The sequence below is a fragment of the Pantoea sp. X-Soil-ISGK-259 genome (assembly GCF_059730705.1).
The window spans coordinates 114371-170851 of the sequence record NZ_AP035987.1 but is presented as its reverse complement, the minus strand read 5'-3'; the positions used below and the strand labels follow the sequence as shown (position 1 = coordinate 170851).

The 56481-nt window shown below is 51.7% G+C and carries 56 protein-coding genes, 1 pseudogene and 1 riboswitch (1 of these 58 running past the window's edge); of the genes and pseudogenes, 29 read left to right on the top strand and 28 right to left on the bottom strand.

Annotation, left to right across the window (positions count from 1 at the left end; translation table 11 throughout):
• Positions 1-66: 66 nt before the first annotated feature.
• Positions 67-1038, bottom strand: coding sequence for a D-2-hydroxyacid dehydrogenase family protein (locus tag AC6I77_RS20005; RefSeq protein WP_140033906.1), 972 nt, complete (start codon positions 1036-1038; stop codon positions 67-69).
• Positions 1039-1646: 608 nt separating this feature from the next.
• Here AC6I77_RS20005 and AC6I77_RS20000 point away from each other — a divergent pair.
• Complete coding sequence (locus AC6I77_RS20000; protein WP_003854980.1) at positions 1647-2819, top strand: EAL domain-containing protein; 1173 nt, start codon at positions 1647-1649, stop codon at positions 2817-2819.
• 39 nt (positions 2820-2858) lie between these two features.
• Here AC6I77_RS20000 and AC6I77_RS19995 read toward each other — a convergent pair whose 3' ends face one another.
• On the bottom strand, positions 2859-3401 hold the full coding sequence (locus AC6I77_RS19995; protein ID WP_497817345.1) for a GNAT family N-acetyltransferase: 543 nt from the start codon (positions 3399-3401) through the stop codon (positions 2859-2861).
• 576 nt (positions 3402-3977) lie between these two features.
• Here AC6I77_RS19995 and AC6I77_RS19990 point away from each other — a divergent pair.
• Together AC6I77_RS19990 and AC6I77_RS19985 are read left to right on the top strand one after the other, a co-directional pair.
• Complete coding sequence (locus tag AC6I77_RS19990; RefSeq protein ID WP_003854978.1) at positions 3978-4226, top strand: hypothetical protein; 249 nt, start codon at positions 3978-3980, stop codon at positions 4224-4226.
• A gap of 362 nt (positions 4227-4588) precedes the next feature.
• Positions 4589-5080, top strand: coding sequence for a hypothetical protein (locus tag AC6I77_RS19985; RefSeq protein ID WP_231572351.1), 492 nt, complete (start codon positions 4589-4591; stop codon positions 5078-5080).
• A gap of 109 nt (positions 5081-5189) precedes the next feature.
• Here the strand turns inward: AC6I77_RS19985 and AC6I77_RS19980 are convergent, their stop codons facing one another.
• Positions 5190-5609: a cell envelope integrity TolA C-terminal domain-containing protein gene (locus tag AC6I77_RS19980; protein ID WP_231572352.1), complete on the bottom strand. Its 420-nt coding sequence runs from the start codon at positions 5607-5609 to the stop codon at positions 5190-5192.
• 222 nt (positions 5610-5831) lie between these two features.
• Between AC6I77_RS19980 and AC6I77_RS19975 the strand changes: the two genes are divergently transcribed.
• On the top strand, positions 5832-6077 hold the full coding sequence (locus tag AC6I77_RS19975; protein ID WP_003854973.1) for a ParD-like family protein: 246 nt from the start codon (positions 5832-5834) through the stop codon (positions 6075-6077).
• A complete protein-coding gene (gene map / locus AC6I77_RS19970; protein ID WP_039661473.1) occupies positions 6074-6859 on the top strand; it encodes a type I methionyl aminopeptidase in 786 nt (261 codons plus the stop codon). The genes AC6I77_RS19975 and map overlap by 4 nt, the downstream gene beginning before the upstream one ends.
• Before the next feature lie 36 nt (positions 6860-6895).
• Here map and AC6I77_RS19965 read toward each other — a convergent pair whose 3' ends face one another.
• Positions 6896-7990, bottom strand: a complete 1095-nt coding sequence (locus tag AC6I77_RS19965; protein ID WP_008924597.1) for a sensor domain-containing diguanylate cyclase — start codon at positions 7988-7990, stop codon at positions 6896-6898.
• Positions 7991-8178: 188 nt separating this feature from the next.
• Positions 8179-8487, bottom strand: a complete 309-nt coding sequence (locus tag AC6I77_RS19960) for a hypothetical protein (protein WP_003854970.1) — start codon at positions 8485-8487, stop codon at positions 8179-8181.
• Positions 8488-8716: 229 nt separating this feature from the next.
• Between AC6I77_RS19960 and AC6I77_RS19955 the strand changes: the two genes are divergently transcribed.
• Complete coding sequence (locus tag AC6I77_RS19955; protein WP_039661474.1) at positions 8717-8941, top strand: hypothetical protein; 225 nt, start codon at positions 8717-8719, stop codon at positions 8939-8941.
• Positions 8942-9278: 337 nt separating this feature from the next.
• Positions 9279-9965, top strand: a complete 687-nt coding sequence (locus AC6I77_RS19950) for a RipA family octameric membrane protein (protein WP_497817249.1) — start codon at positions 9279-9281, stop codon at positions 9963-9965.
• 225 nt (positions 9966-10190) lie between these two features.
• Here AC6I77_RS19950 and AC6I77_RS19945 read toward each other — a convergent pair whose 3' ends face one another.
• Positions 10191-11240 (bottom strand): NAD(P)-dependent alcohol dehydrogenase, encoded by a 1050-nt coding sequence (locus AC6I77_RS19945; RefSeq protein ID WP_039661476.1) that lies wholly within the window; start codon positions 11238-11240, stop codon positions 10191-10193.
• A 110-nt stretch (positions 11241-11350) separates the two neighbouring features.
• Between AC6I77_RS19945 and AC6I77_RS19940 the strand changes: the two genes are divergently transcribed.
• The gene (locus AC6I77_RS19940) at positions 11351-11755 is read left to right on the top strand and encodes a winged helix-turn-helix transcriptional regulator (RefSeq protein WP_003854965.1); all 405 of its coding nucleotides are present in this window, start codon (positions 11351-11353) and stop codon (positions 11753-11755) included.
• 13 nt (positions 11756-11768) lie between these two features.
• Here AC6I77_RS19940 and AC6I77_RS19935 read toward each other — a convergent pair whose 3' ends face one another.
• Positions 11769-12590, bottom strand: a complete 822-nt coding sequence (locus tag AC6I77_RS19935; protein ID WP_140034045.1) for a Cof-type HAD-IIB family hydrolase — start codon at positions 12588-12590, stop codon at positions 11769-11771.
• A gap of 254 nt (positions 12591-12844) precedes the next feature.
• Here AC6I77_RS19935 and AC6I77_RS19930 point away from each other — a divergent pair, with 254 nt between their 5' ends.
• Together AC6I77_RS19930 and AC6I77_RS19925 are read left to right on the top strand one after the other, a co-directional pair.
• Positions 12845-14110, top strand: a complete 1266-nt coding sequence (locus AC6I77_RS19930; RefSeq protein ID WP_039661478.1) for a DUF1479 domain-containing protein — start codon at positions 12845-12847, stop codon at positions 14108-14110.
• A 76-nt stretch (positions 14111-14186) separates the two neighbouring features.
• Positions 14187-14936 carry a DeoR/GlpR family DNA-binding transcription regulator gene (locus tag AC6I77_RS19925; RefSeq protein WP_039661479.1) on the top strand — a complete coding sequence of 250 codons (750 nt, stop codon included), beginning with the start codon at positions 14187-14189 and terminating at the stop codon, positions 14934-14936.
• Here AC6I77_RS19925 and AC6I77_RS19920 read toward each other — a convergent pair.
• Complete coding sequence (locus tag AC6I77_RS19920; RefSeq protein WP_003854958.1) at positions 14933-15949, bottom strand: LacI family DNA-binding transcriptional regulator; 1017 nt, start codon at positions 15947-15949, stop codon at positions 14933-14935. The genes AC6I77_RS19925 and AC6I77_RS19920 overlap by 4 nt on opposite strands.
• Positions 15950-16206: 257 nt before the next feature.
• Here AC6I77_RS19920 and ascF point away from each other — a divergent pair, with 257 nt between their 5' ends.
• The 6 genes from ascF (at position 16207) to AC6I77_RS19890 (ending at position 22547) form a co-directional block, all read left to right on the top strand.
• Positions 16207-17655: a PTS cellobiose/arbutin/salicin transporter subunit IIBC gene (gene ascF, locus AC6I77_RS19915; RefSeq protein WP_003854956.1), complete on the top strand. Its 1449-nt coding sequence runs from the start codon at positions 16207-16209 to the stop codon at positions 17653-17655.
• A 35-nt stretch (positions 17656-17690) separates the two neighbouring features.
• Positions 17691-19121, top strand: coding sequence for a 6-phospho-beta-glucosidase (locus tag AC6I77_RS19910; RefSeq protein WP_039661482.1), 1431 nt, complete (start codon positions 17691-17693; stop codon positions 19119-19121).
• Between the two features lie 105 nt (positions 19122-19226).
• A riboswitch (TPP riboswitch) is annotated at positions 19227-19329 on the top strand.
• Between the two features lie 68 nt (positions 19330-19397).
• Positions 19398-20099, top strand: coding sequence for a thiaminase II (tenA, locus tag AC6I77_RS19905; RefSeq protein WP_442843787.1), 702 nt, complete (start codon positions 19398-19400; stop codon positions 20097-20099).
• Positions 20096-20836, top strand: a complete 741-nt coding sequence (locus AC6I77_RS19900; RefSeq protein ID WP_008924590.1) for an ABC transporter ATP-binding protein — start codon at positions 20096-20098, stop codon at positions 20834-20836. Before tenA ends, AC6I77_RS19900 begins: the two co-directional genes overlap by 4 nt.
• Positions 20833-21588: an ABC transporter permease gene (locus tag AC6I77_RS19895; RefSeq protein ID WP_003854948.1), complete on the top strand. Its 756-nt coding sequence runs from the start codon at positions 20833-20835 to the stop codon at positions 21586-21588. Before AC6I77_RS19900 ends, AC6I77_RS19895 begins: the two co-directional genes overlap by 4 nt.
• A gap of 23 nt (positions 21589-21611) precedes the next feature.
• A complete protein-coding gene (locus tag AC6I77_RS19890) occupies positions 21612-22547 on the top strand; it encodes an ABC transporter substrate-binding protein (protein WP_003854946.1) in 936 nt (311 codons plus the stop codon).
• Between the two features lie 33 nt (positions 22548-22580).
• Here the strand turns inward: AC6I77_RS19890 and AC6I77_RS19885 are convergent, their stop codons facing one another.
• Positions 22581-24353, bottom strand: a complete 1773-nt coding sequence (locus AC6I77_RS19885; protein ID WP_003854944.1) for a sensor domain-containing phosphodiesterase — start codon at positions 24351-24353, stop codon at positions 22581-22583.
• Between the two features lie 151 nt (positions 24354-24504).
• A complete protein-coding gene (locus AC6I77_RS19880) occupies positions 24505-25731 on the bottom strand; it encodes an FAD-dependent oxidoreductase (protein WP_497817248.1) in 1227 nt (408 codons plus the stop codon).
• 163 nt (positions 25732-25894) lie between these two features.
• Here AC6I77_RS19880 and AC6I77_RS19875 point away from each other — a divergent pair, with 163 nt between their 5' ends.
• Both AC6I77_RS19875 and clcA read left to right on the top strand, forming a co-directional pair.
• A complete protein-coding gene (locus AC6I77_RS19875; RefSeq protein ID WP_497817247.1) occupies positions 25895-26203 on the top strand; it encodes a YicS family protein in 309 nt (102 codons plus the stop codon).
• Between the two features lie 93 nt (positions 26204-26296).
• A complete protein-coding gene (gene clcA / locus AC6I77_RS19870) occupies positions 26297-27688 on the top strand; it encodes a H(+)/Cl(-) exchange transporter ClcA (protein WP_003854938.1) in 1392 nt (463 codons plus the stop codon).
• Between the two features lie 17 nt (positions 27689-27705).
• On the opposite strand, the gene AC6I77_RS19865 is transcribed toward clcA, so the two are convergent.
• Entirely contained in the window at positions 27706-28230 is a 525-nt protein-coding gene (locus tag AC6I77_RS19865; RefSeq protein WP_003854933.1) for a phenolic acid decarboxylase, read from the bottom strand.
• A 1162-nt stretch (positions 28231-29392) separates the two neighbouring features.
• Entirely contained in the window at positions 29393-30073 is a 681-nt protein-coding gene (locus AC6I77_RS19860; protein ID WP_497817246.1) for a type 1 glutamine amidotransferase domain-containing protein, read from the bottom strand.
• Positions 30074-30233: 160 nt separating this feature from the next.
• On the opposite strand from AC6I77_RS19860, the gene AC6I77_RS19855 reads away from it, so the two are divergent.
• Together AC6I77_RS19855 and AC6I77_RS19850 are read left to right on the top strand one after the other, a co-directional pair.
• On the top strand, positions 30234-31151 hold the full coding sequence (locus tag AC6I77_RS19855; RefSeq protein ID WP_003848191.1) for a LysR family transcriptional regulator: 918 nt from the start codon (positions 30234-30236) through the stop codon (positions 31149-31151).
• A 109-nt stretch (positions 31152-31260) separates the two neighbouring features.
• Positions 31261-31476, top strand: coding sequence for a YdgH/BhsA/McbA-like domain containing protein (locus AC6I77_RS19850; protein WP_497817245.1), 216 nt, complete (start codon positions 31261-31263; stop codon positions 31474-31476).
• Between the two features lie 63 nt (positions 31477-31539).
• Here the strand turns inward: AC6I77_RS19850 and AC6I77_RS19845 are convergent, their stop codons facing one another.
• The 4 genes and pseudogenes from AC6I77_RS19845 to AC6I77_RS19830 form a co-directional block, all read right to left on the bottom strand.
• Complete coding sequence (locus AC6I77_RS19845) at positions 31540-32742, bottom strand: MFS transporter (protein ID WP_312543730.1); 1203 nt, start codon at positions 32740-32742, stop codon at positions 31540-31542.
• A 163-nt stretch (positions 32743-32905) separates the two neighbouring features.
• Positions 32906-33646 (bottom strand): nitroreductase family protein, encoded by a 741-nt coding sequence (locus AC6I77_RS19840; protein WP_497817244.1) that lies wholly within the window; start codon positions 33644-33646, stop codon positions 32906-32908.
• Between the two features lie 380 nt (positions 33647-34026).
• Positions 34027-34278: pseudogene (locus tag AC6I77_RS19835) on the bottom strand (DUF4113 domain-containing protein); the annotation flags it as partial.
• Positions 34244-34441, bottom strand: coding sequence for a hypothetical protein (locus AC6I77_RS19830; protein ID WP_039661606.1), 198 nt, complete (start codon positions 34439-34441; stop codon positions 34244-34246). The gene AC6I77_RS19830 and the pseudogene AC6I77_RS19835, both read right to left, overlap by 35 nt.
• 1106 nt (positions 34442-35547) lie before the next feature.
• Between AC6I77_RS19830 and AC6I77_RS19825 the strand changes: the two genes are divergently transcribed.
• A complete protein-coding gene (locus tag AC6I77_RS19825; protein WP_485523284.1) occupies positions 35548-35892 on the top strand; it encodes a hypothetical protein in 345 nt (114 codons plus the stop codon).
• 119 nt (positions 35893-36011) lie between these two features.
• Here AC6I77_RS19825 and AC6I77_RS19820 read toward each other — a convergent pair whose 3' ends face one another.
• From AC6I77_RS19820 to AC6I77_RS19810, 3 genes are all read right to left on the bottom strand, one after another.
• On the bottom strand, positions 36012-36356 hold the full coding sequence (locus tag AC6I77_RS19820; RefSeq protein WP_485523285.1) for a hypothetical protein: 345 nt from the start codon (positions 36354-36356) through the stop codon (positions 36012-36014).
• Positions 36357-36385: 29 nt separating this feature from the next.
• Positions 36386-36631, bottom strand: a complete 246-nt coding sequence (locus AC6I77_RS19815; RefSeq protein WP_225613828.1) for a hypothetical protein — start codon at positions 36629-36631, stop codon at positions 36386-36388.
• Between the two features lie 201 nt (positions 36632-36832).
• On the bottom strand, positions 36833-38047 hold the full coding sequence (locus tag AC6I77_RS19810) for a hypothetical protein (protein ID WP_485523286.1): 1215 nt from the start codon (positions 38045-38047) through the stop codon (positions 36833-36835).
• Positions 38048-39316: 1269 nt separating this feature from the next.
• Here AC6I77_RS19810 and AC6I77_RS19805 point away from each other — a divergent pair.
• The 4 genes from AC6I77_RS19805 to AC6I77_RS19790 all read left to right on the top strand — a co-directional run bounded on the left by AC6I77_RS19805 (position 39317) and on the right by AC6I77_RS19790 (position 41112).
• Positions 39317-39508 (top strand): hypothetical protein, encoded by a 192-nt coding sequence (locus AC6I77_RS19805; protein ID WP_105099798.1) that lies wholly within the window; start codon positions 39317-39319, stop codon positions 39506-39508.
• 35 nt (positions 39509-39543) lie between these two features.
• On the top strand, positions 39544-39837 hold the full coding sequence (locus AC6I77_RS19800; RefSeq protein WP_110411916.1) for a hypothetical protein: 294 nt from the start codon (positions 39544-39546) through the stop codon (positions 39835-39837).
• Positions 39838-40279: 442 nt separating this feature from the next.
• Positions 40280-40660, top strand: coding sequence for a SecDF P1 head subdomain-containing protein (locus AC6I77_RS19795; protein WP_008924575.1), 381 nt, complete (start codon positions 40280-40282; stop codon positions 40658-40660).
• Positions 40661-40794: 134 nt separating this feature from the next.
• A complete protein-coding gene (locus AC6I77_RS19790; RefSeq protein ID WP_008924574.1) occupies positions 40795-41112 on the top strand; it encodes a hypothetical protein in 318 nt (105 codons plus the stop codon).
• A 1024-nt stretch (positions 41113-42136) separates the two neighbouring features.
• Here the strand turns inward: AC6I77_RS19790 and AC6I77_RS19785 are convergent.
• The gene (locus tag AC6I77_RS19785; RefSeq protein ID WP_485523287.1) at positions 42137-43513 is read right to left on the bottom strand and encodes a glycoside hydrolase family 10-like protein; all 1377 of its coding nucleotides are present in this window, start codon (positions 43511-43513) and stop codon (positions 42137-42139) included.
• 94 nt (positions 43514-43607) lie between these two features.
• Entirely contained in the window at positions 43608-45098 is a 1491-nt protein-coding gene (gene pdxR / locus AC6I77_RS19780) for a MocR-like pyridoxine biosynthesis transcription factor PdxR (protein ID WP_187513429.1), read from the bottom strand.
• Between the two features lie 110 nt (positions 45099-45208).
• On the opposite strand from pdxR, the gene gabT reads away from it, so the two are divergent.
• Positions 45209-46495 (top strand): 4-aminobutyrate--2-oxoglutarate transaminase, encoded by a 1287-nt coding sequence (gene gabT / locus AC6I77_RS19775; RefSeq protein WP_485523288.1) that lies wholly within the window; start codon positions 45209-45211, stop codon positions 46493-46495.
• Positions 46496-46571: 76 nt separating this feature from the next.
• Entirely contained in the window at positions 46572-47987 is a 1416-nt protein-coding gene (gabP, locus tag AC6I77_RS19770; RefSeq protein ID WP_003848167.1) for a GABA permease, read from the top strand.
• 91 nt (positions 47988-48078) lie between these two features.
• Here the strand turns inward: gabP and AC6I77_RS19765 are convergent, their stop codons facing one another.
• The gene (locus AC6I77_RS19765; RefSeq protein WP_485523289.1) at positions 48079-48495 is read right to left on the bottom strand and encodes a bleomycin resistance protein; all 417 of its coding nucleotides are present in this window, start codon (positions 48493-48495) and stop codon (positions 48079-48081) included.
• Positions 48496-48516: 21 nt separating this feature from the next.
• Positions 48517-49413 carry a LysR family transcriptional regulator gene (locus AC6I77_RS19760; RefSeq protein ID WP_192377924.1) on the bottom strand — a complete coding sequence of 299 codons (897 nt, stop codon included), beginning with the start codon at positions 49411-49413 and terminating at the stop codon, positions 48517-48519.
• Positions 49414-49559: 146 nt separating this feature from the next.
• Between AC6I77_RS19760 and AC6I77_RS19755 the strand changes: the two genes are divergently transcribed.
• Positions 49560-50411 carry a Vmh family MBL fold metallo-hydrolase gene (locus tag AC6I77_RS19755; protein ID WP_140915635.1) on the top strand — a complete coding sequence of 284 codons (852 nt, stop codon included), beginning with the start codon at positions 49560-49562 and terminating at the stop codon, positions 50409-50411.
• 81 nt (positions 50412-50492) lie between these two features.
• Here the strand turns inward: AC6I77_RS19755 and AC6I77_RS19750 are convergent, their stop codons facing one another.
• Together AC6I77_RS19750 and AC6I77_RS19745 are read right to left on the bottom strand one after the other, a co-directional pair.
• On the bottom strand, positions 50493-51164 hold the full coding sequence (locus AC6I77_RS19750) for a hypothetical protein (RefSeq protein WP_140915634.1): 672 nt from the start codon (positions 51162-51164) through the stop codon (positions 50493-50495).
• Positions 51165-51391: 227 nt separating this feature from the next.
• Entirely contained in the window at positions 51392-52294 is a 903-nt protein-coding gene (locus tag AC6I77_RS19745; RefSeq protein WP_003848157.1) for a LysR family transcriptional regulator, read from the bottom strand.
• Positions 52295-52391: 97 nt separating this feature from the next.
• Here AC6I77_RS19745 and AC6I77_RS19740 point away from each other — a divergent pair, with 97 nt between their 5' ends.
• Positions 52392-53450, top strand: coding sequence for an SDR family oxidoreductase (locus AC6I77_RS19740; protein ID WP_003848155.1), 1059 nt, complete (start codon positions 52392-52394; stop codon positions 53448-53450).
• Positions 53451-53503: 53 nt separating this feature from the next.
• On the opposite strand, the gene rluF is transcribed toward AC6I77_RS19740, so the two are convergent.
• The 3 genes from rluF to AC6I77_RS19725 all read right to left on the bottom strand — a co-directional run.
• The gene (rluF, locus tag AC6I77_RS19735) at positions 53504-54382 is read right to left on the bottom strand and encodes a 23S rRNA pseudouridine(2604) synthase RluF (protein WP_003848152.1); all 879 of its coding nucleotides are present in this window, start codon (positions 54380-54382) and stop codon (positions 53504-53506) included.
• A gap of 103 nt (positions 54383-54485) precedes the next feature.
• Complete coding sequence (locus AC6I77_RS19730) at positions 54486-54956, bottom strand: GNAT family N-acetyltransferase (protein ID WP_003848151.1); 471 nt, start codon at positions 54954-54956, stop codon at positions 54486-54488.
• Positions 54957-55093: 137 nt separating this feature from the next.
• A protein-coding gene (locus AC6I77_RS19725; protein ID WP_003848149.1) for an autotransporter domain-containing esterase crosses the window boundary here: on the bottom strand, positions 55094-56481 show its 3' portion. 586 nt of this gene lie beyond the right edge of the window; the window shows 1388 of its 1974 coding nt (coding positions 587-1974); the start codon falls outside the window, past its right edge; it ends in the stop codon at positions 55094-55096.

Here is a 56481-nt window from a genome sequence, read left to right as displayed (position 1 = left end):
ACTGAATCGTCCGGCATCAGAAATGCACGGTCAGAAAAAGCCTTTACCGCCAGATCACGGGTAAATTTATCGTTCTGATACCCCAGCATTAATCACATGTGATCTATCACCACTAAAGTAACGTACGACATTATCAAAGGCCGTTTTGAAGTAGAGCGCATAGCTGGCCTTCTCGACATAGCCCAGATGTGGCGTGCACAGCACATTTGGCATCTGCAGGTAAGGATGTTGCGCGTCGTACAACGGTTCATCGTCGTAAACATCCAGTGCCGCAAATCCGGGGCGCCCCAGTTTCAGGGCGTTTAACAATGCGCCTTTCGAAACGAGTTCAGCACGGCTGGTATTCACAAATAACGCATCCGTTTTCATCAGTGCAAGATCGGCCGCCGTGATATTACCTTCCGTCGACGCGACCAGCCTTTGATGTACGGTTACCACATCGCTGGTGGCGAAAAACTGCGCCCGACTCTCCGGCACTATCCATCCGTCAGTACGGGCTTCTTCCTGTGCGCGAAGACTTCCCCATACCTGCACTCTCATCCCAAAAACGGCTGCAAAGGAAGTGAGACGTTTTCCTATTTTCCCATAGCCAAGAATGCCGATGAGCTGATTATTGACTGCAGAGCCTATTTCTGTTTGCCATCGTCCTTCGGCCATTGCATTCACCGAAGAGACTAATTTTCTGCGTGATGCCATGATCAGCAGCCAGGTTAATTCTGCAGGCGCGACCGGGGAACCGGTCCCTTCTACAATTGCCACACCCGCCCTTGTACAGGCCTCAACATCGACATTCCTCGCCAGCTTACCCGTCTGGCTGATTAATTTAAGACGCGGTGTGCGTCGCAGAAAGGCTGCATCAACCACTGTTCTTTCCCTGATGAGTATCAATGCCTCTGCTGCAGAGAGATGGTGATCAGCCATTGAATCTTTAGTAAGGTCTCCCAGAGCCGAGCACAGGTATTTGTCGTTGTGCTGAAGAAAGTCACACTGCTGAGTAGCGAGCTGATAATCGTCTGGAATCACTATATGAATGGCCATCAATCATCCTCTTTGTGGAGTATTTTCGGAGAGCATTAACTTTAATCAAATAACGTTATGTCATACTAACGGCTTCCAGACTTTGTGCCATAGCGGATATTTAATTACATGATATGTGAGTTATTTCTGCAGGCGAGCAGATCCGTTTATCCTCATCGCGGGGCTTCCCGCATACCCTCTCCGGAACATTTCAGAACACTCGCTTTTCGAATCCGCGAGGGTTCAATGTTGTGTCCAGGGCTTATTGCATGTGGAGACGAGATTCCGTCAATGGAAGCGAAGTCATTACAGGATGTAAAGGAGGGATTGTGTCAACATCTTACAATCAGAAGGTAATGAAAAGTGAGGCTTAGCCGATAATGACAGACATCTGGAACGTAAACTTACGTCGTCAGTTATAATTTGAAAATGATAACATCAGAATATCAACCCGTTAATAATGTTAAGCAGGATTGAACATACCACTCTTATTAAACATACATTATTTAATGTGGTCAGACAGATAATTCAAAAATTGAAATGGATGCTCTCATTTTTGTTCAATTTTCATTGTTTAGAATGTATATAGTTTTTTAACCGGCTGAAAATTATGGATTTACAGGAATAAAATGAAACCTGTTGTGAAAAATGACGAGCCGCGTGAAGTTTTGCTACGGCGTATTAACAGCGGTGAGTTTCACCCGTTTTTTCAGCCTATCGTCTCACTGGAAGACCTGCGCGTGATGGGTTTTGAAATGCTCGCACGCCACATTTCCCCGCAAGGAACCGTTACGCCACCAGCAGACTTCATTCCTGCCATGGAACAAAACGGTCTGCTGGACGAGCTGATGCTCAGCCTGATAGCGCAAGGTTTCAAAACGGCAGCTGCATGGCCGGAACAGCAGTTTCTGTCGATGAATGTGTCACCCTCTCAGCTCAATGGCAGAGACCTGGCTGAAATGATCAGTCAAACCGCTAATCGATTTCAGTTTGATCTGACAAGATTAAAGATTGAGATAACCGAAACTGCCCTGTTAGATGACATCATAACAGCCCGTGCAGAGGTTGAAGCCTTGTCTGATATGGGCTGTACGATTGCGATGGATGACTTTGGGACAGGCTATTCCAGTCTTTCCTGGTTAATTCAATTACCCGTCAATACTCTTAAAATTGATAGCAGCTTTATTCGCTCCATGCTGGAAAAAAAGGATAGCCGAAAAATTATCTCCAGCGTAGTTGGGCTAGGCCAAAGCCTTGATATGGATGTGATCGCCGAAGGGGTTGAAACGGATGAACAGGCTGAAATGTTACGTGGAATTGGATGCCTGTATGCGCAGGGCTATCTGTTCGGCAAGCCGGTGACCGCGGCAGAAAGCCACCTGATGCTCGCCAGGGCGCCCGAAAAAGGTTTTCTTCGCCGGGTTGTGCGTCTTTCTCTTGACCAGCGGGCGCATCAGATATCATCAATGTACGCAGTTCCTGGTACCTCCATCTGCTTTCTTAACCCGGAGTTGATGATTGTTGATGCAAGCGACACCTTTGCTGAAAGGCTTGGCTGGGCCCCACAGGATGTTATTCACAAATACATTTATGAGGTGATACCCTCTCAGGCGGACAAGTTGCTCTGGCTGCAGGAATTCCGAATAAAAGGGCTACCCTACCCGCCATATGAAGTCGTACTGCCCGACGGTTCATCCGATCTTGTCATGGTTACGCGTGTTGAAGATGAAGCAAAGGACCTGTTAGGCTTCTGCGTTTTCGGTGTCAAACTAACGGGTCGTCACGGCAATGAAGCAAAATAGATTGCTGTCAGGATTACGAATCAGACAGCACTCATCACCTTATTGTCCCCTCCTTCTATCAATCAAAAATGTTTGATGCCAGTCATCCCGGCTCAGGGTAAAAAGCATGCTTGCCGCCGCATCTGGCACATCATAGACATCGCGAATATGCCGAAGTCCGGCGTTAATCAAAACTTTTTGTGACGCCAGATGGTTTGCTCTCACCACTGCAGAGATTTCCGTGAGTTTTAACTCACTAAACCCATATCTGACTGCATATCGGGCAAACTCTGTCGCCAGCCCTTTTCCCCAGGATTCCGGCGAGAACCGATACCCCAGATTATTGATCGTGATATCGGCGAAGTTTCGGATGCTCAGCCCTCCGAAGCCGATGATTCTGTCAGGATCATCCCGAAGCGAAATAGCCCAATTGCCGAAACCCTGTGTTTCCCAGTGGCTTATTGATCGAGACAAGACATCCCGTGCATGTTCAATATTCGGGTAAGGACCGGCTGGATTAAACACGTTCGTCGCAGGGTCACCATAAATCCTGAAAAGGTCGCCTGCATCTGCTTCGCTGACTGGACGAAGGGCTAACCGCATGACGTCTGGCTGCAAAAGAACCTCCTGTGTTCGTTAAAGAAACGGGCACAACTGATAATAAACACAGTAAAAGGTGCCGGTCATCCAGTCAATACGTCACCTGAACAACGTTGTGATAACGTGATAGCCGTTATTTCATCGTGCTTACGTCCCGGTAAGTCAAATTAACAGACGCCGCTACTGTTCACTATTAATCCTCTTTTTACCATCCGGACTTGTTTTAAGATCGCCGGCGATTAATGACTTAACTCAATCTAAAAAATATGACTAATCGGGCTGAAGATATCGTGATTTTTGTCGAAAACATAATGAGAAAATAAAAACATAAAGGGAGGAGTAATAGAAGATATTACTCCTGCATGTTCATCACGCTCTCTGGCAAGCCAGCCGGGCTTAACGCTCCTGCCTGTTTCCCAGAGCAATGCACTTTAAGTAGTCTGGCAGCACTGGAACAACGATGAACCGATATATTTCAGGAAGCAGAGACGTCCGGAACGTGACCTATAGCATGATGAAGAGCCCACAAAGACGTGACGTCCCGACGGCGTCTGTTTTCACTACTGCGGGAAATGAAAAATGAGCATCGTTTATATACCTGCCCTCATTCCCTTACTGATGAAAAAAGAGAATGAGAAAGGAAGCCCACTGACAGAGGATGAAGTCCGCCACGTCCGGGATAACGCCACGTTTATTGAAGTGCCGCGTGATGTTGCTTTCACGATGGCCGAATGCCGGGGCTATTTTGATATCAATCCTGAGCATTGCTGGTCACAATGGTGCTCCTATCGGCGTGAGAATCTGTTGCCTGCTGCTGGCAACGTGTAACTGCATCGCAGTTCGACATCTGCTTACCGCTTTTAGCAGTCGGTCTCTGGCCGCATAGCGTAATCGTTCAACAGAATGACGCATCCGTCCGAGGCGGACCTGGGCCTCGACCGCCAGGCTTTCAGGTTGCTCTCGGTTTCACCCCCCTCGCAAAGGCTTTCCCGTGCAGCGGTCTGGCTGATCAGTCGTAAACTGAGTGTTGAACACAAGGCGACTTTCGCGTCTGATTCATCAGATGGGCTGCAAGCTGAGAGGGTATAACGTTGTAGTCGTCCTTAAAAGATCAGGCTCATCCGACATACCCTTGTGATATTCTCTGCACTCTGGCGAAACCTGTCCTGTATATTATTCGCTGCGGAGGCATGATGACAGACTCAGATTCCATCAAATTAGCTATGCTGTTTCTTATTGCCTTCTGGATATATTACCTGAAAATTACACGCAGCTTTTCAGGACGATTTATCTATTTTGATAAAAGAAAAAAAGATGTCTCATTACGCCTGTCAGTTTTTGGCACACCAGGAGACACGTCCGATCTTAGCGACGTTATTATTTCACTTAAAAAGTGTTTACAGGATCTTGAAAATAAAAATTATCACAGCGTGATATTTGAATCACACCTCATTACTGCAGAGATGATAGAATCTATTCAGCGCTTTACACAGGAACAGGGTTATTCATTTCAGAACGTCATGTTCTGCTACACCTCAAAATGGCAACGCGTTGTCATTCCACTTAAAACGGCCCTCTGCCGTTTCAACCTGAAATTTGCTAATCCGACAACCACAACATTCACTGTCGTACTTGATCGAAGCCCAGCTTCCGGCTTTGATAATATTTATATCGGTAAGTGACATTATTCCTGATACAGCATGTGAGAGCGTAGTCTGGGTTTCAGAAGCGTAACACGTAAACAGATCAGCATTGAATCCAGTGCGTTACACTCCGGATAGCTCTCATCCTTTACTGCGGAGCAAAATGGATTGTCATACTGTCCTTCTGGAATGGGCGGCCCACGGGGAAAGTATTGTTATCTACTGCCTGATTAATGGCTTCAGTAGCCGCAACGCACAGATCCGGATCGCCGCCCACAACATTTATCTTTACCGAATGATCACGTTGCGCCAGCTTAATTCTTACGTCACATGTTTTACCGCGATAAGTATCTGCATCGAAGAAGCGATGCTGTATTGATGTTGAGGCCTGGCATATCCAAAGCATCGCCTCGCGTTGTTGCGTTTGCTGAGGTGTCTGAGCTTCACACTGTGATTTAATCTCTGATGCGTCTGGAGACTTAATTCCCTTATGATTGATAGGGTTTGTTCGTGTATGGCATCCGGAAAGGACCAGTGCGAATGTTAAAACAACAATTTTTTTCATCATGGCTTCCCTGTCGATTTTCCTGATTTGTAGCATGAATAGTGCAATTGAGTAGCCACCGCCAATAGACTCTCTTCAAAGCAAATACCACGATCTCCACACCGGCAACCCGACAAAGTCTATAAAACTTGTACGGAAATTCATACAGCCATTCACGCCCTCTTTGCAAATCACATCCGCTACCGTTACTCTATACGAAACGTATACACTTCATATAAGGCTTGTATGGGTATCGTAAAAATTTCCGACCTGATGCATGAGAATCTCCGCATCGCCAGCCAGGCGATGAGCCGCTCGATCAATGCCCAGGCAGAACACTGGCTTAAGCTTGGCATGCTGGCTGAACTCTATCCGCAGCAGACTCAACACCAACTGGCGCAAATGCTGATCCGGCTTGAACTGGAAGGCAGCGCTGATATTCGCAGTATGCTCCCAAAAGAGAGCCTCATCCCACAAGGAGACGTGTCATGAACACCGTTAAAATACATACCGCAGCGGAAATTGAAATGGCGCGCGCAGCCGGACAGGCTGCTGCTCAGGTACTGGCGATGATCACGCCTCATGTGCGTCCCGGCATCACCACGGAAGAACTGGATGATATCTGCCACGACTTCATTGTGAATGAACTTAAGGTGACACCCGCGAACATTGGCTATCACGGCTATACCCGCACCACCTGCACATCGGTTAATCATGTGGTATGCCACGGTATTCCGGCCAGTAAAAAGCTTAAGGATGGCGATATTGTGAATATCGATGTGGCGATCATCAAAGATGGCTGGTACGGCGATACCAGCCGCATGTACTTTGTCGGCACCCCATCAGTCCGGGCCAAACGTCTGGTTGAGATCACCTATCAGTCGATGGTTGCGGGTATTAAAACAGTTCGTCCTGGCGCGACGCTAGGTGATGTGGGTGCAGCAATTCAGCGTGTTGCGGAAGCCGCAGGTTTCTCGGTGGTGCGTGAATATTGCGGTCACGGCGTCGGGGAGATTTACCACACCGATCCGCAGGTGCTGCACTACGGCACACCCGGTGAAGGGATGCCATTGAAAGCTGGCATGATTTTCACCATTGAACCGATGATCAACGCCGGTAAAGCAGGCACCAGCGTGCTGTCAGATGGATGGACGGTGGTCACGAAAGATCGCTCGCTTTCCGCGCAATGGGAACACACCGTCGCAGTGACTGAAGAAGGTTTTGATCTGCTGACGCCGTGGCCTGAAGGCACCGGCGACTATCCCGCAATTTAATCCCCCTGCCTGAGACACTGTCTCAGGCAGTGTTCTCTATCTGCTTCTGACTTCATCCAGCGTTTCCAGCGTGCCCGAATGCCAGACCTGTATGTTATTGCGACCGGCGCGCTTAACCTGATAAAGCGCTTCATCAGCGCATCTCAGCCATTGATGGATTGATTCCGCATCACTTGCCGGTGCAATTCCAATACTCACCGAGCACTGAAAAGTGGGAGACGCTGGCAGCCGCAGCAGCGCAATGCCCTGTTTAATCTGCTCTGCCAGCAGCGTAATGCTGGCTTCGTCTGCATCCCGCACAATGACGCATAACTCATCACCCCCGAAACGGGCAGGAATATCTTTCAGTCCGACGCTATTACGAAGCAGTGCCGAGATTTCTGCCAGTAGAAAGTCACCAGCCTCATGCCCAAAGGTGTCATTCACCTGCTTGAAATGATCAACGTCCAGCAGCATTAGCCAGGCTTTACCCTCACCTCGCTGGGTGCGCAAAAACTCACTTTCCAGACGCTGCTCAAACAGACGTCGATTTGGGATTTTCAGCCCGGGATCCATCAGTGCAATACGTTCCAGCTCGCGGTTCTTTTTGCGCAGACTCAGGGTCAGATTATGTGACACCACGCTGAGTGCCAGCAGATATCCGCTGGCCAGCGGCAAGGTCAGCCAGACGGTACGGGTACTGAAATTAAGCAGAATGGGCGCCTTTTCCACCAGCCAGGCCAGCATGAAGGTAAACAGAAAAGCCTTTATTGCGGATTTCAGCTGAACCCAGCCCCCAGCCGAATAGCGATCGGAGATCAGCACCGCCATGATAATAATTGAGGGCAACGGGCTGAGCGCCATGTTTGCAACCCAGAATCCGCCAAAGGCGGCATCCAGCGTTAAACTTTTGCGTTCAAATCCAGTGGGGTCGCGGGATCGCAACGCCAGTCGGTACGCTGCATAAGGCCAGACAAACGCATTAGTAAACAATAAGGCGCAGAGCTGCGGGCACATTCCCATCTCCATCAGGACAGAAAGAATGGGCAGAAAACAGAGAAAGGTACCAAGCTGGCGCATCATAAACATTCGCCGGACAAATCGCGTCGAACGTCGCTTCAGTTGTACATCATCGGGGGTGTAATAATTCATACGCGCACTGAAGCAGTTACAGGTCAGGTAAGTTTATCGGTAAATGAAGAAAAATTGTGAATTATTTGCAGATTATTCTTATTGCCTGTACGCGAGTTAATTAAAAGGTGTAATTAACTTACGGGACTGGAAACAGCGGTGAGAGATTGCCACGCGTCGTGAATAACGCGCGGCATTTCTGATGCAGATTATCTGCGGCCTTTAACGATTGAGGCAGACCAGTTGAAATCGCTGACTTCACTGGCGGTCAATGAAGAGGGCTTCTTTTTACGAAGCGGCTTTTTCTGCGCTTTTAGCGCCAGCGCTTTTTCCTTCTCCAGTTTACTGGTCATGACGATCTGACGTGCTTCACTATTAAATTCTTTTTCTTTCTTACTATCAGGCTCTTTACCGGTTCGTTGACGGTACTTCTCTGCCAGTCCGTTGTAGGTTTGCTCGACGGCCAGACGTTCATCAGCGTTGAACTGATCAATGGAAATCATCTTCTTATCGTTCATAGCGGCATGTCCTGTGGCGAGTTATTCAGGCAAGTGTACCGCATTTGCCGTTCGTTAATGCAGGGAATGGCATTAATCCGTCGACGTGATAGTTTCATGAGCCTTCCGGCAGGACAAATACGCCTGATCCTATTCGTAAGCCTGACTCAATCAGGTTTCTTTCTTAATATTAAACTAATGTTCATCAGGTTTAATGGTAGTGACCACGCACCGCCAGAGAGCAGAACCAATGATAAGAGAGACCGATCGCCTGTCACAGGCATTATTACGGCGGCATGGGATTGGCATTAAACAGAAACGCATACACTTCAGAGGCAGAGATCTGCTGTTTCAGTTGCACAACGCCCGCTATGATGTTTTCAATGGTGACCGCTGTATTGCGACTGTAGAAACTAACAATATCAACGAAGCCATTAAGCAGTTTAAAGCGCTGGATAACCCTGATGAGAAATAACCCTGCCTGATCATGACCTGTTTCAGAGGGATCACGCCGTCAGAACCGTCTGCGTTGTGGTGCAGGATAATCAGGATGCTCGAAGTTTCGAGGGTCTGTAAGAAGGTATATGGCGTGCAGCACCCGATAACGCCATTGCAGCCCTGCTGCACGATCAGCCGATGCGGCTTGAAAATGAATGCCGCACAATCGTTTGCAACGAAATCAATGGAAAGCAGCCTGTTGCGTCTGTCTAACCGGTAAGCCGGAGAGTGTTCATCCGGTTCAACGCCAAATTTAGTGTTAATTCAACCGGTGCTGATTAGAATAAAGCAAACTCCCCGAATACAGGTTTCTGATGAAAATCACCATTCACAAAGAAGATGAGCTGTTTATGCAAAACTTCTTTGATGCACCCTGCCACACTCTCGAAACAGAATCGCCGCAGGCTCAAAAAATTCAGCAATCTCTTCAGCTGGCTATTCAGCAAAAAGGTGCAGAGGCCGATGGCGACTGGAAACGTAGCCTGACATTTCTGCTGCTGTTTCTCTTTCTGTATGCTGCGCTGGGTGCTTCACTGACGCTTGATCTCAGCGCCCCGGGCACGGGCCATAAAAGTATTGCCTATGCGCTGGAAGCGATTCCGGTACTCATCGCCTTCTCCGGTTTCTTCATCTCTATTCTTTATCTTTTCATGACTCGCGCCAGTGCGCGTAAACAGCGTAATTGGGAAAAGACGATTCTGGTGCTGGAGAAATACGCCATCGGAAACCTGTTCAAGGTGACACACACCCAGGGTGGCGGAACCAGCAATTACTCCGTGCCTAACCTCTCCATTTCGCTGGCGATGTTTATCTGTGTAACCTGGCTGGTGATTTATAACTATCTTACATTCACCACCAGCGGTGTATTCGGTAGTGTGATTTCGCTGTTCATCAGCACCATGGTGTATGTGATTCTGGATATTCAGTTGCTTAAGCCTTTCATCCATGTGATGGATAAAGATGAATCAGAAAAGGGTGACGCGGATAAAGAACAGGATTAACCAGGATCTTCTGCGGTATCAGGATACCCGGCCACTGTGAGCCGGGTATTTTTTTGTCACAATCTGGCCATTGTTACTGACAGGCCCATTTTTGCAGTGAATTCAATGAAAGGCGAAACGAACACAACCTTGGTATGTTGTAACTATATGACGGCCTTATTATACCCCACTTAGCGCTGACGAATCTCCGCCAGAAAGCCCGCTTTGATAGCGGGCCTGCCGTCATTACCAGTGAGTTTTCTGCATATCGATAACGAAACGGTATTTCACGTCACCAATCAGCATACGTTCAAAGGCTTTTTCAACGTCGTCACCGGTGATCATCTCAACGTCAGCCGTGATGTTGTGCTGACCGCAGAAGTCGAGCATCTGCTGCGTCTCCTTAATGCTGCCAATTGAGGTGCCGCTAATACTCAGGCGGCGAAACACCATTGGGGTGACATTCGGTGACTTATGCGGTTGATCGGGGATGCCGACCAGCACCAGCTGACCATTAGTTTTCAGCGCATTGAGGTAAGGATCGAGATCATGAGCCGCAGCCACACAGTCCAGAATGATATCCAGGGAGGCCTGACACGCTGCCATTTGTGCCGCGTCTCGCGAGATGACCACGTTTTTAGCACCCAGACGGCGCGCATCCGCCCCTTTTGCAGGAGAAGTGGTAAACAGAGTGACTTCTGCACCCAATGCGCTGGCGAGCTTAACCGCCATGTGTCCCAGTCCGCCAAGGCCGATAACACCTACGCGGTCGCCTGCTTTAACATTAAAATGCTGCAACGGTGACCAGACAGTCACACCTGCACACAACAGCGGTGCCACAGCGCTCAGCGCCAGATTGTTGGGTACCGTCACCACAAAATGCTGGTTGACAATGACATGCTGCGCATACCCGCCAAAGGTGGTATTGCCAGTGTATTTGTCGGTGCCGTTATAGGTTGGTGTGAAGCCCGCTTCACAATATTGCTCTTCCTGCTGCTGGCAAAAATGGCATTCACGGCATGAATCGACCATAACACCCACGCCTACGGTATCTCCGACAGAAAAGCGTGTGACATTGTCACCTTTATCCACCACGCGTCCTACAATCTCATGACCGGGAACCAGTGGATAGCGGCTCACGCCCCATTCATTCCGTGCCATATGAAGGTCAGAATGACAGACGCCACAATACAGGATTTCGATTTTGACATCGTCAGCCTGCACGTCACGTAACTCAATCTGACCCGCCTTTAACGGTTGATCTGACTGGGTGGCTACCAGCGCGTTAATTTTCATCTGTTGCCTCTTCTCATCTGATGGTCGTAAAGAAAGCGGCCCACTATAGACATGCAGGAACCTGTTTGGTAGTAGTTACCTTTTGGTTACCATGAATGTGAGGAGAGACTGTGCCGGTCTGGGTTGAAGGAAAACTTTATTTTTATGCGGACTCACCACCACGTCGCCTGCTTGAGCTCTTTTCCGTGAAATGGAGCACGATGGTGCTGCATGCGCTTTATCACTGGCCGGAAAATCGGGCGCGCACAGGGGAACTGGAGCGCAGCCTGCAGGGAATTTCAAAGAAGATGCTGATTCAGACGCTGCGCGAGCTTGAGCAGCGCGGGCTGGTGTCGCGTCATGTCTGGCAGGTTGTCCCGCCGAAAGTGGAGTACAGCCTTACACCACTCGGCCATACCTTTGCAGAACCGATTGAGCAGATGTATGAATGGGGTCTGGAGAATCAGGCTGCGCTGGATGAAATGGAAAATCATGCGCGCAGCCATCAGGAGAGTGGCGGAGATGACCGCCAGTGATGCACGTTACGGATTAATCGAACGGGAATTCGCGCGCCAGCACGCGCGCAATCACATTTAGCGCGCCTTCGTCGTTGTTGCTCTGTGTCTGATAGTGCGCCACGGCGGCGACAGCCTCAGCAGCATTTGCCATCGAGAAGCTATAGCAGGCCTGACGCAGCATCTCAATGTCATTGGCGCTGTCACCAATCGCCAGCACTTCACAGTCACTGATGCCCCACTTTTCCTGTAGTAGCGCAATGCCGTGTGCTTTATGGCAACCCGGAATGATGAGATCGATAAAGCCAAAGCCGCTGGAGACCGGATGCATGATGTTTTCCAGCTCGCCAAGTGTGGCGTGCAGTCTTTGCAGCAGTGCATTTACGCCTTCGTGCTCCAGCTTCAGCGAGAACTTGAAAATGGTGTCGTCGATGGCATAAAGGTCATCACGTTTTTCGAGTCGGTGATAATGGTTTGCCAGTTGCGCCATCATCTCGTCTGAAGCGGATGCATGCACATACGCACCATTACGTCCGCAGACCACAACCGCGATGTCGGGTTCATGCGCCAGGATATCGAGGATCTTATGCACTTTCTCCTGCGCTAACTCGCCGCAGAAAATCTCTTCATTGCAGTCCGAAACCCACGCACCATTTTCTGCCACAAACGCGATTTCATCTTTAATGTCGGGAAAATAGCGCTGGAGCTGGTAGTACTGATTCCCGCTCGCCACCACAAAACGAATGCCCTTCTGCTTCAGCAGCGCATACTGACGTGAAAACCGCTGGACGTTGTACTGCTTATTATCGTCCAGAAAGGTGCCGTCCATATCCACCGCAATCATCTTAACCGCCATTTCGCCTGCCCCTTTACGTTCGCCGTTCTGTCCTTTCGGCTGATTGATTTGATTCATAAAGCTTACTCGCTGTGTGGATTAATGAGAATGCAAATAGTGACATTGCTAACGGATTTCAGAGCGTTCCGGTTCATCAGTTGTGTTAGCGCGCACGGTTTATGTCGTTAAAAGAATGTTAAGCTCAACGACAAATTACGAATGAAGATTATTTAAATTACATTCGAAACTCAACCATGACGATAAAGGAGCAGAATATGATCCGTGATGAAACCCTGGCTACCCCATTACCTGACGACGTCAAAACCGCTATCCGCAAAATGAAACAGCAGTTACGTCAACAAATCGGCGATGTTGATGCTCTGTTCAAACAGGTCTGCGACAACATCACCACTGCCATTGCGCAGGCAAAAACAGAGGAAGCGCAAACCGGCACGGCCTGGCCGGTCGTGCCAATGCAGGACATTACTGAAGGAAAGGTTTCAGATGAAACCCGGTTGCTGATTAAACGTCGCGGTTGTGTGGTGATTAAGCAGCATTTTGCACGAAATCAGGCTCTGGCCTGGGATAAGTCGATGCTCGACTATCTGGATCACAATCATTTTGATGAACAGTATCGTGGGCCCGGTGATGACTTTTTTGGCACCCTGGCTGCCTCCCGTCCTGAAATCTATCCCATCTACTGGTCGCAGGCGCAAATGCAGGCGCGGCAGAGCCCGGCAATGGCAGAGGCACAATCTTTTCTTAACCGGCTATGGACGTTTAATTCCCAGGGCAAGCAGTGGTTTGATCCGGATGTCAGCGTTATCTATCCCGACCGCATCCGTCGTCGCTTGCCGGGTACAACCTCTAAAGGCCTGGGTGCCCACACCGATTCAGGAGCACTTGAACGCTGGTTGCTGCCCGCTTATCAGCAGGTTTTCAGTAAGCTGTTCCACGGTGAATTTGCCGCATACGATCCCTGGGACGCGGCTCACCGTACCGACGTAAACGAATATGATCTGCCAGGCACCACCAAATGTTCTGTGTTTCGCACCTTTCAGGGCTGGACCGCGCTCTCCGATATGATCCCCGGCCAGGGCCTGTTGCATGTGGTGCCGGTGCCGCAGGCGATGGCTTACGTTTTGCTGCGTCCGCTGCTTTCGGATGTGCCTGAAGATGAGTTGTGCGGTGTGGCGCCGGGTCGGGTATTGCCCGTGAATGAACAGTGGCATCCTCACCTGATTGCCGGGCTCTGTTCAATACCGGCTCTTGAGGCGGGTGATTCCGTGTGGTGGCACTGTGATGTGATTCACGCTGTTGCACCGGTTGAGAACCAACAAGGCTGGGGCAACGTGATGTATATCCCCGCAGCACCGATGTGTGAGAAAAACCGCGCTTATGCCCGTCGTGTTGCAGAGGCGCTGGAGCAGGGACGTTCACCGGCCGATTTCCCGCCTGAAGACTATGAAGCAGAATGGGAGCAACGTTTCATGCCGGAAGATCTCAACCTCAATGGCCGACGGTCTCTGAATTTAGCCTGACGCAACCCCGCGTCGCGCACCGGCGCGGGATAATCCCTGTTACACTGCCTCTTTTATTTAACGGCGAAGCGCGATTATGAACCCGCGACATCATCAGATCATTCAATTAGTTAATGACAGGGGCAGCGTAACTGTCAGTGAACTGGCGCAGCATACCGGAGTTTCGGAAGTGACGGTGCGCCAGGATCTGACACTGCTGGAACGTGATCGGCTACTTCGCCGGGTTCATGGCTCTGCGCTGGCACTGGATAGCGATAACGTCGGCACCCGCATGAATACCCGTTATTCTACCAAGCAGGCGCTGGCACGACATGCGGCCAGCCTGGTGCAGGCGGGTGAGTCGGTTTTCATCGAAGGGGGCAGTACCAATGCGCTGCTGGCGCGGGCGCTGGCCGACCGTGCGGACCTTACGCTGATTACCGTCAGCCACTACATTGCCCAGCTTCTGCGTGAGGCTGCCTGTGAAGTGATTGTGCTTGGCGGATTATTGCAGAAAAGCAGTGAATCCGTTGTGGGTCCGCTGACGCGTTATTCCATTCAGCAGGTCCATTTTCACAAAGCGTTTGTTGGTGTGGATGGCTGGCATCCGGAGACGGGTTTCACCGGCCGCAATATGCTGCGCTGTGATGTGGTAGATGCAGTGCTGGCGAAAGGCGCTGAAAGCTATGCACTGACTGACGCGTCTAAATTTGGTCAGATTCACCCCTATCCGCTCTCATCCGGCTTTCAGGTCGGGCAGGTAATTACTGATGAGACACTGGATTCCGCGACGGTCGTGCAACTCAGCAAACAGGGGATCGAGGTGATACAGATCGCGACAGGTTAAGCCGACCAGGGGCCTTTAGTCACGGAGTCCCGCATCATCAGGCTGGCCGTGAAAGGCGCCTGAGTCTGCCAGTCACCCCCGTCCAGCATGGTTACCAGGCGGTTGATCGTCTCGTCGATCATTTCTGTGACCGGTAGCTTCATACTCGATAATGACGGCGTGATATAGGGTGCCAGCGGGATATCATCAAAGCCTATTACCGAGACCTGATCGGGCACTGCAATGTTGCACTCGGTCAGGCGTTTGATTGCACCAATCGCCATCTCATCATTACTCGCCACCAGCGCAGTAAATGACACGTTGCGCTCAAGGAGCGTGTCGACGGCAGCCATACCGCTCTGCGCCGTCCATTTACCCGCCACAATATGGCGGTCGTCAGCGTTAAGGCCCTTTGCCGCCAGCGCAGCACGATAACCGTTAAGGCGCTCAACACCGGTAGGGGAATCCTGCGAACCGGTAATAAATGCGATATCGCGGTGTCCCTGGTTCAGCAGATAGCCCACGGCCGTGGCACTGCTGGCGTGCTGATCGCTGTAAATGCAGTAGCTGTGGTTGACGCGCAGCCGCCGGTTAATAACCAGAATGGGCTGTTTGTGGCTGGAGATAATCGCATCCAGCGCGTCAATGCTGAGGAAGCGCGGATAGATGATGATGCCGTCACAGCGTAGATCGAGCAGAAACTGAATGGCCGCCTCTTCCTGCCTGGCGGTGTGCTTGCCGTCCGCCAGAATCAGCTGACGGCCCTGCTGCTCCATCATGCGTGCGGAGTGGGCCATTAACTCAGTAAAGTAGCTGCCGCTGTAAAGCGTGTTGGTGATGACCAGTCCGATTGTCTGAGACGTTTTTGTCGCCAGATTGCGGGCCAGCAAATTAGGCCGATACCCGGTTTCTGCAATCGCCTTCAACACCCTTTCACGTTTTTCCTGTCCGACGTAGCCATTACCGGAGAGCACACGTGACACTGTCGCTTTTGAAACGCCCGCCTTAATTGCTACTTCCTGAATCGTTGTCATGGTGATGCTCCTTTGCTACGTCGTCCTGCAGTCTACCTAAGCCTCTCAATATTGGAAATATTTACCCGGTATGTATACGCACATCATCACATTTAGCAGGTGATGCACTTCACAAAATAGAAATCTGCCCGATTTATACTCTTGTCGCCGAACGTAAAGACCTTCATGATTTTGTGAAACCGGTTTCCTATTTGTCTGCTTGCAGGCATTAAAAACATAAAAATTTTGACCGATTTACCCTACAGAGAAGAGCGATCATGCCCATGAACTATGCCGAGGTGTCACGCGCCATTGTCGATGCGCTTGGCGGCCTCACCAATATCGAAGCCGTCACTCACTGCATGACCCGCCTGCGTTTTGTCCTGAAGGATCAAACACAGGTCGACTATCCACGTCTTAAAGCCATCACAGGTGTCATGGGCGTGGTACACAACGATACCCAGTACCAGGTGATCATCGGGAATAACGTATCGCAGGCTTACCAGGCGGTGCTGGAACTGGGATCGCCCGGCGCAGCTTCGACTGTGCCGGTGAAACGCAAAATTACCCTGAGAAGTATTGGCGCAGGCATTCTGGATGCGCTGGTGGGCACCATGTCGCCATTGATCCCAGCCATTATTGGTGGGTCCATGGTGAAACTGCTGGCGATGATTCTTGATATGGCGGGCGTGTTTGAAAAAGGTTCATCAACGCTGGTGATCCTCAACGTCATTGGCGACGGGGCATTCTTCTTCCTGCCGATCATGGTTGCCGCCTCAGCGGCGCTGAAGTTCAAAACTAATATGTCGCTGGCGATTGCCATTGCCGGCGTTCTGGTCCATCCCAATTTTGTTGAGCTGATGGCAAAAGCGGCGCAGGGTCAGCCGGTCGAGTTCGCTTTCATACCTGTCACCGCGGTGAAATACACCTATACGGTGATCCCGGCGCTGGTGATGACGTGGATCCTGTCACACATTGAACGAGGCGTGGATCGCATCACCCCTGCGGTCACTAAAAACTTCCTGAAACCGATGCTGATTGTGCTGATTGCGGCACCCATTGCGATTGTGCTGATTGGCCCGATTGGTATCTGGATCGGCAGCGGCATCTCCGCGCTGGTCTACACCGTCCATGGCTACCTTGGCTGGCTTTCGGTTGCGATTATGGGCGCTCTCTGGCCGCTGCTGGTGATGACCGGTATGCACCGGGTTTTCACACCAACCATTATCCAGACCATTGCCGAAACCGGCAAAGAAGGCATGGTGATGCCGTCAGAGATCGGCGCCAACCTGTCGCTGGGCGGATCGTCGCTGGCGGTGGCGTTCCGCACTAAAAACCGTGAACTGCGCCAGACCGCACTGGCAGCTGCGGCATCAGCCATTATCGCAGGGATTTCAGAACCGGCGCTGTATGGCGTTGCAGTGCGCCTGAAACGCCCACTGATCGCCTGTCTGATCAGTGGTTTTATCTGTGGCGCGGTTGCGGGCATTGGCGGGCTGGCCAGCCACTCGATGGCCTCACCCGGCCTCTTTACCAGCGTACAGTTCTTCGATCCCACCAATCCCATGAGTATTGTCTGGGTCGGTGCGGTCATGGTGCTCTCGGTGGTGTTGTCATTCGTGCTGACGCTACTGTTAGGCTTCGAGGATATTCCTGAGACAGAACCCGAAAGCGCTGCGCAACCTGCGCCTGCTACCGAACGCGCTAACGCGATCAATAGCCATTAGGAAAAGGGTCAGGCTGACCCAAAAAAGAGGATTGCATGTCTGATTCAAGGTTCCCGCAAGGGTTTTTATGGGGCGGCGCGCTGGCCGCTAACCAGAGTGAAGGTGGTTTTCGTGAGGGCGGAAAGGGCTTAACCACCGTCGATATGATCCCGCATGGCCCAAACCGGATGCCGGTTAAACTGGGTCTGGAAAAACGTTTTGCCCTGCGTGACGACGAGTTCTACCCCAGTCATGACGCTATCGATTTCTATCACCGCTATCCGGAAGATATTGCGCTGATGGCCGAAATGGGGTTCAGCGTGTTCCGCACCTCAATTGCCTGGAGCCGGCTCTATCCTAACGGTGACGAACTGACGCCTAATCCGGAAGGCATTGCGTTTTATCGTGCGGTCTTCGAAGAGTGCCGGAAATACAATATCGAACCGCTGGTCACGCTTTGCCATTTTGATGTCCCGATGCATCTGGTCACGGAATATGGCTCATGGCGCAATCGCAAAATGGTCGATTTTTTTGCCCGTTACGCACGAAGCTGTTTCGAGGCGTTTGATGGACTGGTGAAATACTGGCTGACCTTCAACGAGATCAATATCCTGCTGCACAGTCCGTTTTCCGGGGCTGGCCTGGTCTTTGAACCCGGCGAGAATAGAGACCAGGTAAAATATCAGGCGGCACATCATGAACTGGTTGCCAGCGCGCTGGTTACGCGAATCGCGCATGAAGTGAATCCGGTCAATCAGGTCGGCTGCATGCTGGCCGGCGGCAATTTCTATCCCTGGTCGAGCAAACCGGAAGATGTCTGGGCTGCACTGGAGAAAGACCGCGAAAACCTCTTTTTTATAGATGTGCAGGCGCGCGGTGCCTATCCGGCTTACGCTGCCCGCGTGTTCCGTGAAAAAGGGGTGACGCTGGAGATCGCTGACGGTGATGCCTACATTCTGAAAAACAGCGTCGATTTTGTCTCATTCAGTTACTACGCTTCGCGCTGCGCGTCGGCAGAAATGAACGAGCAGAACAGTAGCGCCGCCAACGTGGTGAAATCCCTGACTAATCCCCATGTGCCACGCAGTGACTGGGGCTGGGGCATCGATCCGCTGGGGTTACGTATCACGATGAACATGATGTATGACCGCTATCAGAAGCCTCTCTTCCTGGTGGAGAATGGCCTGGGCGCACGCGATGAAGTCGACGCGAATGGCGAGATTAATGACGATTACCGCATCAGCTATCTGCGTGAACATATCCGCGCGATGGGCGACGCCATTGAAGATGGCGTGCCGGTGATGGGTTATACCAGCTGGGGCTGTATCGATCTGGTTGCCGCCTCGACCGGCGAAATGAGCAAGCGCTACGGTTTCGTCTACGTAGACCGCGACGATTTGGGTAACGGCACGCTGGCGCGTACGCGAAAAAAATCATTCTGGTGGTATAAGAAAGTGATTGCCAGTAATGGCGCAGATCTTGAGTGACACTGTCACTTAAAAAGCACATCTGAATGCACTGTCGCGTAGCAAACTTGCCTGAGCATAACACTGACGCATCCGTTGTGCTCAGGCACTAATTATCGTATAACGAATGTCTCCGAGGGGTGTCCTGTCATGGGCTGAGATGGCGAAAGCCGAACCCTTTGAACCTGATCTGGGTCATGCCAGCGAAGGGACGGGTCGGCAGATTTTCTGTCTCATTTCCTGCACTATCCCCTGTTCCAGACCGTATGCCCGGATCTCCCTTTTAATGGAGATCCCATGTCACATCCGCTTTTCGAGACCGGTTTCTATGGTCGTCTGCGCCAGCAGGCGGGCACGCAATGGCACGCCTATGTAAGGCACGATTTTGTGCAGCAACTCGGTCAGGGTACGCTGCCTCCTGCCGCCTTCCGTAACTATCTCACCCAGGATTATCTGTTCCTGCTCCACTTCGCCCGTGCCTGGGGTCTGCTGATCAGCAAACTCTCTGAGCCTGACGCTCTACGACGCGCTACGGCATCACTTAACGCGATTATCGGTGAACTGCCGCTGCACCTCGCTTACTGCCAGCAATGGGGCATCAGCGAGGCAACAATGGCACGTGAACCCGAAGCAGCGGAAACGCTCAATTACACCCGTTATGTGCTGGATGCCGGTCACACCGGCGATGCACTGGAGCTCATAACGGCGCTGATGCCCTGTGTTGCCGGTTACGCTGAAATCGGCCTGACTTTGCTGGATGATCCTGCGACGCGCATTGAGGGCAACCCTTACGCCGAATGGATTGAAAATTACGGCGATGAAGCCTATCTGGCCGGGGTAGGCTCGTCACTGATACTTTTTGAAACGCTGGCTCAGCAGCGCGCCGGAGAACAACGTTTTGATCGGCTGGCGGAGATTTTCACCACTGCGACCCGGCTGGAAGCGGCATTCTGGCAAATGGGGATAGATCACGCTGCCGATCTTCGGGTCAGACCATGAGCCAGCTGTGCAATGCCACACCGCCAGGTATTTCAGTTCGCCAGCTCAGCCTTACGCTGGGTCAGCAACAACTTTTCAGTCAGCTTGATCTGGAGATCGCCGGGGGTAAATTTACGGCGTTACTGGGTGCCAGCGGTGCAGGCAAAAGCAGCCTGATGCGTGTCATTGCCGGTCTTACGCCACCCAGTTCGGGACAGATTAGCGGCAGCGATGGCCTTCCGCTGACCGGACGCATCGCCTGGATGGGGCAACAGGATTTGCTCTATCCGTGGCTGACGATTGAGCAAAATGTCTGCCTGGCCAGTCGGCTGAAAGGCGAGAAAGCCGATCGCGACTGGGCGCAGTATCTGCTGGCAAGGGTTGGGCTGAGCCAGAGCGCCCGCGCGCGGCCCGCTACACTCTCCGGCGGGATGCGTCAGCGCGCTGCGCTGGCCCGCACTCTCTACACGCGTCAGCCTGTTGTGTTAATGGATGAGCCATTCTCCGCGCTGGATGCATTGACCCGTCATGAGATTCAGATGCTGGCGGCGGAGGTGCTGGTCGGTCACACGGTGCTGCTGATCACCCACGATGCCGCCGAAGCCTGTCGTCTCAGTCATCACCTGCTGGTGATCGGTGCGGCGGGAATCGAAGCCTCTCCACCACTACAGGGCCTGCCGCCAAGGGCAGCCGAGGACGCCGGCTTAATACGAAGTCAGGCCGCACTGTTGAAACAGCTAAGCGGAATAGCCAGATGAGCACACGTTTCGTACGTTTGCGTCGTGGAATTACGCTGTTTGCCGGTCTGATTGCAGCATGGTGGCTGGCCACGCTGACCTGTATTCCCGCCTTTCTGCTGCCCTCGCCCGCTGCAGTCGCTATTGCGCTGTGGCAGAACGCTGACTATCTCAGCTATCACACTCTGATTACCCTGACCGAGATCCTCAGCGGCATGGCGCTCGGCGTGCTGCTGGGTGGTGTGCTGGCGCTGGGCATGACCTATTCACCGTGGTTACAGCGCTGGATGATGCCGCTGGTGATCACCAGCCAGGCGATTCCGGTATTTGCGCTGGCTCCGCTGCTGGTTCTCTGGTTTGGCTTTGGCATGAGCGCCAAAGTCGCGATGGCCGTGCTGGTGATCTTCTTCCCGGTAACCTCCAGCTTTTTTGATGGCCTGCGCCGCGTTACGCCCGGCTACCTTGACCTGGCTCGCACTATGGGCGCTTCCCCTTCAGCACAACTGCGCCATGTCAGGCTGCCAGCGGCGCTGCCTGCGCTGGGTTCAGGGTTACGGATGGCGGCGGCCGTCGCGCCGATAGGGGCAATTATCGGCGAATGGGTCGGCTCAGCGGAAGGGCTGGGTTTCGTGATGCTGAATGCCAATGCCCGGATGCAGAGCGACCTCTGTTTCGCTGCCCTGTTCATTCTGGTGCTGATGACCCTCGCCCTGTGGCTGACTATCGATCGCCTGCTGCGCCGCCTGATTAGCTGGGCTCCTGAGACAATTTGATGACCCTTAAAATGAGAAATCCCATGACTAAACTGCCCCTGTTAACCCTGCTCTTCAGCGCCACCTTAACCACTCAGGTTCAGGCGATGGAAAAACTGACGCTGGTACTCGACTGGTATATCAATCCCGATCACGCGCCCATTATGGTGGCGCAGCAGACCGGCGCGTTTGCCGCTGAAGGACTGGAGGTAAATATCGTGCCGCCTTCCGATCCGGCCCTGCCGCCACGTCTGGTCGCGGCAAAGCAGGCGGACTTAGCCATTACCTATCAGCCTCAGCTGCATTTCTTCGCCGATCAGGGATTGCCACTGATGCGGGTGGGCACGTTGATTGACACGCCACTGAACACACTGATGACGTTAGACAAAACGGTGAAAAAACCGGCGGATTTAAAAGGTAAACGCATCGGCTATTCAGTGAGTGGCATTGAGCAGGCGACGCTGGCGACCATGCTGGCCCATGACGGCGTCAAAGCCGATCAGGTCAAATTGATTAACGTTAATTTTCAGCTCACCAGCGCCCTGATGACCGGCCAGGTAGATGCGGTTATCGGCGGCTATCGCAATATTGAAGCGCTGGAGTTGAAACTTGCCGGCAAAGAACCCGTGGTGCTTAACGTCGAGGATTATGGTGTTCCCGCTTATGACGAGCTGATTATCGTCGCCAACCGTGACGAGGCGCACTCGGAGAAGATTCAGAAGTTTCTGCGGGCATTGAAGAAGGGAAATGCGGAGCTGCAGGCGCATCCTGAGGAGAACTGGCTGATCTTTGCCCGCGAGCATCCTGAGCTGAATACACCGCTAAACCATCAGGCATGGCGTGCCACGCTGCCGCTGTTCGCCGCCGATCCGGCAAAACTGGATCGTGCACGCTATCAGGCTTATGAGCAATTTCTGTTTGATAACAAGCTGATTAAAGGCATCACGCCGGTTCAGCGCTACGCTATCGGCAGTGAGTGATAAGCGCCCGCAGCGAGCGCTGCGGGCAGGTTATTAATGAGACTTCTGAAACAACCAGTGTTCAATGTCACTGGCGGGCAGAGGTTTTGAGAAGAAGTAACCCTGAATCTGATCGCAACCGTAGGTTTTCAGTAATCCCAGCGTCGCTTCCGTTTCGACGCCTTCAGCCAGCACGGTATAATTCAGCTCTTTCAGCATCTGGATAATGCATCTGACGATGATTTTCGATGCGTCATCCTCACCCATACGCGAGATCAGTGACCGGTCAATTTTAATCACATCCAGCGGGATATCCTGCAAATAGCTAATGTTGCTGTAACCGGTGCCGAAATCATCCAGTGAGATCACAAAACCGTGAGATTTCAGCGCTTCCAGCCCTTTTATCGCCACATCACTTTTGGTGATCAGTTCATTCTCCAGACACTCAATGCCCAGGATAGCGTTAGGCAACTGAGCGGCCGCGAGTTTAGCCACCAGCTCATCGGCAAAATCGGGCCTGGCGAAATCGCGCTCACTGACGTTGATTGAGACCGGAATCAGATCATATTCGCGATTCCAGCGCGCCAGTTGTTCAACGGTGTGATCGATAACCCAGTTGGTCAGATCGGAAATCAGGTTGGTTTTACCCGCTAACGGAATAAATTCGGATGGAAAGAGCTCACCTCGCTCAGGATGATTCCAGCGAATCAGCGCCTCCAGCCCGACCGTCTTACCAGTTCTGAGGCACACTTTAGGCTGCCAGGCCAGATAGAGCTCTTCATCTTTATTCAGCGCCTGAGCCAGATCGTTCATGATCATAAAATCATCGGTGCGCCGCGAGTCGTAACTCTCGTCAAACGACATTGCATTGATGTTTTCATCAATGGCCTCATGCAGCGCGCTCACGGCCTGACGTATCGTTTCATTCGCATTCATCTGGCCCGGAACAAACTCTGTTTCGCCAGTAAAGACATTCAGATCGAGCGTAATGTTTTCCGCCAGGTCGGCCTTCATGCCTTTAAACAGGTCGGGCATATTGTGTGCTGTAAACCGATCCGAATAGGGCTGAACGATGGCGAAACGGCCAGGTGCAAACGAATAGAGTGTTTCATTCTCCGGCAGTTTGAGCCGGTTTGCGACATCCTGCGCCATCTGCTTCAGGAGTTTTTCCATCGGCGCAACGCCTACCGCGCGCGTAAGTTCATAAGCGCGAATGATATCGAGACAGTCGATAAGAATCAGGCGAAAACGGCTATGAGGCGCGGTCAGGGTCAGCTGATGAATATCACGAATCAGGCGGGGACGATTCGGCAGATGCGTAATAACGTCGGCAAAACCCGCGTTATTCCAGGCATCCAGAAAAGAGGAAACCAGCGTAGCCAGTGAGCGCAGCGTGACGAGTTTGTCATCCGCAAAGGGATGTGGCTGCGTATCAGTTACACAGAGTGTGCCCAGCACGGCACCGTCGAGGTTCTGCAGCGAAACGCCGGCATAAAAGCGAATATGCGGGTCGCCTTTAACAAACGGGTGAGTAACAAAGCGCTCATCCAGTAAGGTGTCATACACGACCAAGTGCCCTTCACCATCAATAACATGGCGGCAGAGAGACTCATCACGGGTCGATTGCTTAAGATCAAAGTTACGAGACGCTTTAATATACTGATTGTGGTCGTCAACAATCGAAATAAAACTGCCTGAAATACCCAGCACCTGGCTGGCGAGATTAACAAATCTCTCCAGCACTTTGTCCCGTGCTTCATCTGGTGACAAAAGTGCCTTAATTGCACTAAGACGTTTTACGTCGCTGCCGTTTTGCTCGTTATGCACTGAAACCTCTCTTATGCAGGCGCAAAAATCGAAATAATTTAGCTTACAAATGCTCAATTAACGCCCAATTATCAGATAAATAACGGCTCAATCTGACAGTACTTTCACAGCGAAACAGTGTCGCACGATATATGATCGCTGTCGAAACCATTTAACGCTCTTCTTTCACGCGCGCAACCTGTGGCGACTCCGGCCTGAAGCCAAGACCAATAAGGCGTCCCAGCACGAAACGCAAGAATGGCAGGCGACGGATAATCGCAGGAATCTTGCTACTGCCCGAGGGTTTTCTTTTTGCTTTGTTGCGACTCATTTTAATCTGAAGAAACTGCGTGGCGACGGTAGGGAACTGACGTCGTTTCTGCACATTTTCCAGATCGCGCAGTTGCAGTTCACCCCGCTTCAGGGATTCCGTCAGGAGGTTGGCCGTCGCAACTGCATCCTGAATCGCCAGATTTACACCCACCCCGCCAATTGGCGACATGGCATGAGCCGCATCACCAATACAGAGCAGGCCGGGTCTGGCCCACTTATCCAGCCGGTCAATACGTATCGACAGCAGCTTAAACGCCTCCCAGCTCTCGATTTCTGCCATGCGCGTAGCTTCAAAAGGTGATAGTGCCACAACCTCTGCTTTAAACGCGTCGAGTCCGGCAGCCTGTTTCGCTTCAAACTCTCCTTTCGGAATGGTCAGCCCGCACTGCCAGTAATCACCGCGATCGATAACGATAAAGTTCTGACGGGGTCCTTTATGTCCCATCCCAATGTCGGGATCCTGTGGCTGCTTACTTAAGCGGAACCATATAACATCGCGCGCTGCGCCAAATTCCTGTCCCGTCAGCCCGGCCGCTTCGCGCACACGGGAATGGCGGCCATCGGCACCGACCACCAGTTTACATGTGATATGCAGCTGCTGATTCCCACGAGAAGCCGTCACGCCACTGACCGTGCCATTCTCATATTTCAGCGACTCAAACGACGTTGATTGCAGCAGACTGAAGCCGGGATAGCGGATGCTCTGTTCTGCCATGTAGTTCAGGAAATCCCACTGAGGCATAAAGGCAATAAAGCGACACTGAACCGGCAAACGTGAGAAATCAGCCATTGTAATGCTCTGTCCTGCTATCTCCGCCTCCAGCTTTTCAGCACGCTGATGCGGTAGCCTCAGGAAAGCGTCCAGGAGTTCGAGCTGATGCATAATTTCCAGCGTCGAGGGGTGGATGGTATCACCACGAAAATCGTGCAGAAAATCGGCGTGCTTTTCGATCACTATGACACGCAGTCCCGCGCGGGCAAAAAGATAGCCCAGCATTAATCCCGCAGGACCACCACCCACAATACAGCAGTCAGTGGTGAGAATTTCAGTGGAATGTGGCTGCATATCAGCTCCCTGTTGCGCCAGTATTGCTATGATTATTGCGTCAGCCGTGGCGATATGACCGCCACCGGTTGATGGTGCTGTGCTCAGACTAATCACTCAATGCGATTTATTCCAATCGAAGCTGCTGAACGGCCATTATTGATTCAGCAGTGAGGAGATCATCATGAACGTGATCCGCAATACGCTTTTTATTCTGCCGCTGTTAAGCCCACTGGTTGTGGTCGCCGCGCCGTATGACACCCTGAAGTTTGCTCTGCGGCAGCAGCAAATAACGGATGTTCTGCGCCAGAAGTGTCAGATATTGCCCGCCGTATCTGATGAAAAATTGCGGCAGACGTTTATCAACGATAAACAGAACATGGAACAGAATCAGGCAACATTAAAAGCAGCGGTGCAGGCCCTGAAAAATCATGACAATCCAGCCTATCGCGAACGCGTGGCACAAGTGGTTTGTCCACCACAAACCGAGTAACACTTTTCCTCAGGCGAAATTGATCCTGGCGTTTGTTTTCACTTTACCACTCAGTAAACTGGCACGCTGGTTTGTTTAAACAAGAATGTCTTAATGAACGAAGAATCACCGCAGCCGGTTTATGTTCCTCGCTCCATTGCAGCGCGTAGCCGGATGTTCCGCGCCCTTCTCTATCGTGATAAAACGCCGCTGGCGATGCTGTTTTGTGCTGCGCTGGTCGGTTCGCTGGTTGGCCTGGCAGGCGTGGCATTTGCACGCGCCGTTGAAACCATCCAGCAGTGGCGTGCCGACACGCTGACTTCAGGGCAGTTACAAGGCTGGATACTCTACGCCACTGCCTTTGCCATCTCGGCTCTGCTGGCGATGGTCGGCTATTTTCTCGTCAGACGTTATGCTCCCGAAGCGGGTGGCTCGGGCATTCCTGAAATTGAAGGGGCGCTTGAAGAGCTAAGACCTGTGCGGTGGTGGCGGGTCATTCCCGTGAAATTCTTTGGCGGCATGGGCACGCTGGGTGCCGGAATGGTGCTGGGCCGGGAAGGCCCAACGGTACAGCTGGGCGGGAACATAGGACGCATGGTCATTGATATTCTGGGAATGCGCAGTAATGAAGCCCGACATACGCTGCTGGCTACCGGTGCGGCCGCCGGTCTGGCTGCTGCTTTCAATGCACCGCTGGCGGGCATCCTGTTTATCATCGAGGAGATGCGCCCGCAGTTTCGTTATAACCTGATTTCGATTAAAGCTGTGTTTACCGGCGTCATTATGGCGAGCATCGTGTTTCGCTATTTCAACGGCGAACAGGCAGTCATCTCCGTTGGCAAGCTGGCTGATGCGCCAGTGCAGACGCTGTGGCTCTATCTGATACTGGGTATGGTTATCGGTATGGTCGGCGTCTTATTTAACCGTCTGATATTCATCACGCAGGATCTTTTTGCCCGCTTTTACGCGGGTAAAACGGCACGTGTGGTACTGGCAGGCGCATTGCTGGGCGGGGGTTGCGGCATTCTGGCTCTTCTGTTCGCTCCAGGCGCAGGCGGCGGTTCTGAACTGATTCCCCAGGCGGTTCATGGTCTCTTCCCGTTCACCCTGCTGTTGGTTATCTTCCTGGTCAGGCTGATAACGACTCTGCTCTGTTTTGGGTCAGGTGCACCCGGCGGTATCTTTGCCCCGATGCTGGCATTAGGGACACTACTCGGTACAGCATTTGGGGTGGCAATGACGGATCTGTTTCCGTTTTACCATCTTGATGCGGGTACTTTTGCTATCGCAGGGATGGGCGCACTGTTCGCGGCTTCGGTAAGAGCACCACTCACCGGCATTGTGCTGGTACTGGAAATGACAGATAACTATCAGCTGATATTGCCGATGATCATTACCTGTCTGGGCGCTACGCTACTGGCACAGTTCCTGGGAGGAAAACCACTCTACTCATCTATTCTGGCCCGCACGCTGGCGCGTCAGGCAGACGCTACCCGCTCGCAGTGAGCGGGTAGACGGCTTAGTTACTTATTATCAAAATAATCAGACGGCATCTGTCCAGGTGCCTGATTGATTACGCTATCGTTATCAGGCCCTTCGTTTTTCATGTAAGTCACTTTCGCAAACTCAGGAATAATTACGTACGGATAGGCCGGACCTTCATCGCGGAAGCGGTGCATATCATCGATAAAGTCATTCTGATAGCAGATGGTTTTCTCCGGATGCTGGCCTTCCCCCGCAATCCATTGTGGGAAGAAGATCGTTCCATGAAGCAGAGTGCGATTCAAATCAAACAACAGACTGACGCAGGTGCCGGTAGGTTCATGCCAGTCAACTTTGTAGATGCCTGGCGCAAATTGCACCGCGTGCATTTTCTGGTTGGTTACCCACCGACCACCTACCAATCCCTGATGGATACGGTAGTCACAGGTAGTTTCATTGCGAGCATACCACTCATATTTCCAGCCATTATCATAGGTATAAACAAAATGCGTGCCAATGAACTCAGACAGATCGCTGGCGATATTCTCTGGAGATTCTCCTGACATGTTAACCTCTGTTAAAAAAGCGCATTTGAAATGCACGGATGAATGTCAAAAACAGGCTTTAGCACAATAGGTCAGTGAATTTAGACTATGGCGCAGATTCTTTTTTTTGCCATATGCTGCCAGAAATATTTCTGATAAATAAAAAATCGGGGACCGTTTTTTATTTATTTGATAAAACCGCAAGTGAATTGAATTCATCCAGACATAAAGCAGAGCCTCTCAAACCGGTCATACATTGTTGAAGATAAATGAATTGACGGGTCGTCGTCATTAGTCTGAAAGACTGTATACATCTGAGTCTTAAAATCGGGGGCTGATGCTCAGGTTGTGAGTGAAAAGTCCAGGGCTGATATCAGAGGCACTAAATGATAAAAGCCCTGACTGAAATAGCCAGGGCTTTTAAGGTACGACAGATTTAACGTTTACCATTAACTAACTTAATTGAAAGGTACTGCTTCGATACTACTATTTATGAACAGATCCTGCGGATAATAATGATCACGAAACAAAAATGTCATTACCATTAGCGGTTTTCACCACCTGATAGTCTTTCAGGAGACAAAGACAGGTCAGGCCCGTATAAATCTGTACACCCCCATCGCGATATATACTCTTTGATGCGTTGCCTTACTTTCATTACGACGTTTAAACCGCAATCGTATCCTGTCGTAACGTAACGTTCAGAACTACGAGGCCTTACATCATCGCGACGCGATACTGCAAACTACATATTACAACACCTTAAAACTTACTTCGACTCCATTTAACAGGGTTATCATTAACTAATGTTTAGTTTCAAAGAACAATGTTTAACAGAACCGCCGACGATGTTAAACCAATATTCGTCGACACCTTTTACGCTTAACACCGTAGGTTTCTGGTGTATCAGGGCTGCTTCATGCCGCTGATGAGTTCTACTTTACGCATATAAAAAACGATGTCAACACTGTTATTAAAGACATGTTTATATCTGCAGTAGAAGGGTTTACTAATTATTTAATCTCTGCACAAGCCCGCAGATTTCCTCTAAAGGTTAAGAATAATTGAAGCCTAATCTATTCGATATAAATAATTCAGCAGGTCACTATTTATTTTCCACGCACGGCGGTAATAAAAAAGGCGCCCGCAGGCGCCCCTCAACCAGTGTATGCCAAAACCTGCTTTATTTTTTCAGGTTTGCCAGCAACACTTTTGCGGTCTCAGCCGATGAACCCGGATTCTGACCAGTAATCAGAAGGCCATCCTGAACCGTGTAGGACTGCCAGTCATCGCCACGTGAGTAGATACCGCCATTCTGTTTTAATGCATCTTCTACCAGGAACGGTACTACGTCCGTCAGGCCAACGCCCTCTTCTTCACTGTTTGTGAAGCCAGTAACTTTTTTGCCTTTAACCAGAGGCGTGCCATCCGCATTTTTCACATCACGCAGGACACCGGGAGCATGACAAACCAGTGCAACCGGTTTGCCAGCCTGCAGCGTTTGTTCGATCAATGAAATGGAGTGTTTGTCATTTGCCAGATCCCACAACGGTCCATGACCGCCAGGATAGAAGACGGCATCAAATGCATCCTGGTTCACCGTATCAAGTCTGACAGTCGAAGCCAGCGCAGCCTGAGCAGCAGAATCAGCATGGAAGCGACGGGTCTCATCGGTCTGAGAATCGGGCTCATCACTTTTTGGATCAAGTGGCGGCTGTCCGCCTTTTGGCGACGCCAGCGTAATGTCAGCACCCGCATCAAGAAAGGCATAGTAAGGCGCGGCAAGTTCTTCCAGCCAGAAACCGGTCTTCTTGCCAGTGGTACCCAACTCATCATGCGAGGTCAAAACTATTAAAATTTTCATTTACGCTCCATATAACAGTCAGTCGGTTTCAGGTGTAAGAATATTCAAAATCTGCGTGTAAGCCGCCAGTCACGGCGTGACCCATTAATCATGGCGGGCTTAAGAATATTTATGAAATTTATCTCTTCAATTTCAGCTATTCACATAGCATTATAGCTCAATGAAATACGATTTGAATTTACTGCCAGTTTTGCTGGTCATGATGGAAGAGCGTAACGTTACTCGCGCAGCAGAACGACTGGGTATCACCCAGCCGGCGCTATCTAATGCATTGAACCGGCTTCGTGAGACACTCAACGATCCGCTATTTATTCGTGAACGTTATGGGATGCGCCCGACGCCAAAAGCCGAACAGCTGGCTCAGGTGGTTGGATCGGCGTTGTCATCCATCGATAAAGTGATTCTGGGCCAGCAGGATTTTGATCCCCTGCATGCCACACGGCTATTTACTCTCGCACCGAATAGCTACGTTGAATTCATCATGATGCCTGCCATTGTGGCTCGCCTGCGGACTTCAGCACCTAATGTCAGGCTTCGCCTCACCCCTTTTGGCAATGACGTCACCGAAACCGGCGTAATTTCCGGCAACACCGATATGGTGCTGGGTCGAATCGTTGATCCTCCCGATAATCTGGTGGTGCAGCACCTGATGAATGAGAGTCTGGCCTGTGTATTACGCGCAGATCATCCGTTTGCAGGCGATAGCTTCAGTGCCGAACAGTATGAGCAGCTTAAACACGTCAATGTTCTGCCACCTGGCCGTATGCGTGCAGGATTGTATCAGGCGCTTGAACAGCGCGGTCTGCGTCGTCAGGTTGCCGTATCCGTGACACATTTTCTCGCCGTGCCAGAAATGATTGCAGTCACAGACTATTGCGCCACCCTGCCACGTCTGATCTGTCAGCACCTTTCCCGGGATCCGCGACTCAAAATTGTTCCCGCACCTGTCGATCTCGGCACGTTTCCTGTGGAAATGGGCTGGCATACACGTTATCGCAGCGATCCGGCCCATCGCTGGTTCAGGACGTTAATCATGGAAACGGCACGGGAGCTTTCTGACTCACAGACAAACAATTAGCATGATCACCATTGCCGCACTAATAGTTAATAACGATATGATAACCTGAGTTATTATTATTCCCATCGGAGGCAGACACCCTCCCCATTCATCACTCAGGAATATGACCATGAAAAACGTAAAAGCACTCTCTATCGCCGCTATCGCTGCACTCTCAATGATCTCGTTTGGCAGCTTTGCTGATACTGTTTCTGTGACCTCATCCACACTGGATGGCGCAGAATCTAAAATCGCTGCTCAGGCTCAGGAACAGGGCGCGCAGTACAAAATTACGGAAGCGAACACCAATAACCGTGTTCACATGACCGCAGAACTGTATAAATAACGGATGGTCGCAAACGGATTTGCCAGAAGAGGCTGCCCAACGGGCAGCCTTTTTTGTGCCCGGTCAGGCAAGACGGGTGGCGGGTGAACTGCCGGTGCGCCACCATAAAATCAGCGCAGCCAGCGCTATCGCTCCGAGTACCGCAAACGCCGTGCTATAGGAATAACGTGCGGCGATCATGCCGGTCATGGCAGGACTCAACGCAGCACCTACACCCTGCATCAGCATAATGACGCTCTGTCCGGCGTTAACATGCCCCGTGCCGCGCATCAACGTAACAATGTAGCCAGGCACCGCCACACCGAGAATTCCAGCTGCAATACCATCCAGCACCTGAACCGGAATAACAAAAATCGGCTCGGCAAAACCTGCCGCAATCACCGCGCGCAGCGGTAGAATCATCAGCGCAGCCATAATGAAAAGACGATAACCCTGCGTTTCAACGCGCTTTGACACCCACAGCGCAACCGGGATCATTACCAGTTGTGAAATCACCACCGTTGCCGCCGCATACAGCCCCGGACTTACTGCCGCCTGGCCCCCAGCCGAAGCAACGCGCATGCTCAGCATCGGCAGCAACGCGGCATTGGCAAGATGAAACAGCAGTAACGTCACGCCAGCTATCATGAGCGCGGGTTTACGTATCAGCATCGATAAGTTGAGCGCAGGCTGTCGCTCTTCCTGTTTTTCATACCCACGCGCCACATCGTTATCGATTTCGTCACCGCGAATCGCCAGCGTCGCGAAGGCCGCGAAAACCGCCATCACGGTCATCAGAATAAAAACCGCCCCCATTCCCCAGTACCACGCTGAGAAACCCGCCAGTAAGGCAGCAATGGTATTACCGCCATGGTTAAAGGCTTCGTTGCGTCCCATCTGATGGTTAAAACCACGCTGACCGGTCAGACCCAGGGTAATTCCCGCAACGGTCGGGCCGATGAAGGCCGCCGCAATACCCGCCACGATTTGTGAGACCATCGCCGTCCATGTCTGATTGCTGTACCACAGCAGCAGCGTGGCAACGGTGATGACAAGGCAGCCCAGCAGCACAATCATTTTTTTATGGCGGGTTGCATCGGCAGCGATGCCCGCAGGCAGGGTGGCAAGTAATCCGGCTATTCCGCCACAGGTCATCACCAGACCAATTTCGTCTGGTCGCCAGTGTCGTTCCGTTAAAAATATCCCCAGAAAGGGCCCCAGACCATCGCGGACATCGGCCAGAAAAAAGCTCATTAAACAGAGCGCATAAAGTGAACGCTGAGACATGTAATTTCCCTGGAAAGTAAGTGTTAAAGACAGTTGCGCTTCGGTTAACAGGGAAATTATGTGTTACAACCTGGAAAGTCACATTTCGTTATAGTAACAAAATGAAAAAGGCCACCCGCAACGGTGTGCGAGTGGCCCTGCGTTTCACTCAACAAAGAGTAAATTATTTATCTGTGCCGAAACCCTGCTTCAGCAGTGCGGGCAGTACAGCCGGGAAATAGATGTTCTTGTAATAACCGCTGACGCTCTTGCTCCAGCTCTCACCGTCATCACGTCCGATGTTTTTCCAGTGCTGAACCATTTCTTCATTATAAGCCGCAATCTGCTGCTCCAGACCCTGAGTCTGGTAGGTCTCATCGTGGCGGAAAGTGGCCAGCGGCAGACGTGGTTTCTGGTGAGCGGGCTGGTCAACGTGACCGATTACCACGCCGGCAACCGGGAAGGTCATCGGTGGAAGATTGAGCAGTGAGATCATTGCCTGCGGATCGCGACGGATACCACCAATCGGCACAATGCCCAGACCTTCTGCACGTGCCGCGGCCATCACTGACCCCAGCGCAATGCCGATATCGGTTGAACCCGATACGATACTCTCAATACTCTGATGAGCGATCTGCTGCTGATCGACAGCGGCCATGCCGACCGCTGATTTATGCATATCCAGCACAAAGGTGATAAACACGGGTGCTTTGGCGATCCACGGCTGACCGCCCGCGATGGCAGCGATCTCGGCACGACGTCCGGCATCACGGGTAATGACAACAGAAACCTGCTGCGAGTTTACTGATGTTGGTGCGCGGTAAGCGGTACTAATTATACGATCCAGTACCGCTTCATCGACAGGTTGCTCAGTGAAACTGCGTTCACTTTTATGACTTGTAAAAATATCAATCAGTTCGCTCATGGTTCCTCCAATATAAAGCGCAACTATAACAGCACAGCGCATACATGCTTGGTAATTCGAGGGTTTTTGGGCGGGCTTTTGTAACTGATTTTTATCATGTACATGTCTATGTACACTTTTGAAATCTATGGCGAAGTCACCAGATTTAGATTGTAAACCTTACGGATCATTTGCCGTTTCAATCGTGGCAGTAACGTTTCCCGGCAAAATGATCCCCTTACGCCCCGGTCCGTCGACTGTCTCATGATGCGCGATAATTGGACCAGTGAACCAGGCATGACAGAGGGCGAAAGCCACAAACAGATTGAGCCACCCTGTTTTGGCAGTAATAAACTATTGCGTATCTCCATGCCACTACACGTGAAAATGCGAAATAATCATCACACCACCGGCAGGTCCGAAACCCTTGTGATATATGCCGGTGAAAGCATATCCCGCTTCATTGACCAGGATTTCTGGATACCCTGCCCTGCAAAAAAAAGACTGGCCTTGCCGCTCTGGTTGAGCCCATCAATCACTCGCATCAGAGCTTCGCTATTCGCCTGCGGCTGATATTCGTCAAACAGACTTAGCTGAGCCACCCCCTGGCTGAAGAAGTCACCAAGCATCACGCCCAGTTTCATATGCCGGTGTCGTGTGTGTCTCTATCCACTTATTCGCAGAGTTAAGTGTGTAATGCCAGTTCATCCGGCCAGGCTCTTTTAAAAAGTCGAGCGTGCTGATGGTAAATCGGCCTTCGGCATCGCGCTTAATCGCCTGCCTGAAAGCCATCATGATTTCGTAGTCGCGTGGCATGATAATTCCCCCTTTGATTAGTACTGTATGGATACACAGTAATTGCAGTTGGCAGGTTTGATCAAGGCGAAGCGTACAACAGATTTGTAAAGGGTCTGATGGCGCTGAATTTTTATCTGACGGTCGTTATGAGGCCATCCTAAAGGCATGATATCCGAAGCTGACTTTGCAACCTGAGTCAATCGAAATAAATTGTTGAACGTCTATTTCCTAATAATGGCGTTATGTGTATCCTCCGTGTTATCAGCCAGGGCTGATAGATGGTTTGCCCCAATTGAACAACTTTACGCCCGTGTAACGCGGGTTTTTTTATGCCTTCCGTTAAATTGCCGCTCCAATGATGGCTTACCAACGCAAAACCCACCCCGCAGAATCAATAGATGGCTTGCAGGTTATTTATTCCGTCGCAAATTTTACTACTGCTTTAGTCTGCAAAGAGCGAGAAGCGGACAATTTACCTTACCCATAAATTTTTTCTCTGCGCATTTACAAAATCATTAGAGGTGATTCGGCGGGAGTAATCGTTTTGTATGGCCGCTTTTTGGAAAAGCCGTCATTTGCAGCGAATCCAAAAGTATTCATTCAGCCTGCTGTTGATCGGCTTTGGTATAATCGTTTCAATTAGCCATGTATGACATAAGTCTTTTGAAAGCGCATGATTGCAGTCTGTAAGAGCAACAAAACTTCACTTCGGAAACGCTCGCTTTTGATTTAGAGCGGACATTCATAGTTCCTGAAAGATTCAGTTAATATGAACCGCATTTGATAATCTCCCGTCATCATGATTACAAAAAATATCGTTAACATTTTGTATGCATTTCTTTCAAAACGTCGCCATATTGTCAACTAATTACTCTTTATATGTAATCTTTTTGTTAATACTATTTACGCCAATATGAGGACTTGACTATGAAATCAGTTATCCAAGAGAAGATACTTACTTTAATTTTTTGCGTTGCGATTACAGCTGTAATTGTTAAGTTCATTTTGAAAAGTGCTTTTTAAGTTTCACATCCTTCTTTATCCATTTCATTAATAGTTGCTGTAGCAGTAATTATCTCAAACGTGATAGTAACAAAATTAGTTTCAAAAAGAGGATAAATGACATGCTTAGAGAACTGACCGAAAATGAAAGTAATATCGTCTCTGGCGGTAATGCTAACTCAGGTTACGAAGGCTCAAACTGCACCAACGCCGCGATTAAAGGGGGTGTTAACGGTGCAACGGGTGGTGCTGTGGCCGGTGCTATCCGTGTCGGTGTCACGGGCCTCGCTGGCGGCCCTGGAGGGGTAGTAGCAGGCGCGGGTGCCGGGGCTGCTGAAGGGGCTATTTATGGCGGAGTTCCAGGTGCTATTGGAGGGTATGTAGGTTGCCAGAATAGCGGCTCTGCTAACAATGGTGGAAACAGTAGCAATCTCGGCGTAGATTCCAGCGATAACAGCGTGAACTGACAGTGCCATTGGTAGCAGGTTAGGAAAGACTGAACCCTAACAGTCTACTATTGTATTTTCGATACCTCAGCTTTAGCCCATTTAACCGCATCATCAGCAAAGTATTGATTACCAGTTAATTAATCAACTACAAGCCCTCCTGCAAGACTTGCAATACAGGATGCCGTCGCTAAGGCAGAGACCCACTCAAGTTCATATCTGCCTGTTGATAAAACAATTGCTAAATCCGGAACGAAGGTAGCATTTAACTCATTAAGTTCACCATCATTATCCACTACATGTACATAATACTCGAAACCTGAAATTGAACCATTAACAGGGCAAGGTAAGAAGCCGCTGAACGTTAAAGGATCAAATTCATCATCCAGTACGCAGGGAAACCCTGCATGAATGGTTGAATCCCTAAGAAGAGAAGTAGGAGGGAAGTTTTTTTTAGCTATGTAAATACCGATATCGCGTGACAAGTCTTACTCCTTCTTAGTCAAGTTCTGGCTTATAACAATACATGGAAAACCAGATAATCAGCATCGTTATCCAGCCCCTGTGTGAAGGTGTCCAGCATGCCGCCATCCCTGACCATCACCAGCTGCAGGTTCTCCCACTTTTTCTGAAAGTCGATTTTCTTACCGTTATAGGTGCCGCCGACCACACCATAAGCGTCATTCAGTCCCCGTACGATGCCATAGGCGTCGGTATGGTGATGGATAGTCTCAAGCTGTTTGTTAATAAGGTTAAACATCTTGCCGCCAGTCCGCCCAAATATCAGGGCATTCTCACGCTGCTTCTGTTCTTCTGTGCAATGATTACGGCGATAGATGGGCAGGATGACGTTTTCATAGTATTCAACCGGCGACTGGCTGAAGAGCTGAGCATTGATAAGCGGGTTACCACGGAAGCGCTTTATGCCTTCCAGGCCGTTGAGCTCAATTTTGCTGGCATCTCATATACCCATTTTCATGAGGTCATGCGTGACCTGATTAGGTAATTTGATAATGCCGTTTAACCGGTTGTAAGCGGTCATCAGCGCATCACCCGCTGAGCTGCCCTTAAGCTCGCCGATAATCGGCTCAAGCTCGGCAAACAACGCTTTATTGCTCAGACCGAACGCAGCAGTGCCGGCTTTGGCCATAAACTGACGGTACTGGGTGAAATCGACATTGCCCCCGGAGGACTGGATTGCGCGGAAGGCAGCGTCAATGAGTCGGTTAATCCGCTCAGGGCTTTTCAGGCCGCCCGCGGTCTCAGTAAAGCGCAGCATATCCATCTGCTTCGCAAGCGTGGCTTCGCGCTGGTGCTCATCCAGAACGCGTGAGGCGAATGTGATACGCGCCAGCACGGGGGCAGCCAGTTTCGCCGCGCGCAGCTGCTCCTCCACAGACTTCATGCCGGATTCGCTGAATACGCCCTGCGCCTCCACCAGATACTTCAGCATGTCAGTAGCCGATGAGCCACGGACCCACGTGGTTTCGGCAAAATGCATTGCTTCCTCTGTGGTCGCCTGACTCATGCCGAACTGTCTGAACTTCTCAGTCATGGTCTGGTACCGGGCAGCCTCGTCAACAAAACCCTTCAGCATGCTGAAGCCCAGATAGCCGGTGGCCAGATTGGTCATAACGGCAGAATATGAGCCTCCACCTGGTGGCCGGCCATTACCACCGCCGTGGCCAGAGCCACCCCATCCACCAGGAGGGACGCCGTTATTCCAGCCATGCCACCAGCGACTGTTTCCTGCAGGAGGAGGCAGCGCAGGTCCTCCGCCATGGTTCCCATATCCACTGCTGCCCCCTGCAGCCGCGGCACCAGCAGCAGCCCGAACGGGCAACGTTATGGCTGCACCATAGCTGCCCGCCAGCAGTGGCACATTACGGGAGGCCCGGTTGATGCGCTGTGTCTGGTCAGCAATCTCGCGGATGGCACCGGCATACTCACGCGCGCCGCGTGACGCACCAGAGAACATATTATTGAGGGAGCGATTGAGTGCCCGCAGCGCAGATGTCGCCTCGCGTGCCGCACTGGTCAGTGCTTTAATGTTCCTGGTGATGGTGAGGAACTTCTTGTTCAGTTCAATCGCATCACGGCTCACCTGCAGCAGGTTGCGCGTAATCTGGTCATCCAGCGCCAGCCGCACGGCTACACGGTAAGCCTTAACATCCACAGGAACCTCAATTTACGGGCATAAAAAACCTGCCGGAGCGGGTCGGGTTTTAAGAAAATAACATCAAAATTCGGTGCGACAGGGACTCTATAAGAGCCTCATACCACTCCTTCACTGTTGGATCGAATTGCAAAAACCATAGACTGAAGTAAACCCCTCCAACACCAGCGAGCATATGCAAGCTAAGATTGAACCAGTATGCGTGAGGCCGGTCAGCCCTCTTGATAAGCTCGCATCTGGACGTGCCTTTGAAAGTCTTGGTGTAGACACCAGTTCGGTAATAACTGATTGCTTGCATAACCATTACAAGCCCAGTGACAAAAATTGCAATTACAGTGAACCAAGAGCCGTAATCCATGCCGAATAATTCCTTTTATAACTAAGTCTTTAATTGAACCAGCCAGCTATCTGCATTTAATTATCATACGCATTTTTCGGCTCTGCATTTCCGTTTAATCTGCCATAGCCAGAAACTTTACACCATTATTTCCAGCTCATCATTTGAGCATTCACAAATTCCAGTCATTGCGAAAAGACCTGTTTTTTTATCAGGATTTCTATTCCTAAGCTTAAGCGTATATTGCCAATGGGGTCTTCCCATATGGCAAGGTTTAAAAATCATAAATGAAAAAAACAATCGTGGCTCTAATCACTCTGGCTCTCCTGGCACCATCTGTCAGCTTTGCACGCGGTGGTCATTACGCTGGTGGGCATGGCTCTTCTCACAAGTATGGTACGTATAAAAACGCTCGTACGGGCAATCATTATGAGAAGCGACACTGATTAATAGTATGGAATCCGTACTCAAAGCCCACTCCGCTGGGCTTTTTTGATTATGCTGAAAGAGTGAATATGCAAAAGAAAAGTTAAAGTTTGCAGCCAGTGTGCCGATAATCAATAACATGCCTGAGTGACTCTTGTGAATGATGATCATGTCAGTTGATACTATTTACCGGCACTTTTAAAAAGCCTGGGCTGAAACGCCACATTGAACACTTAGTGATGCTCAACTCCGTTTAATAGCTGAAAACTGCCGCCGGGACGAAATAGCTGCAATTCACTTTGTCATAAAACTGTGCAATGCCGATCTTGCTACATGCCCTGACTAGGATGTTGAAAAGCAATACCTGCTTCACAAAAACATTCACACATTACAGCGCCTGCTTGCTCAGATTGATTTGCTGCGCAAGCAATAAGCGGTGTTCATTCCCTGTGAATGATTAGGCCGGCAGTCGATACCATAAGTATGTAACTCAAGGAGAACGCTCAATGGAAAAACCAAACCCTCTCGCAGCCCTATCATTGATCATCTGGTTTCTGATGTTTATCCCATGCTTCCGCATGGCTCAGAAAGCTGGTTTCGGATGGAAGATGGCGCTGTTGCTTTCCTTCCCAGGTATCCATTTCATCATGCTCTACGTTTTCGCTTACAAGAAGTGGCCAAGTCTTCCACGCGCATGATAGAAGCACCAATTAATCTAAATGGATTTTAAGTAATGAAAAGATTAACGCCAGCTTTAACTTTTATTTCAATGATGATTACTTCTTTGACTGTTATTGGTGCAGAAAAAAGCACTGATAAAGTTGGTGCTTCAGGTAAATGCCTTGGCTACTTATCTATGTTTAATGAGGAAGATCTCAAGGCTAAATCAACCCGAACTCAAGATCTTCTTGATTTATACAGGTCATCTTTGTCTGAGGCCATGCAGACGTCTTCAATCAACGGGGAGCAGGTCATACCTGCTGATATTTACACACTAAGTATAGATGCATCAGCATTTGTTTCTTAATAAAGCCTCTGCCGGTACCATTATGTCCTCAATGGTACCGGACCAATCGTTCATACCAATGTAAACTGCTTAGTCTCATAAGAAAGAAAAACGTTTGCTGCCCCCGTCCGAACTCCTTTTCTGGTTAAATTCTGGCTGGCAAAATCGCACAACTCGGAGCCTGTGGTGGCCTGAGCGTAAGACCTGCAGCAGCTTTTTAATCGCGGGCACGGACAGGTATTTAAACGACATCAGGCCTGATACTGGTCACACTCATGGTGGCGGAAATGATGGACATTTTTAACAGGCAAGGGCGCGGTCGGAATAAGACCGGTTATGACTGATTCAGCTGACAGATGAGCCGGACTTTTTGCTACCTGATATCAGCCAGAATGCATGGCAGGTGCACATTAAGCTTCATGGTTTTATAATGATTTTTTAATGCTACGAATGGTGATATTGCATGCTTAAATCCGCGCTTTTTCTCGCTGCCCTGCTCTCTCCTTTTGCCTCTGTCGCCGGGCCCGGTAGTTTTATATTTGAAGTAAATGGTACAAAGGAAACATACTCACCAGGATGTATAAAATCAATAAGTTACGTGCCGAATGATGAGGTTGATTCTGAAAATGTTGATTTCACACTAAGAAATGAGTGTGGAAAAAAACTCTTTGTCAACACAAAGCAGAATATTGGTAAGAAGTTGTCTATTTATTACAAAGGCAATCTGCTTTCCAGCGCTACTATTGTCTCTGTACTCAGGAATACTTTCAGAATATCCAGTAAAGAGATGCCGCGCATAGTTCTGATGCAGCTTCTTTATGACTATGGGGTTAAGCGTAATTAGTGGAAATGTAGGGGAATGAAGTATAGACGAACGCGACAGGATTAACTTAGATTCAGACGTGTAGTAAGTATTACACGAGTGTTGGGCTGTAGTATCCGGGTGGCACTTGTACAATCTATCAAAGGAGAAAAACAGTGAGATGGCTTTTCTTATCCGGAATGTTACTTTCCATGATGGTAATAGCGGATGACCGGTCGTTCGAAACGCCAGAAGTAAAATGCCTGAATGAACACACTATCCCATTCATTAAGTCGGAAGTTCCGCCAAAAGAAATCGTTGATGAGGCCTATGTTACCTGTAAGCCAGAACTGGATGAGTGGAAGAAGTCGCAGGAGCCATTACCTGATGAAATGAAGCAGCACATGCGCAAAGAGCTTTATGACTTCTACATTAGGATGATTGGAAAAAGACGAAATTACGAAACAGGTAAATCATCAAAGGCTGCTCACTGAGACACTTTTTAACGTCTGCGCGGCTAAATTTTCGGGGTTATCAGAAGATGAACTTCCCTGGAAAACCAGACTCTGTATAACAGAAGGAGTAATGAAAATAGCCTACAAACCGAGAACATGTCCTTTCTGCAACTATCCGGGCCCCCAAAAAGAGCCGGATCGGAAATGGTCCTGCAGAAAGTGCGGCCTTGAATGGAAGCAGGAGCAGGATAATCGCGATAAAGATAAACAATGAATCCCGCCCTGCGGGGTTTTTTATTATCTGAAGACGGGTTCAGATATTCCCGGTACCGGTACGCCGCAGCCGTCTGACGTTTCGCACCTGCGACATCCTGCACTATCACGAAGATTGCGCCCGCATCGAGAGTCACCCTCACCGTAACTCGTATCCACCATAACAAGTCAGTGCGGCGCAGATCATTTAAGTTCCAGTACGTCTGACCACATACTGACTGGCGCATTCTCATGGGGAACACAGCATGGTTGTGGAAAAAGGTGCAGTTCAAATGATCGCAATGCCTGCTGATAATCACTCTTGTTTTCGACGACCTATTTTCCCGCCACGAACTGATCACGTATTCGATGGGCATAGGTGCCGATATCGACACGTTCATCCTGCCCATTCCAGCGATAACGGTATTGAATCATCATTCGGCCTTTACGTGATATCCGGACAGATAATCCGTCGCGATCCGTTTTCACCTGAACTTTTTCATATTCCTTGCCCGGCATTGAACTCAGGGCAGCATCTGAGAGTGCTATAGATTCTTTGGAGGTTGGGAATTATGTACATCATTATGTACACGTAAAAAGAGTAAGTGAAGAGAAACACCTGGAATACTGCGGAATACAAAAACTCATCAATTACCTGTTTTTTATGCGATTCGCCAGCTATCACGTGAATATACGGAATAGCCGGGAATCGAAAGAAAACAGATGGAATAGAAACTGTTATATAGCGCAGGAATAGCAGTAAGTCACAGGGAAAAACATAACCGCACTGGTCATGCTGATGTGGCCTTTTTCAGCCTCCCCAGCGGCTTTTAAGATAGCTCACCGCCTGCTGAGTCTGTGGCTGATTCAGATAGTTCTCTCTGAACAGAATGGTGCCGTTGATATTTGGGTTCGATTCATTGAGATTGAGCTGTTTTTTCAGCTCTGGCACACCACCCTGAAGCGTCCAGTCAGGCTCAATTTTTGAAGGTTCCCCCACTTTGTAGAGCGCCAGACCAATATAGAGCCGGGTTTTAGTGGGTTTAACCACCTCTGCCCACCAGTTTGCCAGCACGTCGTAACGGGCAGCCTGACGGGAAAATGGCCAGTACAGCTGGGGCGCAATGTAATCCAGCAAACCCTGCTGAACCCAGCGGCGGGTATCCGCAAAGGCTTCGTCATAAGCCGCCGCGCCGCGGGTATCGGAACCGGCGGGATCGTGTGACAGATTGCGCCAGACGCCCGCCGGGCTGACACCAAACTCAACCTCCGGCTTCAGCTGCTTAATGGTGCGAGATACCTGCTCAATCAGCTGCTGCGTATTGTGACGCCGCCAGTCTGCTTTACTGGCAAAACCCTGACCATAACGGCTGAAGGTCTGATTATCGTTGAGCAGCGAACCCGCAGATTCGGAATAGAAGTAGTCATCGAACTGCACACCGTCGATGGGATAGCGCGCGACAACCTCGGCCACAATGCTGGTAATCCAGTCACGCACCTCAGGAATACCCGGATCGAGCACATAGCGATCGCCAGCGGTGCGGATCCAGTCGCGATGCAATACAAAAACACTGGCCGGATTAAGTGACAGTGTGCGGTTCAGTTCGCTCACGGTAGAGGGTTTAGTGTTCACCGATACCCGGTAAGGGTTGAACCAGGCATGGACTTTGATACCGCGCTTATGTGCCTCATCCAGCATAAACTGCAGCGGATCATAGCCAGGATCGTCACCGATTTTGCCGGTCAGCATATCGGACCAGGGCAGGATTTTTGAGGGCCAGAGCGCGGTAGCATCGGGCTTGACCTGGAAAAAGACCGTGTTAATCCCCAGGCTTTTCAGCTTATCCAGCTTGTCGGTCAGTGATTGCTGCTGCAGGCGAATACGCTCTGCCGCCGGACGGCTGCCATTCACCGACGCTACCGGTGGCCAGTCAAGACGCGATACCGTGGCTAACCAGACGCCCCGTACCGGTTCATGCACCTCAGGACGGTCTGGCTTGCCTGCAGGTAGCGGCTGTTTTGTTACGGGCGGAAAAGGCGTCACCAGCGATTTCGGCGGCTCAGATGCGCAACTGACCAGCAACAACGCCGCAGCGAGCGCGGCGCCTCGCTTAATAGCGGTTCTGGCCTGTGCAGAAAAGAGATTAAAGACGATGATGAACTCCAGTATTGTCTGGTCGGGACGCAAAGAGATGTATTCTCGGTGAGTCTGATTAAATGTCAATGCGTTAGCACAGCGGCAACGGTAAAATCGCCGCCATTAAAATCTGGCCCTGAACCCGCTAGCGCTGTGGAGTGAATTCAATACCGGCAGACGCCAGACAGGCTTTAAGGGTGCCAAACGCATCCTGACACTGCCGCTCATTAACACAGGCGTAGCCCAGCAGTAATCCACGCTCCTCCTGTGGGTGCATATAATATTGCGAAAGCGGCCTCACCTTGACCCCGCGCTTAAGTGCCTCTGCGGCTATCGCCACGTCATCAGCACCGGCTGGCAGCGGCATCACCAGATGCAAACCGGCTTCATGGTTGAATGCCGGTAAAAAAGCAGGCCCCAGATAGCGCTCGATAAGCCGGCAGAGGAACTGTCGGCGCTGACGATAAAGCAGCCGCATGCGGCGGATATGCTCCATGTAATGACCCAGCCGGATAAACTCCGCCAGCGCCCGCTGAATCAACAGATGCCCACCGCGATAGAGCTCCGCCGCCGCAATGCGCAATGGCTGCGCCAGCGGTTTCGGCACCACCAGATAGCCGATACGCAGCGCGGGATAGAGCGTTTTGCTGAACGTACCCATGTAAATAACCGGTGCATCTGCTTCCAGACCCTGCAGTGAAGGGTGTGGCTGTCCCGAAAATCGAAATTCACTGTCGTAATCATCTTCAACAATCCAGCTCTGATGACGGCGTGCCAGAGAGAGCAATGCCTGACGACGGGCCAGACTGAGATGAACGCCCAGTGGATACTGGTGCGACGGGGTCACAAACACCATTTTGGGTGGCGGCCCGCTGTCCGGCACCAGGCCCTGCTCGTCCACGGGCATCGCGCGAATTTTCAGGCCATTCATACGCAACAGATTCCGTGTTCCCCAGTAGCCCGGCTCCTCCATCCAGACCCGATCGCCCGGATCGCAGAGCACCCGCGTCACCAGATCAACCGCCTGATGAACGCCTTCCGTAATCAGAATCTGATCAGCATCGGCTCGCACTGATCGTGCAACCCTCAGATAATCCACCAGCGCATGGCGCAAATCGGGACAGCCACCGCCGCTGCTGTAAACCAGACGGTGAACGTCAGGTTCGCGGTTCAGTCGCGCCTGAATCTGACTGAATAGCTTGTGGGGGAATTCAGTGACATCCGGTGCGCCAGGAACAAATGCGCCCCATTGATACGGTGATGCGGTTGCATGACCGAGTAGCGTGGCACCCCGCTTTGACAACGTCGCCGGTCGTTGCGCTTTCACAGCATGAAGATCGGCAATCGCATCGCTCTGCAGACAGTTTTCCGGCAGCGTCTCGGCAATCCAGGTGCCGCTGCCGGTTCGCGCCGTGACATAACCCTGCGCCATCAGGCTCTCATAGACATGCATAACGGTATTTCGCGACACACCCAGTTCCCGCGCCAGATCGCGTGTTGGCGGCAAGCGGCTTCCGCGCGGGAATACCTCTTCTATGATCGCGGCCTGCATACAATTCAGCAGCCGCTGATGTAATGAGCCCGTTCTTAGAAACTGTAACCGTGCTAATAGATGATCTGCGTACAACAGTCGCAATTGGCTCCACCTTTCCTCTCACAATTGGCTCTGGCAACTCACCGCGCCTCAGGCATAAATAAACGTGTTTGTCGGGAATTGTAAACACGCATATTAACGAGGTGGAATAAATGAGCGAAAAAAATAACCTGATGCAGCAGCGCAAAGCACAGGCTCTTCCCAAAGGTATCGGTACGCTGTGCGACTGGTACGTTGCCCGGGCAGAGAACGCCACCTTATGGGATCAGGACGGTAACAGCTGGATCGACTTTGCGGGCGGCATCGCAGTGCTGAACACCGGCCACCGCCATCCACGCATTGAACAGGCGATTGCCGAACAGTTAACAAAGTTTACTCATACGGCCTTCCAGATCACGCCTTATGAAAGTTACATCGCACTTGCCGAGCGCATTAATCAGCGGGTGCCAATCGCTGGGCCGGCGAAAACCGCCTTCTTCACAACCGGCGCGGAAGCCGTAGAAAATGCAGTGAAAGTGGCGCGTGCCTTTACCCGCCGTCACGGCATCATCACCTTTGGTAACGCGTTCCATGGCCGTACTTTTATGACGATGGCGATGACCGGGAAAGTGGCGCCTTATAAACGCGATTTCGGCCCGATGCCGCCGTCGGTGTTTCATGCACGCTATCCCAGCGCGGTTCAGGGAATCAGCATTGAGGCCGCGCTGACCAGCCTCGACGAAATTTTCTCTCAGGACATTGCACCGCATGACGTCGCCGCAATCGTGCTGGAGCCGGTACAGGGCGAAGGTGGTTTCCATGCGGCACCGGCAGAGTTTATGGTGCAGCTGCGCGAACTGGCTGACCGTCACGGCATTCTGCTGATTGCAGATGAAGTGCAGAGCGGATTTGCCCGCACCGGCAAGCTATTTGCCATGGAACACTATCCGGTGAAGGCCGATATCATCACGATGGCCAAAAGCCTGGCTGGCGGGATGCCGCTCTCTGCCATCGCAGGTCGTTCAGAAGTCATGGATGCGCCTGCGCCTGGTGGGCTGGGCGGAACCTATGCCGGAAACCCGCTGGCTATCGCTTCAGCGCACGCGGTTCTGGATGTGATTGAAGAGGAGCAGCTCTGTCAGCGTGCCGTTGAACTCGGTGCCCGGCTTGAAGCTGAGCTGCAGGAGCACCAGCGCAAGCATCCGGATATTGCTGACGTGCGTGCGCTGGGTTCGATGGTAGCCATGGAGTTTTATCAGGCCAGCACCGCGCAGGCCGTTCAGAAGATGGCAATGGAACAGGGCCTGCTGCTGCTGACCTGTGGAGCCAAAGGCAATGTCATCCGCTTCCTTTACCCGCTCACCATTCCGGATGCCCAGTTCAGCCAGGCGCTGACCATTCTCTCCACGGTGATCAATCACTGTGTCGCATCTGCCGGACATCCCGTCGTCCCAGCCTGATTTCGCTGGCGCGTTAACGCAAGTTTATCCCCGTTCGTCCGGTCTCACAGGCCGGACGCCGTCTGGAGACGTTTACATGACGATGACTCAGAATGCGAATGAAGATTCGCTCGCCCAAAACCTGAAACCGCGCCACGTGCGTATGCTCTCAATTGCTGGTGTGATTGGCGCAGGACTGTTTGTTGGCTCCGGCCACGCAATTTCTGAAGCGGGCCCGGCGGTCCTGATCTCTTACGCAGCGGCGGGTGCCCTGGTCGTATTGATCATGCGAATGCTGGCTGAGATGGCTGTTGCCTCGCCCGACTCCGGCTCGTTCTCAACCTATGCGGATAAAGCTCTCGGACGCTGGGCCGGTTTTACCATCGGCTGGCTTTACTGGTGGTTCTGGGTGCTGGTGATTCCGCTGGAGGCCAATGCGGCAGGCACCATTCTGCATGCCTGGTTCCCCGATATCGCCATCTGGCAGTTCACTTTCGCCATTACATTACTGCTAACCATCACCAACCTGCTCAGCGTGAAAAATTATGGCGAGTTCGAATTCTGGTTTGCCCTGATCAAGGTCGTTGCCATCATCCTGTTCCTGGGCGTGGCGGGTGCGGCAGTATTTGGTCTGCTGCCGGACAGTAACACCAGTGGCCTGTCGCATCTTTATGACACACATGGTTTTATGCCGAATGGTATCGGCGCAGTTGTCGCGGCCATTCTGACCACCATGTTCTCATTTATGGGCACAGAAATTGTCACGATAGCGGCTGCCGAGTCGAAGAATCCTGGCAAGCAGATCACCCAGGCAACCAATTCGGTTATCTGGCGTATCGCGCTGTTCTACCTGCTCTCCATTTTCTTTGTGGTGGCGCTGGTACCGTGGAACACGCCAGGACTGGTTGAACAGGGTTCATGGCAGACGGCATTACAGGCGATGAACATTCCGCACGCACGATTGATTGTCGATCTGGTGGTGCTGATGGCGGTGTGCAGCTGTCTCAACTCCGCACTCTATACCTCTTCACGTATGCTTTACTCGCTGTCACGCCGTAAAGATGCGCCTGCCGCTGCTTCACGCACCAATCGCAGTGGCACACCCTGGGTTGCCGTACTGCTCTCTACGGCGGCTGCGTTTCTGGCGGTCATCGCGAATTATCTGGCGCCCAGCGCAGTGTTTGAATTTTTGCTGGCGACATCAGGCGCAATTGCACTGCTGGTCTATCTGGTGATTGCTGCGTCACATCTGGTGTTACGCAAAAAGCGTGAGAAAGCGGGAGAAGTCCTGAGCTACCGCATGTGGCTATTCCCGGGCCTGACCTGGGTCACTATTCTCTTTATTGTGACAGTGCTGATTATTATGTTGTGTGATCCGAAACATCAGTCTGAGCTTCTGGCAACCGGCGGGTTAACGCTGGTGATTATCGCCACCAGCCTGGTTCTGCGTCGTAAAAAAGAGGTTCGCCAGCGAACGAAATACTTTACTCAGCGCTCGTCCGACCCCTCATAATCTCTGGTAATTCTTTAACAGTAAATGATGCCCACCTTTCACAGCAAAGGTGGGCATTTCTGCTTTTATATGCAGAATAAAATTTGAAAGCTTATTCCAGATACTGGCTGAAGCGCAGCAGATACCCATCCGGATCCTGTACCAAAAACTCCCTCTGACAGGCAATCGTCTCGCCAGTGTCATAATGGTTATCCCGCATCTCACGAAAGAGTGGCACGGCATGCTGCTGCAAACGCGTTAATACAGCGTCAATGTCGTCCACCTCGATCTGGAAATTAATGCCCCGGCCAAGCGGCCAGTGCAGCCCGGCGGTGTTCCAGCCCTGCGGATGGAACTGCTCAATCATCAATTGTGCTTCTCCATAGCAAAGGTATGCGAAGTCAGGCTGCTGACGCTGAATCCTTACCTCAAAGCCCAGCACCACAGTGTAAAAGTGCATCGAAGCGGCGAAGTCAGTGACGGTGAGTTCTGGCACCATGCGATTCCAGTACATATTGTTATCACTCATAAAGGCATCCGTTTTTGTCTGTTACGATCGCTGTTCATTCTCACCGCCAATACTTCTTTGCAGTTCATCCAGCATCAGCCGCAGGGCGGCAGACTGATGCTCGCGCGACAGATACAGTCCCCAGATGCCAATGCGCCGGGGCTCATAATCGGGCAGTAAGCTCACCAGCTTACCCGCTTCCAGTGCGCGCCGGGCTTCCTGCTCAGGTACCATTGCTATCCCACAATGTGCAATGGCTGCATCACACAACAGTAGTGAGATGCCAGCACTGAAGTTTCCCTTAACAGCAGCCGTGATTTTCTCTCCATCCGCCGCCGTGAAATGCCAGCTTTGTCCGGCGAACTGGCTGTAGTAAAGACAGTTGTGCTGTGTCAGATCATCCGGGGTTTGCGGTATGCCATGCTTCTGCAGATATTCCGGTGAGGCGCAGAGCACAGAGCGACATTCCCCGAGGCGGCGCGCGATAGCGCCCGGCTCTGGCGCATCCGTAATACGAATCGCGAGATCGATACGCTCACTGATCAGACTCACGGGCTGATTATTAATGTCCAGCTCAATGCGCAGTGCAGGATAGCGTGCCAGAAAGTCAGGGATCACCGGCCCGACAAGATGCAGCGCCGTGAAGTGGGCGCAGGCGATGCGAAGCGTTCCCGCCGGCACGCCCTGCGTGGTCTCCTGCTGGATCGCTTCTGAGAGCAGGGCCAGCTGACGGGTCTTTTGCAGGGTCGCCTCACCGGCAGGCGTCAGGGTCAGCCGACGCGAAGAGCGATGCAGCAGACGTGTTCCCGCCCACCTTTCCATCTCCTCCAGATATCGGCTGACCATCGGACGAGAGATCCCCAGCGCACGTGAGGCGGCACTCAGGCTACCCAGTTCACAGATTCGGTTGAAAACAGCGGCTGCCGTCACTCTGTCCATCTCGTTCACCTGTTCGGATTATGAAACTCAGCATCTCTGATTGCGGGAATTCTATCAGATGGCGAGAGGCGTAGAATAGCGCCATCGACACTGAACAACGCCCGATGCAGATGCCTGAAGCGGGCCTTTACTTCTGAGGATTCACAATGAAAACCACACTGTTACCTGTGATGTTAATTCTGGCTTCGGCTTCCGCTAGCGCCGCCACTCTGCAACTGGAAACCTATAATCCGCAGGAGAAAGGCATTTTCCCTGTCTCTTCCACACTGGTTTCCGGGCCAACCGAAGCAATTCTTTTTGATGCACAGTTCAGCACCCAGGACGGTGAGAAACTGGTGGAGATGATTAAAAAGAGCGGTAAAAAGCTGAAGGAAGTGGTGATCACCTCTGGCGATCCTGATTTTTACTTTGGTCTGGAACCGATTGTTAAGGCCTGGCCGGATGTGAAAGTGGTTGCCGCGCCTGCGGTCGTGAAGCATATCCAGCAGACGCATGATGCCAAACTGAAATACTGGGGTCCTCAGATGAAGCAGGGCGCGCCGGATAAAGTGTTTGTTCCTGAAGTGACTCAACAGACACGCTTTAGCGTCGACGGCGAGGTGCTGGAACTGCGTCATCCTGAGCAGTACGCTGCCTACGTATGGATCCCTTCTGTGCGCACCATTCTGGGCGGTACGGGCCTTGCTTCCGGTATTCATGTCTGGACCGCTGACACCCAGACCGTTAAGAGCCGTGCAGAATGGCGTCATATCCTGACAGAAATGAAGACGCTGAACGCAACGAATGTCATTCCTGGTCACTACCTCGGGGCTCGTCCTGAGGGCTCCCAGGCTGTGGATTTCACACTGAATTACCTGAAGAGTTTTGAAACGGCATTGTCACAGCACAAAACCTCAGCTGGCGTGATTGCCGCCATGAATACGGCCTGGCCGAAACTGGCTGAGCCGGCATCACTGGAACTCAGCGCCAAAGTAAATACTGGCGAAATGAAGTGGTAAATCTGTGACAGGTCAGTTAACCGCAGCGTGCGCAGCCGTTTAGCGGTTAACGCCCTGGAATAAAGCAGAGAGGTCCAGGCGCTATTTCTTTGTGAGATAGCGCCTGTCATCACGCGCCTGCAACCGCGCTTCCGCCGGAGTCGGGAAGATATAGTGAAACAGATCGCGGTAAAAACTCAGATGCTTCAGTAATCCTTCCTGAATAGCCCGGCTGATGTCCTTAATCAGGAAGGCCTGGGTAGTATTGAAGTTAGCGATACTGAAAAAGGTTTTGTCATAGACGTTCACCACCCCTTCCCATTTCATCACCTTCTCATCCGGAGATATCCCTTCTGAGGCAACAAACATGCCTTTATGGGATTTCACGCCCTGTTTACTGATATAGGTAGTTAACGCGTCATAGCCACGCTTATTGCGCCAGCGACAGAATTCATACGGCACATCGTAATGCGGCAGCACAAAGTCAGGCGTGCGAAAATGTTCATCCCCAATCAATCCATCCAGCGTGACAGTGAAATGCAGAAAATCCTGCAGGAAATCGAACTGGCGGGTTTTGGTCAGAGTAACATTGATGGTGAAGTGACCCGCCTGTACAAACCAGTAATTGGTGAAGCCGGTGACCAGAATACAGAATGCCTGCCAGTCACTGAGTTTTCGATCTCCCGCCAGTCCCCTGAAACGGCTGATCATCATCCGCGATTTTGGGTGCTGATACGCTTTCAGCAGCGGATCGTTCATACCCTTCAGTAACATCAGGCACACTCCTTGATAGATTGCGCTTATCCTGCCACGCCCTGATCAGGGTGAAAAGTGTCGTTGTTCTGAAACAGTCTGAACTGATCGTCACTATGATAGGGAGCCCGGTGCTTCTGGTAGCCGGAAGGCTCAACAAATAATCAGTCCATGTCTATCACCATCCCACTCAGGTGACAGGCTATCCTTAGGTTGAGGGCAGAACTTATTCTCTTTTCTTAATGCTGTTAACTGATGCTCTGGCCTGCTGTACGTATCAGCTCACTCACTTCCGCCACCAGCTTACGAACCTTATCAGGGATAAAACGGGCGTCCGGGAAAACGGCATAAAGATAGCGGTCGGGAAGCCGCCAGTCCGGTAAAACCCGTACCAGCCTGCCGGAGGCCAGCGCATCTGCGCCAATCAGCAGCTGTAACCCGCCAATCCCCAGCCCCGCCTCAAGGGCCTGCATTAACGCCTCACTGTTGTTAGAACGAAACACGCTTTTCACGGGAACAGACACACCTGTCATCCCGGACACCAGCTGCAGCGGCGCATCAGGCGAAATACCGCTAAAACGTATGTGAGGATGCCGCTGTAAGTCATCGGGCGTTTCCGGCATACCGTTTTGCGCTATCCACTCAGGGGAAGCCACCAGTACGGTTTCAACCGTGATCAGCGAACGGGCCGCCAGCGTGGCAGGCGGTGACTCGCTAAGGCGGATCGCCACATCAACGCCCTCCGCAATGAGGTCTGAAAGACGATCCTCAAGCGCGATATTCAGATGCAGCGCAGGATGCGCCTGCTGAAAGGCGATCAGATGCGGCATCAACCGGTGCCCTATGCCGCTCGGCAGCTGAATATGCAGTTTGCCGTGAAGCGGCTGCGTGCCAGGCCGCAATTGCTGTTCAAGTTCCTCCATCGCACTGAGCAGTTGCCTGACCTGCTGCAGATAGTGCTGACCCTGCTCCGTGAGCGCCATTTTTCTCGTCGTTCGGTGTAGCAGCACTACGCCCAAGGCCTCCTCAAGTGCAGCGATCTGCTGGCTCACCGCCGACTGCTTCATGCCATTTTGCCGTGCCGCCGCTGAGAAGGATCCCGCTTCGGCTACACGGACGAAGGTCTGAATCGCAGTCAGTTTGTTCTGCATTTATTGATTTTCCTGATAAGTGATATCCGGTTCAGGGGATTTAATCAGAATAACGCGCAGGTGAGAATGCGGCTTCTCTCTTAACAGGGTAATGATCATGAAAATGACGCAGGATAAAAAGGTTGCGCTGGTAGCAGGGGCCAGCGGGATTATCGGCCAGCAACTCAGCCAGGCGCTGGTGGCCGATCAATGGCAGGTGACCGCGCTGACGCATCAGTCAGACCTGGCGATAAGCGGAACCGAGGTTATCGCGGTGGATTTGCGCGACGTGCAGCAGAGCCATGAACGGCTGGCCTCACTGACTGATGTGACCCATATCTTTTACAGCGCATGGCTGAATGCCGCCGACTGGGAGTCGATGGTCGGTCCAAATCTCGCCATGCTGCAAAATCTGGTGCAAACCCTTGAAAATATCGCTCCGCTTGAGCATGTCAGCCTGATGCAGGGATACAAAGTGTATGGCGCCCATCTCGGACGATTTAAGACGCCGGCGCGGGAAAGCGATCCCGGCGTGCCCGGTGCCGAATTCAACGCCGCTCAGTTGAACTGGCTGAGCGCACAACAGCAGGGTAAAGCCTGGCACTGGAGCGCACCACGGCCCGGCGTGGTCGGCAGTGACCGGTCAGGCAACGTCATGAATCTGGCGCTGAGTCTGGCAATCTATGCTTCAATCTGTCGTGCAGCTCAGCTGCCTTTACGCTTCCCGGGTTCGCTGGAAACCTGGAACAGTATGGTGGATTTTACCGATGCGGCATTGCTGGCTGACGCCACGATCTGGGCAGCGCGCAACGCTGACGCACGCAATCAGGCGTTTAATATTAACAACGGCGATCTCTGGCGCTGGAGCGAGCTGTGGCCTGTCATTGCAGAATGGTTTGCGCTGGATATCGCGCCGCCCGTTTCACTCTCTTTCCGCCAGATGTTCAGAGACTATCGTACGCTGTGGCGAGACATCGCTGCAGATAACACACTCGTCGAGGCCGATATTCTGGCGCTGAGTGACGGGACTTTCGCTGATTTTGTCTTTGGCTGGAATTACGACATGTTTGGCGACGGCAGCAAGCTGCGTCGGGCAGGTTTTAACGGTTATCGTGCAACGGATGAGATGTTCTGCGATCTGTTTGCCCACTTCCGGTCATCGCGAATGATTCCGTGATAAAACGGTAAAGCACAGAGAGCGGGAATATCGCTCTCTGACTCAGGAAGATTTTAGCGCCCTTTCTTCTTACGTCCCGGCTGCACAAAGCGCTTGCGTGAAGCACCATTCGCATCGGCTTTTTCAGCCGGTTTAGCGGCACGCTTCTGTGGCTTACTCGCGGCGGCAGCTTTCGCCGGGGCTTTGGCTTTCTTCGCCGGTTTGTCTTCTGACGAGGAGTTCTCCAGCAGTTTAAACAGCTCTACGAGTTCGTCGTCGGTGAGATCGCGCCATTCACCCAGCGGTAACCCTTTGAGATTGACGTTCATGATGCGGGTACGCTCAAGCTTCGTCACTTCAAAGCCGAAATGCTTACACATACGACGGATCTGGCGATTCAGCCCCTGAACCAGGGTAATGCGGAAGACAAACGGGGCTTCCTTTTTCACTTTGCATTTTTTGGTCACCGTGCCCAGCATCGGCACGCCTGCGCTCATCCCGGCAATAAATTCATCGGTGATCGGCTTGTCGACAGTCACGACATACTCTTTTTCGTGATTGTTACCGGCCCGCAGTATCTTGTTGACCAGATCGCCATGATTGGTGAGGAAAATCAGGCCCTGAGAATCTTTATCGAGTCGGCCAATCGGGAAGACGCGCTTGCTGTGATTGACGAAGTCGCTGATGTTATCGCGCTCGCCTTCTTCCATCGTGGTGATGATCCCGACGGGCTTGTTCAGGGCAATCAGCACCAAATCGTCTTCGTCGCGCGGCTCGATCAGCTGACCATTCACTTTCACCACATCGCCTGCAAATACCTGCGCGCCCACAGAGGCGCGTTTGCCGTTAATGAAAACGTTGCCCTGCTCGATATAACGATCGGCGTCACGACGAGAGCAGATGCCGCTCTCGCTGATGTATTTATTGAGACGAGTTGATGAGTCAGTCAGCATGATTCCTCCAAAAAACGCGGACTATACCTTACCGGCGGGGGCTTGCGAAGCCTTTGTACGGGAAACTTTTGCCACTTTTTGCCCGCCTGGCCGTGGTCCGCATTTACAGGTCAATCGACATCTCCATACAACGCAACGCGCAGCCCGCCAGCTTTGACGGATAAAGACTTTCTCCCAGCGGCCGGAAACCATGCTGCTCATAAAAGCTCACGGCGTTTGGCGTCGACTCAAGCGTTAAGCGGCGATATCCACGCTGCAGCGCCTCCGCTTTGATAGTGTCAATGATCCGGCCCGCCATTCCCTGTCCGGCAAAGCCTGGCAGCGTAAAAATGGCTTCGACACTGGCGGCAGCGAGATCCAGCGAACCTGTCGCCACCGGCACGCCGTCCGGGCCATCAATCACGAAGAAGGGATTCACGCGAATCATCGCAGGAAAGCTGGCGGGCATGCGGTCTGGCGTCCAGGCGGCAAGGACATCGGGAGGATAAACGTGCTGGCAGCCGTGGCGAATAGCCAGATTACGGATATTCCATAACGTGTGCGCCTCTTCGGGCGATGCCTGTCTGACAATCATGATGCCCTCCGGCTCCTGAACAGAGCCGTTACGTTAGCACACCGCGATGCGGGGATCTCCAATCCCTGACAGGTTCAGATGTCGTCAGCCATTACCTCTTTGCGTAATGACAGACGACAGAGTTTAAAGCAGAGCAGTTAAAAGCGGGCGTTAAGTCCGACGTTCCATGTCACCTGATGCGTGTCGCTGTTGCCTGCCACTGCTGAGACGCCCGCAAAGGCATTGACCGATGCGCCAATCGGCACACTCGCCCCGACCGCCATATCGATCCAGTTATCGTCACGCGAGCCGCTGTTGCGGGTAAAGGCGGTGCGTGTCGATTTCAGTCCGGCGGTGACGGCAGAGTCGGTATCACCAAACTGGTGGTTATAGCTGACCTGCGCCCAGGGATTGATTAACAAATCCTTACTGTCGATACGCCAGCCGACGGAGCCGATTTGGGAATGCAGTGTCTGGTCGCCAAAGCGCATAGAAGTACTGCTGTTCCCCTCTTCTTTATACCCATCGACCTGGGTGTAATCCAGCGCATAGCTTGCCATCGGGCCGGTGGAGACATAGCGACCCAGCGGCAAATCCCAGCCGGTCTGTACCCGCATTCCCAGCACTTTGCCATCACTGCTGCCCTTTTCAGTACGTGTCGCGGGTCCCAGCCTGATCTGACGCTCAATATCATCAAAGTTGAGATCGGCATAATGGGCATCCGCATTAATCCATCCGCCATCGAGATAATTGAACTGACTCCAGAGCGCCACCAGATTGCCGCGTAAACGGTAATCAAAGCGCGACGAAGGATCCTGGCGTTGCGAGGTGGCGGAAAGCATCGCGCCGGCCTGCCAGTGATCGGTCAGCTGATAGCCCACACCTACGGTGCCAGTGGCGCTGGTGGCATCGCCATCAGGCAGGCTGTCACCGCGAAAATCTCGCTGTTGCCCGGCATAACCGCCGAACACAGTAAACTCGCCAGCGCTGGCGGGCTGCTGACGCTGCTGCTGCAGATGACCGTCGAGCGTGTTATGCGCATCGCCCACCAGCATCGACGGTGCCTGAGCTAGCGCCGCCACCTGCAGCGGCGCATTCAGCACCGACTCAATATAATCGGCGATCAGCGCATGCACTGCCGGGCTGGGATGCAGCCGGTCGGCGAACAGATATTGCTGTGACTGAGAAAATCCAGGCGTCGAGGAGGTGCAGTCCATTGATGAGACACCTGGCGGGCAAGCCATGCCCGCCGTATTGCTGAGTCCATACAGACGCGGATTATCAATCACCTCATTAAACAGGCCATTGATATCCACCCGCGCGATGTTCCCGCGTGCTGTCAGCAGACCCTGCTCTTCAGCCTGATTGTAACGATCGGTCAGTGTCGCAGCCTCCTGACTCAGTAATTGCCAGGCAGCAATCAGCTGTTGCGCAAGAGCATCCCGGATAAGTGGAATCGAAGAGACCTGTCCTGCCGCCTCGTTTAGCGCGGTTTCAATCGCCTGCTCTCTTGCGGCCCGATCAGGCGTGGTGGTGGTGCTCAGCG

Bases quoted from the DNA above. Each gene is read 5' to 3' on its own strand.
- AC6I77_RS20000 (WP_003854980.1), top strand. From the start codon at position 1,647: ATGAAACCTGTTGTGAAAAATGACGAGCCGCGTGAAGTTTTGCTACGG.
- AC6I77_RS19795 (WP_008924575.1), top strand. From the start codon at position 40,280: ATGCTTAAATCCGCGCTTTTTCTCGCTGCCCTGCTCTCTCCTTTTGCC.
- AC6I77_RS19740 (WP_003848155.1), top strand. From the start codon at position 52,392: ATGAAAATGACGCAGGATAAAAAGGTTGCGCTGGTAGCAGGGGCCAGC.
- AC6I77_RS19815 (WP_225613828.1), bottom strand. From the start codon at position 36,631: ATGTTTAACCTTATTAACAAACAGCTTGAGACTATCCATCACCATACC.
- AC6I77_RS19865 (WP_003854933.1), bottom strand. From the start codon at position 28,230: ATGTCAGGAGAATCTCCAGAGAATATCGCCAGCGATCTGTCTGAGTTC.
- AC6I77_RS19895 (WP_003854948.1), top strand. From the start codon at position 20,833: ATGAGCACACGTTTCGTACGTTTGCGTCGTGGAATTACGCTGTTTGCC.
- AC6I77_RS19730 (WP_003848151.1), bottom strand. From the start codon at position 54,956: ATGATTGTCAGACAGGCATCGCCCGAAGAGGCGCACACGTTATGGAAT.
- AC6I77_RS19765 (WP_485523289.1), bottom strand. From the start codon at position 48,495: ATGAGTGATAACAATATGTACTGGAATCGCATGGTGCCAGAACTCACC.
- ascF (WP_003854956.1), top strand. From the start codon at position 16,207: ATGCCCATGAACTATGCCGAGGTGTCACGCGCCATTGTCGATGCGCTT.
- AC6I77_RS19830 (WP_039661606.1), bottom strand. From the start codon at position 34,441: ATGCCACGCGACTACGAAATCATGATGGCTTTCAGGCAGGCGATTAAG.
- AC6I77_RS19935 (WP_140034045.1), bottom strand. From the start codon at position 12,590: ATGGCGGTTAAGATGATTGCGGTGGATATGGACGGCACCTTTCTGGAC.
- AC6I77_RS19950 (WP_497817249.1), top strand. From the start codon at position 9,279: ATGAAAATCACCATTCACAAAGAAGATGAGCTGTTTATGCAAAACTTC.
- AC6I77_RS19965 (WP_008924597.1), bottom strand. From the start codon at position 7,990: ATGAATTATTACACCCCCGATGATGTACAACTGAAGCGACGTTCGACG.
- clcA (WP_003854938.1), top strand. From the start codon at position 26,297: ATGAACGAAGAATCACCGCAGCCGGTTTATGTTCCTCGCTCCATTGCA.
- AC6I77_RS19800 (WP_110411916.1), top strand. From the start codon at position 39,544: ATGAAAAGATTAACGCCAGCTTTAACTTTTATTTCAATGATGATTACT.
- AC6I77_RS19920 (WP_003854958.1), bottom strand. From the start codon at position 15,949: ATGACAACGATTCAGGAAGTAGCAATTAAGGCGGGCGTTTCAAAAGCG.
- AC6I77_RS19855 (WP_003848191.1), top strand. From the start codon at position 30,234: ATGAAATACGATTTGAATTTACTGCCAGTTTTGCTGGTCATGATGGAA.
- AC6I77_RS19890 (WP_003854946.1), top strand. From the start codon at position 21,612: ATGACTAAACTGCCCCTGTTAACCCTGCTCTTCAGCGCCACCTTAACC.
- AC6I77_RS20005 (WP_140033906.1), bottom strand. From the start codon at position 1,038: ATGGCCATTCATATAGTGATTCCAGACGATTATCAGCTCGCTACTCAG.
- gabP (WP_003848167.1), top strand. From the start codon at position 46,572: ATGACGATGACTCAGAATGCGAATGAAGATTCGCTCGCCCAAAACCTG.
- map (WP_039661473.1), top strand. From the start codon at position 6,074: ATGAACACCGTTAAAATACATACCGCAGCGGAAATTGAAATGGCGCGC.
- gabT (WP_485523288.1), top strand. From the start codon at position 45,209: ATGAGCGAAAAAAATAACCTGATGCAGCAGCGCAAAGCACAGGCTCTT.
- AC6I77_RS19840 (WP_497817244.1), bottom strand. From the start codon at position 33,646: ATGAGCGAACTGATTGATATTTTTACAAGTCATAAAAGTGAACGCAGT.
- AC6I77_RS19910 (WP_039661482.1), top strand. From the start codon at position 17,691: ATGTCTGATTCAAGGTTCCCGCAAGGGTTTTTATGGGGCGGCGCGCTG.
- AC6I77_RS19750 (WP_140915634.1), bottom strand. From the start codon at position 51,164: ATGTTACTGAAGGGTATGAACGATCCGCTGCTGAAAGCGTATCAGCAC.
- AC6I77_RS19925 (WP_039661479.1), top strand. From the start codon at position 14,187: ATGAACCCGCGACATCATCAGATCATTCAATTAGTTAATGACAGGGGC.
- AC6I77_RS19745 (WP_003848157.1), bottom strand. From the start codon at position 52,294: ATGCAGAACAAACTGACTGCGATTCAGACCTTCGTCCGTGTAGCCGAA.
- AC6I77_RS19995 (WP_497817345.1), bottom strand. From the start codon at position 3,401: ATGCGGTTAGCCCTTCGTCCAGTCAGCGAAGCAGATGCAGGCGACCTT.
- AC6I77_RS19945 (WP_039661476.1), bottom strand. From the start codon at position 11,240: ATGAAAATTAACGCGCTGGTAGCCACCCAGTCAGATCAACCGTTAAAG.
- AC6I77_RS19755 (WP_140915635.1), top strand. From the start codon at position 49,560: ATGAAAACCACACTGTTACCTGTGATGTTAATTCTGGCTTCGGCTTCC.
- AC6I77_RS19955 (WP_039661474.1), top strand. From the start codon at position 8,717: ATGATAAGAGAGACCGATCGCCTGTCACAGGCATTATTACGGCGGCAT.
- AC6I77_RS19880 (WP_497817248.1), bottom strand. From the start codon at position 25,731: ATGCAGCCACATTCCACTGAAATTCTCACCACTGACTGCTGTATTGTG.
- tenA (WP_442843787.1), top strand. From the start codon at position 19,398: ATGTCACATCCGCTTTTCGAGACCGGTTTCTATGGTCGTCTGCGCCAG.
- AC6I77_RS19930 (WP_039661478.1), top strand. From the start codon at position 12,845: ATGATCCGTGATGAAACCCTGGCTACCCCATTACCTGACGACGTCAAA.
- AC6I77_RS19850 (WP_497817245.1), top strand. From the start codon at position 31,261: ATGAAAAACGTAAAAGCACTCTCTATCGCCGCTATCGCTGCACTCTCA.
- AC6I77_RS19845 (WP_312543730.1), bottom strand. From the start codon at position 32,742: ATGTCTCAGCGTTCACTTTATGCGCTCTGTTTAATGAGCTTTTTTCTG.
- AC6I77_RS19825 (WP_485523284.1), top strand. From the start codon at position 35,548: ATGCTTAGAGAACTGACCGAAAATGAAAGTAATATCGTCTCTGGCGGT.
- AC6I77_RS19805 (WP_105099798.1), top strand. From the start codon at position 39,317: ATGGAAAAACCAAACCCTCTCGCAGCCCTATCATTGATCATCTGGTTT.
- AC6I77_RS19975 (WP_003854973.1), top strand. From the start codon at position 5,832: ATGGGTATCGTAAAAATTTCCGACCTGATGCATGAGAATCTCCGCATC.
- AC6I77_RS19900 (WP_008924590.1), top strand. From the start codon at position 20,096: ATGAGCCAGCTGTGCAATGCCACACCGCCAGGTATTTCAGTTCGCCAG.
- AC6I77_RS19875 (WP_497817247.1), top strand. From the start codon at position 25,895: ATGAACGTGATCCGCAATACGCTTTTTATTCTGCCGCTGTTAAGCCCA.
- AC6I77_RS19960 (WP_003854970.1), bottom strand. From the start codon at position 8,487: ATGAACGATAAGAAGATGATTTCCATTGATCAGTTCAACGCTGATGAA.
- AC6I77_RS19985 (WP_231572351.1), top strand. From the start codon at position 4,589: ATGATGACAGACTCAGATTCCATCAAATTAGCTATGCTGTTTCTTATT.
- AC6I77_RS19860 (WP_497817246.1), bottom strand. From the start codon at position 30,073: ATGAAAATTTTAATAGTTTTGACCTCGCATGATGAGTTGGGTACCACT.
- AC6I77_RS19980 (WP_231572352.1), bottom strand. From the start codon at position 5,609: ATGATGAAAAAAATTGTTGTTTTAACATTCGCACTGGTCCTTTCCGGA.
- rluF (WP_003848152.1), bottom strand. From the start codon at position 54,382: ATGCTGACTGACTCATCAACTCGTCTCAATAAATACATCAGCGAGAGC.
- AC6I77_RS19990 (WP_003854978.1), top strand. From the start codon at position 3,978: ATGAGCATCGTTTATATACCTGCCCTCATTCCCTTACTGATGAAAAAA.
- AC6I77_RS19760 (WP_192377924.1), bottom strand. From the start codon at position 49,413: ATGGACAGAGTGACGGCAGCCGCTGTTTTCAACCGAATCTGTGAACTG.